Annotated in this window: 60 protein-coding genes and 2 riboswitches (1 of these 62 running past the window's edge); of the genes, 56 read left to right on the forward strand and 4 right to left on the reverse strand. The window is 48.8% G+C overall.

Going from position 1 to position 57350, the window contains the following annotated elements; translation table 11 throughout:
- Window positions 1-190 precede the first annotated feature (190 nt).
- Window positions 191-721, reverse strand: coding sequence for a transposase (locus AC0YN3_RS30090; protein WP_475778598.1), 531 nt, complete (start codon window positions 719-721; stop codon window positions 191-193).
- 234 nt (window positions 722-955) lie between these two features.
- Between AC0YN3_RS30090 and AC0YN3_RS30095 the strand changes: the two genes are divergently transcribed.
- The 10 genes from AC0YN3_RS30095 (at window position 956) to rsmI (ending at window position 8419) form a co-directional block, all read left to right on the forward strand.
- Entirely contained in the window at window positions 956-1147 is a 192-nt protein-coding gene (locus AC0YN3_RS30095) for a sigma factor G inhibitor Gin (protein ID WP_183571197.1), read from the forward strand.
- Window positions 1148-1249: 102 nt separating this feature from the next.
- On the forward strand, window positions 1250-2752 hold the full coding sequence (locus AC0YN3_RS30100) for an aminotransferase class I/II-fold pyridoxal phosphate-dependent enzyme (protein ID WP_475778599.1): 1503 nt from the start codon (window positions 1250-1252) through the stop codon (window positions 2750-2752).
- Between the two features lie 114 nt (window positions 2753-2866).
- Entirely contained in the window at window positions 2867-3523 is a 657-nt protein-coding gene (gene tmk, locus AC0YN3_RS30105; protein ID WP_475778600.1) for a dTMP kinase, read from the forward strand.
- 124 nt (window positions 3524-3647) lie between these two features.
- Window positions 3648-3977, forward strand: coding sequence for a cyclic-di-AMP receptor (locus AC0YN3_RS30110; RefSeq protein WP_137186827.1), 330 nt, complete (start codon window positions 3648-3650; stop codon window positions 3975-3977).
- A 16-nt stretch (window positions 3978-3993) separates the two neighbouring features.
- The gene (locus AC0YN3_RS30115) at window positions 3994-4437 is read left to right on the forward strand and encodes a YaaR family protein (RefSeq protein WP_475778601.1); all 444 of its coding nucleotides are present in this window, start codon (window positions 3994-3996) and stop codon (window positions 4435-4437) included.
- Window positions 4438-4470: 33 nt separating this feature from the next.
- Window positions 4471-5448 carry a DNA polymerase III subunit delta' gene (gene holB, locus AC0YN3_RS30120; RefSeq protein WP_475778602.1) on the forward strand — a complete coding sequence of 326 codons (978 nt, stop codon included), beginning with the start codon at window positions 4471-4473 and terminating at the stop codon, window positions 5446-5448.
- A 3-nt stretch (window positions 5449-5451) separates the two neighbouring features.
- Window positions 5452-6255 carry a PSP1 domain-containing protein gene (locus AC0YN3_RS30125; protein ID WP_053373398.1) on the forward strand — a complete coding sequence of 268 codons (804 nt, stop codon included), beginning with the start codon at window positions 5452-5454 and terminating at the stop codon, window positions 6253-6255.
- A gap of 62 nt (window positions 6256-6317) precedes the next feature.
- A complete protein-coding gene (locus AC0YN3_RS30130) occupies window positions 6318-6719 on the forward strand; it encodes an initiation-control protein YabA (protein ID WP_475778603.1) in 402 nt (133 codons plus the stop codon).
- A gap of 153 nt (window positions 6720-6872) precedes the next feature.
- Window positions 6873-7541: a tRNA1(Val) (adenine(37)-N6)-methyltransferase gene (locus tag AC0YN3_RS30135; protein WP_475778656.1), complete on the forward strand. Its 669-nt coding sequence runs from the start codon at window positions 6873-6875 to the stop codon at window positions 7539-7541.
- Entirely contained in the window at window positions 7538-8419 is an 882-nt protein-coding gene (gene rsmI / locus AC0YN3_RS30140; RefSeq protein ID WP_475778604.1) for a 16S rRNA (cytidine(1402)-2'-O)-methyltransferase, read from the forward strand. Before AC0YN3_RS30135 ends, rsmI begins: the two co-directional genes overlap by 4 nt.
- Before the next feature lie 130 nt (window positions 8420-8549).
- Here rsmI and AC0YN3_RS30145 read toward each other — a convergent pair whose 3' ends face one another.
- Window positions 8550-8804, reverse strand: a complete 255-nt coding sequence (locus AC0YN3_RS30145; RefSeq protein WP_028609554.1) for an AbrB/MazE/SpoVT family DNA-binding domain-containing protein — start codon at window positions 8802-8804, stop codon at window positions 8550-8552.
- 271 nt (window positions 8805-9075) lie between these two features.
- Between AC0YN3_RS30145 and AC0YN3_RS30150 the strand changes: the two genes are divergently transcribed.
- The 24 genes from AC0YN3_RS30150 to urtE all read left to right on the forward strand — a co-directional run bounded on the left by AC0YN3_RS30150 (window position 9076) and on the right by urtE (window position 33017).
- Complete coding sequence (locus tag AC0YN3_RS30150) at window positions 9076-10374, forward strand: HD domain-containing protein (protein ID WP_475778605.1); 1299 nt, start codon at window positions 9076-9078, stop codon at window positions 10372-10374.
- 22 nt (window positions 10375-10396) lie between these two features.
- Window positions 10397-11164, forward strand: coding sequence for a TatD family hydrolase (locus tag AC0YN3_RS30155; protein ID WP_475778657.1), 768 nt, complete (start codon window positions 10397-10399; stop codon window positions 11162-11164).
- A gap of 184 nt (window positions 11165-11348) precedes the next feature.
- A riboswitch (cyclic di-AMP (ydaO/yuaA leader) is annotated at window positions 11349-11530 on the forward strand.
- Window positions 11531-11780: 250 nt separating this feature from the next.
- Entirely contained in the window at window positions 11781-12929 is a 1149-nt protein-coding gene (locus AC0YN3_RS30160; protein ID WP_475778606.1) for a ubiquitin-like domain-containing protein, read from the forward strand.
- 125 nt (window positions 12930-13054) lie between these two features.
- Window positions 13055-13612 (forward strand): ribonuclease M5, encoded by a 558-nt coding sequence (gene rnmV, locus AC0YN3_RS30165; RefSeq protein ID WP_475778607.1) that lies wholly within the window; start codon window positions 13055-13057, stop codon window positions 13610-13612.
- Complete coding sequence (rsmA, locus tag AC0YN3_RS30170) at window positions 13609-14553, forward strand: 16S rRNA (adenine(1518)-N(6)/adenine(1519)-N(6))-dimethyltransferase RsmA (protein ID WP_475778608.1); 945 nt, start codon at window positions 13609-13611, stop codon at window positions 14551-14553. The genes rnmV and rsmA overlap by 4 nt, the downstream gene beginning before the upstream one ends.
- 56 nt (window positions 14554-14609) lie before the next feature.
- Complete coding sequence (gene yabG, locus AC0YN3_RS30175; protein WP_475778609.1) at window positions 14610-15494, forward strand: sporulation peptidase YabG; 885 nt, start codon at window positions 14610-14612, stop codon at window positions 15492-15494.
- A 264-nt stretch (window positions 15495-15758) separates the two neighbouring features.
- Window positions 15759-16034, forward strand: coding sequence for a biofilm formation stimulator Veg (veg, locus tag AC0YN3_RS30180; RefSeq protein WP_053373389.1), 276 nt, complete (start codon window positions 15759-15761; stop codon window positions 16032-16034).
- Between the two features lie 191 nt (window positions 16035-16225).
- Window positions 16226-16411 carry a small, acid-soluble spore protein, alpha/beta type gene (locus tag AC0YN3_RS30185; protein ID WP_475778610.1) on the forward strand — a complete coding sequence of 62 codons (186 nt, stop codon included), beginning with the start codon at window positions 16226-16228 and terminating at the stop codon, window positions 16409-16411.
- 137 nt (window positions 16412-16548) lie between these two features.
- Complete coding sequence (ispE, locus tag AC0YN3_RS30190; RefSeq protein WP_183571222.1) at window positions 16549-17403, forward strand: 4-(cytidine 5'-diphospho)-2-C-methyl-D-erythritol kinase; 855 nt, start codon at window positions 16549-16551, stop codon at window positions 17401-17403.
- 82 nt (window positions 17404-17485) lie between these two features.
- Entirely contained in the window at window positions 17486-18313 is an 828-nt protein-coding gene (purR, locus tag AC0YN3_RS30195; protein WP_441946352.1) for a pur operon repressor, read from the forward strand.
- A gap of 55 nt (window positions 18314-18368) precedes the next feature.
- The gene (locus AC0YN3_RS30200) at window positions 18369-18767 is read left to right on the forward strand and encodes a RidA family protein (protein WP_475778611.1); all 399 of its coding nucleotides are present in this window, start codon (window positions 18369-18371) and stop codon (window positions 18765-18767) included.
- Window positions 18768-18897: 130 nt separating this feature from the next.
- Window positions 18898-19185 carry a septation regulator SpoVG gene (gene spoVG / locus AC0YN3_RS30205; protein ID WP_183571227.1) on the forward strand — a complete coding sequence of 96 codons (288 nt, stop codon included), beginning with the start codon at window positions 18898-18900 and terminating at the stop codon, window positions 19183-19185.
- A 258-nt stretch (window positions 19186-19443) separates the two neighbouring features.
- Window positions 19444-20841, forward strand: a complete 1398-nt coding sequence (glmU, locus tag AC0YN3_RS30210) for a bifunctional UDP-N-acetylglucosamine diphosphorylase/glucosamine-1-phosphate N-acetyltransferase GlmU (RefSeq protein WP_475778612.1) — start codon at window positions 19444-19446, stop codon at window positions 20839-20841.
- A gap of 184 nt (window positions 20842-21025) precedes the next feature.
- Window positions 21026-21676 (forward strand): 50S ribosomal protein L25, encoded by a 651-nt coding sequence (locus AC0YN3_RS30215; RefSeq protein WP_475778613.1) that lies wholly within the window; start codon window positions 21026-21028, stop codon window positions 21674-21676.
- A gap of 282 nt (window positions 21677-21958) precedes the next feature.
- Window positions 21959-22519, forward strand: a complete 561-nt coding sequence (pth, locus tag AC0YN3_RS30220) for an aminoacyl-tRNA hydrolase (RefSeq protein ID WP_475778658.1) — start codon at window positions 21959-21961, stop codon at window positions 22517-22519.
- A gap of 63 nt (window positions 22520-22582) precedes the next feature.
- On the forward strand, window positions 22583-22813 hold the full coding sequence (locus AC0YN3_RS30225) for an anti-sigma-F factor Fin (protein ID WP_475778614.1): 231 nt from the start codon (window positions 22583-22585) through the stop codon (window positions 22811-22813).
- A 50-nt stretch (window positions 22814-22863) separates the two neighbouring features.
- The gene (gene mfd, locus AC0YN3_RS30230; RefSeq protein ID WP_475778615.1) at window positions 22864-26451 is read left to right on the forward strand and encodes a transcription-repair coupling factor; all 3588 of its coding nucleotides are present in this window, start codon (window positions 22864-22866) and stop codon (window positions 26449-26451) included.
- Window positions 26452-26522: 71 nt separating this feature from the next.
- Window positions 26523-27590, forward strand: a complete 1068-nt coding sequence (locus AC0YN3_RS30235) for a peptidylprolyl isomerase (RefSeq protein WP_475778616.1) — start codon at window positions 26523-26525, stop codon at window positions 27588-27590.
- Window positions 27591-27676: 86 nt separating this feature from the next.
- Window positions 27677-27805, forward strand: a complete 129-nt coding sequence (locus AC0YN3_RS30240; RefSeq protein WP_475778617.1) for a hypothetical protein — start codon at window positions 27677-27679, stop codon at window positions 27803-27805.
- Window positions 27806-28181: 376 nt separating this feature from the next.
- The gene (gene urtA, locus AC0YN3_RS30245) at window positions 28182-29456 is read left to right on the forward strand and encodes an urea ABC transporter substrate-binding protein (protein ID WP_475778618.1); all 1275 of its coding nucleotides are present in this window, start codon (window positions 28182-28184) and stop codon (window positions 29454-29456) included.
- Between the two features lie 128 nt (window positions 29457-29584).
- On the forward strand, window positions 29585-30490 hold the full coding sequence (gene urtB, locus AC0YN3_RS30250; RefSeq protein ID WP_441946344.1) for an urea ABC transporter permease subunit UrtB: 906 nt from the start codon (window positions 29585-29587) through the stop codon (window positions 30488-30490).
- Window positions 30491-30510: 20 nt separating this feature from the next.
- Window positions 30511-31599, forward strand: a complete 1089-nt coding sequence (gene urtC, locus AC0YN3_RS30255; protein WP_475778619.1) for an urea ABC transporter permease subunit UrtC — start codon at window positions 30511-30513, stop codon at window positions 31597-31599.
- Window positions 31571-32344 (forward strand): urea ABC transporter ATP-binding protein UrtD, encoded by a 774-nt coding sequence (urtD, locus tag AC0YN3_RS30260; protein ID WP_475778620.1) that lies wholly within the window; start codon window positions 31571-31573, stop codon window positions 32342-32344. Before urtC ends, urtD begins: the two co-directional genes overlap by 29 nt.
- Window positions 32322-33017, forward strand: a complete 696-nt coding sequence (gene urtE, locus AC0YN3_RS30265; protein ID WP_475778621.1) for an urea ABC transporter ATP-binding subunit UrtE — start codon at window positions 32322-32324, stop codon at window positions 33015-33017. Before urtD ends, urtE begins: the two co-directional genes overlap by 23 nt.
- A 271-nt stretch (window positions 33018-33288) precedes the next feature.
- Here urtE and AC0YN3_RS30270 read toward each other — a convergent pair whose 3' ends face one another.
- The gene (locus tag AC0YN3_RS30270) at window positions 33289-33606 is read right to left on the reverse strand and encodes a thioredoxin family protein (RefSeq protein WP_475778622.1); all 318 of its coding nucleotides are present in this window, start codon (window positions 33604-33606) and stop codon (window positions 33289-33291) included.
- Window positions 33596-33982 (reverse strand): MerR family transcriptional regulator, encoded by a 387-nt coding sequence (locus AC0YN3_RS30275; RefSeq protein WP_475778623.1) that lies wholly within the window; start codon window positions 33980-33982, stop codon window positions 33596-33598. The genes AC0YN3_RS30270 and AC0YN3_RS30275 overlap by 11 nt, the downstream gene beginning before the upstream one ends.
- A gap of 187 nt (window positions 33983-34169) precedes the next feature.
- On the opposite strand from AC0YN3_RS30275, the gene AC0YN3_RS30280 reads away from it, so the two are divergent.
- The 22 genes from AC0YN3_RS30280 to AC0YN3_RS30385 form a co-directional block, all read left to right on the forward strand.
- Window positions 34170-35042, forward strand: coding sequence for an SPFH domain-containing protein (locus tag AC0YN3_RS30280; RefSeq protein WP_475778624.1), 873 nt, complete (start codon window positions 34170-34172; stop codon window positions 35040-35042).
- Window positions 35043-35053: 11 nt separating this feature from the next.
- A complete protein-coding gene (locus AC0YN3_RS30285) occupies window positions 35054-35227 on the forward strand; it encodes a type II toxin-antitoxin system antitoxin (protein WP_475778625.1) in 174 nt (57 codons plus the stop codon).
- A 203-nt stretch (window positions 35228-35430) separates the two neighbouring features.
- A riboswitch (guanidine-I (ykkC/yxkD leader) is annotated at window positions 35431-35580 on the forward strand.
- A 50-nt stretch (window positions 35581-35630) separates the two neighbouring features.
- Window positions 35631-36404, forward strand: a complete 774-nt coding sequence (locus AC0YN3_RS30290; RefSeq protein WP_475778626.1) for an ABC transporter ATP-binding protein — start codon at window positions 35631-35633, stop codon at window positions 36402-36404.
- A gap of 59 nt (window positions 36405-36463) precedes the next feature.
- Window positions 36464-36658 carry a hypothetical protein gene (locus tag AC0YN3_RS30295; protein ID WP_475778627.1) on the forward strand — a complete coding sequence of 65 codons (195 nt, stop codon included), beginning with the start codon at window positions 36464-36466 and terminating at the stop codon, window positions 36656-36658.
- A 291-nt stretch (window positions 36659-36949) separates the two neighbouring features.
- On the forward strand, window positions 36950-37492 hold the full coding sequence (gene spoVT, locus AC0YN3_RS30300; protein WP_183571260.1) for a stage V sporulation protein T: 543 nt from the start codon (window positions 36950-36952) through the stop codon (window positions 37490-37492).
- Window positions 37493-37654: 162 nt separating this feature from the next.
- Window positions 37655-39520, forward strand: coding sequence for a polysaccharide biosynthesis protein (locus AC0YN3_RS30305; RefSeq protein ID WP_475778628.1), 1866 nt, complete (start codon window positions 37655-37657; stop codon window positions 39518-39520).
- A gap of 286 nt (window positions 39521-39806) precedes the next feature.
- Complete coding sequence (gene yabN, locus AC0YN3_RS30310; RefSeq protein ID WP_475778629.1) at window positions 39807-41297, forward strand: bifunctional methyltransferase/pyrophosphohydrolase YabN; 1491 nt, start codon at window positions 39807-39809, stop codon at window positions 41295-41297.
- Between the two features lie 173 nt (window positions 41298-41470).
- Window positions 41471-41743 carry an HU family DNA-binding protein gene (locus tag AC0YN3_RS30315; protein ID WP_053373361.1) on the forward strand — a complete coding sequence of 91 codons (273 nt, stop codon included), beginning with the start codon at window positions 41471-41473 and terminating at the stop codon, window positions 41741-41743.
- Window positions 41744-41746: 3 nt separating this feature from the next.
- Window positions 41747-42037, forward strand: a complete 291-nt coding sequence (locus AC0YN3_RS30320) for an RNA-binding S4 domain-containing protein (protein WP_183571266.1) — start codon at window positions 41747-41749, stop codon at window positions 42035-42037.
- A gap of 326 nt (window positions 42038-42363) precedes the next feature.
- Window positions 42364-43113 (forward strand): hypothetical protein, encoded by a 750-nt coding sequence (locus AC0YN3_RS30325; RefSeq protein ID WP_475778630.1) that lies wholly within the window; start codon window positions 42364-42366, stop codon window positions 43111-43113.
- Between the two features lie 166 nt (window positions 43114-43279).
- Window positions 43280-43567, forward strand: coding sequence for a sporulation protein YabP (gene yabP, locus AC0YN3_RS30330; protein ID WP_475778631.1), 288 nt, complete (start codon window positions 43280-43282; stop codon window positions 43565-43567).
- Entirely contained in the window at window positions 43564-44172 is a 609-nt protein-coding gene (gene yabQ / locus AC0YN3_RS30335) for a spore cortex biosynthesis protein YabQ (protein WP_475778632.1), read from the forward strand. The genes yabP and yabQ overlap by 4 nt, the downstream gene beginning before the upstream one ends.
- 8 nt (window positions 44173-44180) lie before the next feature.
- Window positions 44181-44495 carry an FtsB family cell division protein gene (locus AC0YN3_RS30340; protein ID WP_475778633.1) on the forward strand — a complete coding sequence of 105 codons (315 nt, stop codon included), beginning with the start codon at window positions 44181-44183 and terminating at the stop codon, window positions 44493-44495.
- Between the two features lie 148 nt (window positions 44496-44643).
- Window positions 44644-45162, forward strand: a complete 519-nt coding sequence (locus AC0YN3_RS30345; protein WP_076271298.1) for a S1 domain-containing RNA-binding protein — start codon at window positions 44644-44646, stop codon at window positions 45160-45162.
- 603 nt (window positions 45163-45765) lie between these two features.
- A complete protein-coding gene (gene spoIIE / locus AC0YN3_RS30350) occupies window positions 45766-48258 on the forward strand; it encodes a stage II sporulation protein E (protein WP_475778634.1) in 2493 nt (830 codons plus the stop codon).
- 521 nt (window positions 48259-48779) lie between these two features.
- A complete protein-coding gene (locus tag AC0YN3_RS30355; RefSeq protein ID WP_475778635.1) occupies window positions 48780-49505 on the forward strand; it encodes a vWA domain-containing protein in 726 nt (241 codons plus the stop codon).
- Window positions 49489-50412: a protein kinase domain-containing protein gene (locus tag AC0YN3_RS30360; RefSeq protein WP_475778636.1), complete on the forward strand. Its 924-nt coding sequence runs from the start codon at window positions 49489-49491 to the stop codon at window positions 50410-50412. The genes AC0YN3_RS30355 and AC0YN3_RS30360 overlap by 17 nt, the downstream gene beginning before the upstream one ends.
- A 33-nt stretch (window positions 50413-50445) precedes the next feature.
- A complete protein-coding gene (gene tilS, locus AC0YN3_RS30365; protein WP_475778637.1) occupies window positions 50446-51858 on the forward strand; it encodes a tRNA lysidine(34) synthetase TilS in 1413 nt (470 codons plus the stop codon).
- Window positions 51859-51909: 51 nt separating this feature from the next.
- The gene (gene hpt / locus AC0YN3_RS30370) at window positions 51910-52449 is read left to right on the forward strand and encodes a hypoxanthine phosphoribosyltransferase (protein WP_475778638.1); all 540 of its coding nucleotides are present in this window, start codon (window positions 51910-51912) and stop codon (window positions 52447-52449) included.
- A gap of 98 nt (window positions 52450-52547) precedes the next feature.
- Window positions 52548-54548, forward strand: coding sequence for an ATP-dependent zinc metalloprotease FtsH (ftsH, locus tag AC0YN3_RS30375; RefSeq protein WP_475778639.1), 2001 nt, complete (start codon window positions 52548-52550; stop codon window positions 54546-54548).
- 350 nt (window positions 54549-54898) lie between these two features.
- The gene (locus AC0YN3_RS30380; RefSeq protein WP_475778640.1) at window positions 54899-55954 is read left to right on the forward strand and encodes a BMP family lipoprotein; all 1056 of its coding nucleotides are present in this window, start codon (window positions 54899-54901) and stop codon (window positions 55952-55954) included.
- A gap of 163 nt (window positions 55955-56117) precedes the next feature.
- A protein-coding gene (locus tag AC0YN3_RS30385; RefSeq protein WP_475778641.1) for an ABC transporter ATP-binding protein crosses the window boundary here: on the forward strand, window positions 56118-57350 show its 5' portion. The gene runs 303 nt beyond the window's last position; 1233 of the gene's 1536 nt are visible here — the first part of the coding sequence; its start codon is at window positions 56118-56120; its stop codon lies off the right edge, out of view.

Consider the following 57350-nt stretch of genomic DNA (forward strand, 5'->3'; position numbering starts at 1 on the left):
ACACGACCGTTAAGCCCTCCAGCGCCAATGGTACTTAGACCGCAGGGTCTTGGGAGAGTAGGACGTCGCCAAGCACGAGAGACCTATCGCATGTGATGCGATAGGTTTTTTGTTTTTTCTACTATCACCAAAAACGCGATAAAACAAGTAGGCCTTAGAACGCTCTAAGCGAGCATCTAAGGCCTTTTCATTAGCGGCGGTAATAGGAGGCTTCTCTGGATTCAAGCCGAAGCACGCCGTCATTCTGTTCTTTACGAAATGAGAAGGATAGAAGCAACCGCGGAATGAGCAGCCATAAATGCCAGCTTACGATGCTTATCATCAATGATTCCTTAATCCAAGGGTATAGAAGGGCTACAGTACATAAGCCAATCCAGAACATATGGCGATGCACCCGGCGAAATAAAAGAAGCTTAATATCGTTGGCAGGCTTAAACCCAATCCACGGAGGCGTAATTCTCCAAATCCATTTGCGGTCGGCAGCTTCGTCTACTCCAATAAAGGTAACAAGGATAATTGCGATATGTATGATTTGTACGACCGCAAATCCGAATAACCAGGAGAATAATCCGTCCATTTGATACATGAGTACTTGAAAAGCGAGAAATATCGCTGCTATGAGAATATGGCTTTGGATGAGCTCAGGACGAATAAGCGTTCGTTTTACAAGCTGGTATTGATAAATGGTAGCATTTTTTTGCTCGGATAATTTTTGATGCATAGTTAGGCGTCCTTTCTTTATCAACCTGACAAGTGACTCTCGTTAACTATATCGGTATTTACTGGCTAACTATCCATAGCTTTGACGAAACAATTTTCTAGAAACAGTAACCATTAGCCCAGATGGGGCATACGATATATAAATATTTGAAATGCACTATGAAACAAGTATAAAAAGATAGACTATGTGTCATAATAGTAGCTATATAGGAACAAGCAGAAAGCGGGGATTGTTATGGACGATAATCGCGAATATCAATGCAATATTTGCAGCGAAACGAAAGAAGAAGGTCAAGGTATCCGAATTGTGACGGGTTTCATCTGCGAAAGCTGTGAGACGGAGATGGTCAAAACGGATGTTAAGGATGCCAAGTATCCATTTTTCATTCATCAGATGAAACAAATATTTTTAGGAAAAAATGCATGAGCGGTTTCTGATTACAGAAGCTGCTCTTTTTTTGTATAAGGTTAAGGTACAATAGAGTAAATCAGAGTTATGCATGCATATTGAAGGGATTGTCATTATATAATGAAGCCATTTATAGCACCTGTATTCGAAGCTTTACTCCAGTATGCCAAATCAGCAGGTACGGGGTTCCACGTGCCAGGCCATCATGGTGGAAAAGCGCTCAACCAGCCAGGATGGTCCGATTCAACAAATGCGAGGGTAATTGAATATTTTCAAAAAATGATGGAAATTGACGTGACAGAGCTCTCGTCAACAGATGACTTGCATCATCCGGAGGCTTCCATTAAAGAAGCTCAGCAGTTAGCGGCCCTTACTTTTGGCTCAGATGAATCTTATTTTTTGGTAGGAGGCAGTACTTCAGGGAATATTGCTTTGCTGCTAACGGTCTGCGAACCGAATGATTTAGTGATCGTACAGCGCAACGTACATAAGTCGGTTCTTAACGGCTTGCGCTTAGCAGGAGCCCGTGCTGTGTTTCTATCGCCTGATTTGGAATCGAATTCCGGATTAGCGACCATACCTTCTGTTCAGGATGTGAGAGCAGCGCTTGCTAAATACCCGGAGGCGAAAGCAGTCTTTTTATCTAACCCTAATTATTATGGGATGAAGGTTAGTCTTGCTCCCTATGCAGAAGCTATCCACCAATATCATATACCGTTATTAGTTGATGAGGCACATGGAGCGCATTTTGGCATGCACAGCGACTTTCCGCGGTCTGCGATATTAGAGGGGGCAGATGCAGTCGTACAGTCGGCTCATAAGACGCTGCCTACTTTGACTATGGGAGCACTTCTACATGTTAAAGGTGACCGAATCGCGAGAAGCGTGTTAGGCCAGTCGTTAGCGATGATTCAAAGCTCAAGTCCATCATTTCCGATTATTGCGTCTATCGATATTTCCCGAGCAATGATTGATGCGTTAGGCCCGGCTATGTTCGAACAAAGCTTGAACGCGGCAGAAGCCTTCCGTACGTGGTTAATCGGCCAAGATACAGATATTTGCGAAATGATAATAGAAAGAGGAACCGTGCCTGAACTTAGCGTGGATCCATTGAGAGTCGTGCTTTTCGATAAAACAGGCAGGCAGACGGGCTTTGAGCTGCAGATAATGCTGGAGTCGCATGGTTGTTATATAGAGATGGCAGATCCTCGATATATTGTTCTGGTTTTTGGAATTCAGACCTCATTGCTTGATATAAAGAAGCTTCAAAATGCAATTATACAGCTGGACGAGAGAAGCTCGAAGCAGGGAAAGGGTATTAAGGAACAAGGATATGAATGCAGCTTCATTAAGCCTGATGAGAACCGGATTTCGGAGCCTGTTTCGTTTGCGAGAGCCAGGTTTAAGAATGAAGCAACGGAACGCATACATTTAGACAATTCGGAGCACCATATTTCGGCCGAGCTGGTTGTACCTTATCCGCCAGGCATTGCCGTGCTCTATCCCGGCGAAAAGATTATGGCTGCAGCGATAACACGCATTAAGGAGCTGTCGTCGGCAGGTGCTAAGTTCCAAGGTGCAAGCGATAGTCAAATGAAAACAATCGCGATATACCGCGAGTAGACGGATTGGCAGATGCTTTTGAAAAATGAAGTATTTCTTCATTGTGCAAGGCATACTGCTTTGTTAATATAGAAGAAAGTATAGTTAACATAAACGTTAGGAGAAGCCTTAGCTTTGAGAAAAGGTATTTTCATCACCATAGAAGGCGGCGAAGGAGCCGGCAAATCGACACTGATTGAACAGCTTTCGAATATAATGCTTCAAAGAGGAGTAGCGGTTATTACAACGCGAGAGCCTGGCGGAATTCCAATATCGGAGCAGATCCGAGCCGTTATTCTGGACCGCAGTCATACGGCAATGGATGCTAGAACAGAGGCACTGTTATATGCAGCAGCCCGTAGACAGCATTTGGTGGAGAAGGTCGCACCAGCGCTGGAGCAAGGACAAATGGTCATATGCGATCGGTTCGTAGATAGCAGTCTGGCTTATCAGGGGCATGCTCGCGGTCTAGGAATGGATGAAGTATGGTCGATTAATCAATTTGCGATTCAGGAGCTTATGCCCGATTTGACTATCTACATGGATATTTCTCCAGATGTCGGTCTTAAGCGTATCGCCGATGCTTCCGAGCGCGAGATTAACCGATTGGATCTTGAGAAACATTCGTTTCATGAGAAGGTTAGAGAAGGCTATCTGTTGCTGTTGCAGCAAAATCCGGATCGAATGGTGTTAATTGATGCCGAACAACGTCCGGAAATGGTGTTTAATGACGTTTTAGGGGCAATCGACGGTCGATTTGCAGGATTTTATGCAACCGATGTCAAACTTTAAAGAGTAGACATTTTTATTGCAGGCAGCTTTCACTTTGAGATCGCTCTCAAAGGGGCTTGCGGTCGATGAGCATGAGCATGAACCATCAATAACCTATTCTAATAGTAGTCAAGGGGGAATGAAGATGAAATTAGTAATCGCGGTTATTCAAGATAAGGATAGCAATCGACTGTCAAACGCGCTTGTGCGCGAAGGATTCAGAGCGACAAAGCTTGCAAGCACCGGCGGATTCCTAAGAGCGGGCAATACTACTTTTATGATCGGTATAGAGGACGAAAGAGTGCATGAAGTATTGCAGGTTATAAATGCGAATTGCAAGGTGCGGGACCAACTGGTTACTCCTGTATCGCCAATGGGCGGTTCAACCGATTCATATATCCCTTTCCCCGTCGAAGTTCAGGTTGGGGGCGCGGCAGTATTCGTCATACCAGTTGAACGATTCGAGCATTTCTGAATGGGCGTGACAAAAAATGAAAATTGATCAGGGTTTCAGGCCGTTAGGGCAAAACCGTACAAATAACGATGCGTCAAGCAAGCAGGTTCAGCCTAAAAATTTTGCGGACGTCATGATACAACAGGATGCTGACCGCACTGCAGAACAGCTTCAGCTGAAGCTGCAGGATATTCACAGGCAAGGCGAGCGGCTGAGCCGAATTATGACAGTGCGGGAATTAAAGCTATACCGTCAAATGATTAAAAAGTTTTTGGAGGATACGGTCAGGCGCGGTGTCGTGTTGAAGGAGGTCAAAGGCTTTGATCGCAGAGGGCGTATCAAACGATATAAGCTCTTGGATGAGATTGATGCCACACTGATAGCCATGGCCGAAGACTTGCTCGACAGCGAACAAGGAAGAATCGACTTGCTTAACAAAATTGGCGAGATAAGGGGCCTGCTAATCAATTTGTTGTTTTGATTAGCTGGCCGTAGGGAAAGGTAAGGAACGGCTATGAGCCTTGAACAAATTCCAGGGCAATGGAAGGCACAGCGAATTCTCTCGCATGCACTGCAAAGCGGAAAGGTTTCTCATGCTTATTTATTTAACGGACCTTCAGGCACAGGACGTATGGCGATGGCTCGTGAATTCGCAAAGGCATTGTTCTGTACGGCAGGAGGCGCAGACTCATGCGGAGAATGCCTGGAGTGCAGAAAGTTCGAACATGGGAATCAAACGGATTTAACGATTATAGCACCGGATGGCCAATCGATAAAAATCGACCAAATACGGGAACTGCAACGTGATTTCTCCTATCGCAATAGTGGAACGAAGCGAAAGGTATATATGATCGAGCAGGCTGACAAGATGACGATGCAGGCGGCAAACAGTCTGCTTAAGTTTCTGGAGGAACCCCTATCACCGGTAGTTGCTATATTGATAACGGACAATGGACAAGCTGTTCTTCCAACGATCCGATCACGAACGCAGTGGGTACCTTTTCTTCCAATGTCGCCTGAGAGCATGCTGCAGGTTCTGATAGCTGAGGGTGCACCATCCATTCTGGCTCGAACGGCAGTCCATTTAACGTCGGGTCTGGATGGAGCGAGACAATTTCTCCAGCAGAATCAGTTTGCAGAAATTAGAACCCTAGTGATACAATTAGGCAAGGAGAGTTTGACCCGATTCACCGCGGCGATGATCACTGCTGGACAGCAGCTTTTCAAAACAGATTTAGTGGAGCATACACAGCTGCTGCTGTCGTTATTAGTTATATGGTTTAAAGATTTGATACAGTTCCAGGCCGGAAGGCAGGACAACATCGTTTTTATAGATCAGTTGGATTGGTTAAGCAAGCATGCATTCAATCGTTCGTTCGCAGGTTGGGTATCCTGCATCGAGCATACGTTAGAAGCGAGTAAGCGTATGCGCGCAAATGTTACGCCTCAGCTCGCATTTGAGCAACTATTGGTAAACTTACAGGAGGGCTAATTCTTGTATAATGTCATCGGTGTCCGTTTCAAGAAAGCGGGCAAGATCTATTACTTTGATCCGGTTGAGCATCCCGTGGATAAGGAGCAACATGTTATTGTTGAAACAGCACGCGGAATCGAATACGGTAAAGTGGTGGTGGGACAGAAGCAAGTCGGTGAATCGGATGTCGTTCTTCCTCTTAAGAAAGTGATACGTATTGCAAGCGATGTGGATGCGAAAGTTGTTGAAGAAAATCGCGCTGCAGCCAAAAATGCGTTTTCTACTTGTCTTGAAAAGATAAAAGGACATCAGCTGCGAATGAAGCTGGTTGATGTCGAATTTACGTTTGACCGCAACAAAATTATATTTTACTTTACGGCAGAAGGCAGAGTAGACTTCCGTGAGCTAGTTAAGGATCTTGCAAGCGTGTTTCGTACCCGGATTGAGCTCAGACAAATCGGAGTTCGTGATGAGGCGAAAATGCTAGGCGGGATTGGCCCATGTGGACGGGTATTATGCTGCTCCTCTTGGCTGGGCGATTTCGAGCCCGTATCCATTAAGATGGCCAAGGATCAGAATTTATCGCTTAATCCAACGAAAATATCAGGATTATGCGGACGCCTCATGTGCTGCCTGAAATATGAGCATGACAATTACGAGAGCATCCGCGAGGAGCTTCCGGCAATTGGTAAATTCGTAGTCACCTCATATGGTGAAGGTAAAGTAACGGGTATTAACACATCCACCAAAAGCGTGTATGTGCAATTATTTGATACACCAGGTAAACCGAAAGAACTGTCGATGGATGATGTTGTCATCAAATAAGCGGCAGAGTGCGATTCTCACGGGTGAGGTTACACTCACGCTTGAAGCTCTGGGGTGGGAACTTGGAGAAGAACAAGATTTTTGCGAAAATGGACGAGTTGGATAGCCAAGTAGGCGTGTTCCATAAGGAGCTTACCGATTTGAAGCAGAAGGTAAAAGAGCTGCTCGAGGATAATAAGCGTCTGAGTGAGGAGAACAACCAGCTGCGTCAGTTGTTTAAGAGAGAAGCAGAGCTGGAGCGCGAAGTAGTTAAAGCGCCAGCCAAAGGCAAGAAGCCTGGGGCAAACCAAGAAATTCTTGTTCCACCTGATCAAGCATTCGCAGAAGCGAGCGTCGCGATCGGAGAAGGACATGACAATTTGACCCGGCTGTACCACGAAGGATTCCACATATGCAACGTATATTACGGGCATTTGCGGACGGAGGGAGACTGTTTATTCTGTCTTTCCTTTCTAAATAAATAATGGAATCCATATCGACATGCCGTCCTTGCCGCAAAGGGCGGTATTTTTATTCACATATAGCTTTACAATAATGAAAACAAACCAGGACGAGGAGCGGCTTACAACGTGTCGGAACAAATAATTTTAGCAGCAAATGAACGGCTTGATGATCTCATGACAGAATCAGGCTTGAAAATTATACAAAGCAGGGAAGTGTTCAGCTTCTCGCTAGACGCTGTATTGCTTTCCCGATTTGCAAGTATTCCGAAGCATGGCCGTATCGTTGACTTATGTACGGGAAATGGCGTTATTCCTATGCTGCTGACGACAAGAACGAATGCAAAGATTGATGCGGTTGAGATTCAACCAAGACTTGCCGACATGGCTAGAAGAAGCGTTGAGCTCAATCAGTTAACGGAGCAAATTACAGTAATTGAGCAGGATCTTAGATTGTATCCTAAGCTGGCGGGAAATGGGGTATATGATGCAATTACCGTTAATCCGCCTTATATGCCGGTCACAGCAGGCGAGCAGAATGAAAATGAGCATTACGCAATAGCCAGACATGAGATTCATTGCACGCTTGAGGATGTGGCAGAGGCTTGCTCGAGGCTTGTACGTCCAGGCGGAAAGGTGTCGATGGTGCATCGTCCGTCCAGGTTGCTGGATATTGTTGAAACGATGCGCAAATGGAGACTTGAGCCTAAGCGCATCCAATTTGTCCATCCACATGCAAATGCTGAGGCTAATATGGTGCTCATAGAAGCGATGCGTGATGGCAAACCGGATATTAAGCTTCTCCCGCCTATTATGGTTTATGAGAATGGGGTGCAAATCGTTTGAATATACAAAAAAGCTTTGCTAACGCAGCAGCGTCCGGCACAGGCAGCCTTTATCTCGTCGCTACGCCAATAGGAAATCTGGAAGATATGACCTTCCGTGCGATTCGAACGCTTAAGGAGGTGCAACTCATTGCAGCAGAGGATACGAGACAAACGCGCAAGCTGCTTACCCATTTTGAAATTCCGACGCGAATTGTAAGTTATCATGAGCATAACAAGCGGGCTAGCGGTCCTGAGCTGATCAGATTGCTGCTGGAAGGACAATCGATTGCGCTCGTTAGCGATGCGGGCTTACCGGCGATATCAGATCCAGGTGCAGACCTAGTGAAAGAAGCTATCGCGAATAACATTCCGGTCATTCCCATTCCCGGCGCTAACGCTGCTTTGTCTGCGCTAATTATATCGGGTTTGCCGACTGAGCGCTTCTTGTTTGCAGGATTCCCTCCACGAGAGAAAAAATCATTAACCAAATGGCTGCAAGAGCTGCAAGGTCAAGTTGGGACGCTTCTATTCTACGAATCTCCGCATCGAATCAGTAAAACGCTTGTCATTCTACGCGAAGTTCTTGGAGACCGCCAGATCGCATGCGTAAGAGAGCTAACGAAACGCCATGAGGAAGCCATACGCGGAAGTATCTCGGAATGTATAGATTGGTTCGAGGAGCATCTGCCCCAGGGGGAATTTTGCGTAGTTGTAGAGGGAGCAGGAGGAATAGGCGCAAATGAGCAGCCCGTCGCAGAGAACTGGTGGTCTGAACTAGACCTAGAGGCGCATGTTGCTCATTACGAAGAGCAATACGATCGCAAGGAAGCAATCAAAAGAGCTGCGATTGACAGGGGATTACCTAAGCGTGACGTATATAATGAAGTAAATAGATGAAAATGAGTTAAAAAAAGGAAATTTGGACAAAAAAAGACCTTCCTGGCCGGGTTCAAGCACAGGAAGGTATCAAGGAGTATAAAAAAGGTTAGAATTAACAAGTTGATAAGTACAGTATAACCTATTTTTTTTATTTTGTCACAGGTGTTGGCATCTCTGACAAACAAATATGACAAACTATTTTTCCTTTAAAATAGGAAACGTTTTCTGCGTTGCCGCAGAAGATACATGCAGGTTCGTATTTCTTAAGCATGATACGCTCACCGTCTACGTAAATCTCAAGCGCATCTTTCTCACCTATACCGAGTGTACGGCGAAGTTCGATTGGTATAACGACGCGTCCCAGCTCATCAACTTTACGAACAATACCAGTAGATTTCATCATAATCTATCATTGCCCCTCTCAAAATACGATTCGCCATCGTTCGACATTGTTTTTACTTTTATGAATATTATAATACCAACGATTACCATAATAGTCAACTAAGAATATTGCTTATAAGTACCGTAGTAGTGAGTATTTGACTAGATACAAAGGTCATATTACTCTGTAATAGAATACAACAGCTTCGACAATTTGGAAACTAAATTACGACACTATTCGACATCATATTCGGTTAATGTGTCGAAAATATGAACAAAGGAGATGAGAGACGATGAAGCAACCGCTGACAGAAGAGAAGGTTTTTAAGGATCCGGTTCACAATTATATCTATGTGCAGGACCAAACGATTTGGGACCTAATCAATACAAAGGAGTTCCAAAGATTGCGCAGAATACGGCAATTAGGAACGTCTTATTTAACTTTTCATGGCGCTGAGCATAGTCGATTCTCGCATTCGCTCGGTGTCTATGAAATTACACGTAAAATCATATCGCAGTTTGAGCGCAATGGTTATCCGGATTGGCCAGCCGAGGAGAAACTGGTCTCATTATGTGCAGCTTTACTTCATGACGTTGGCCATGGCCCATTCTCCCACTCGCTAGAAGAAGTATTCGACACGGATCACGAGCAGTGGACCTGCAAAATTATTCTGGAGGATACGGAGATTAACCGGGTACTGCGTTCCGTATCTGAACAATTTCCAGAACATGTGGCGGCTGTCATCCAAAAAACGTATCCCAAGCCCATTGTCGTTAGTTTAATATCGAGTCAAATGGATGCGGACAGAATGGATTATCTGCTCAGAGATGCTTATTTTACAGGCGTTAACTATGGAACCTTCGATTTAGAGCGCATTTTGCGTGTATTACGTCCCTATAAAGGGAAAATTGTAGTTAAAGAAAGCGGCATGCATGCCGTTGAGCATTATTTGATGTCCCGTTACCAAATGTACTGGCAGATTTATTTCCATCCTGTTACAAGAAGCTCGGAAATTATATTACGTCAAATATTTCGTAGAGCACAGGAGCTTTATGTGGGTGGCTATGTTTTTGAATGGATGCCGACACCGATTATGCGGCTAATTCAGAATACAATGACGGTGCAGGATTATTTGAAGCTTGACGAGGCACTGGTTCAAACGGCATTCACGCAATGGTCGGAGGAGACTGATCCCCTATTAAGCGATCTTTGCTGTCGGTTTATGAACCGCCAATTATATAAGTACATAACCATTGATAACCCTGATGAAGCGCTATTAAATGAGATAAGCGATTGCTTCTCTTCTATAGGAATGAATCCCGAATACCATATGGAAATTGATTACCCATTCGACTTGCCGTATGACGTGTACAGGCCGGATAAGAAAGAAGGCGAAAAGAAAGAAAAAGCGCCGATTTTGTTGCTTGATGGCCAGGATGAAATAAGCGAAATATCTGCCAAATCCGACATCGTTCGCTCGATAACAGGTCTGCACCAAGGCCAGTATCATCTCTATTATCCGGAAGAGCCGCTCAAAAAAAATATACCATCCATCCCGGATTCATTAAAAAAAATATTTAAACTTGATTAAAGGAGCTCACACGAACATGACATTGCTATTTGACACGCACACCCATTTGGATTCAGATAAATTTGACGAGGATCGTGACGAAGTGATTCAGCGCGCGAAGGACGCTGGGGTGCACATGCTCGTCAATATCGGCTTTAACCGTGAAACGATCCCCACGACGATGGCTCTAGCCGAGAAATACGATTTTATTTATGCAGCGGTAGGCTGGCATCCCGTAGACAGCATTGACATGCGGCCAGATGATCTGGAATGGATTGAACGGCTTTGCTCCCATGAGAAGGTCGTTGCCATTGGCGAAATAGGGCTCGATTATCACTGGGATACCTCGCCCAAGGATGTTCAGCAGCGTGTATTTAGGGAGCAGATCCGACTAGCCCGCAAGGTTGGAAAACCGATTGTCATTCATAACAGAGATGCTCACGAGGATGTTATTCGCATACTTCAGGAGGAGAATGCATCCGAGATCGGTGGAGTCATGCACTGCTTCTCAGGGAGCTGGGAAACGGCTAAGCAATGCCTGGATATGAACTTCTATATTTCATTCGGAGGACCGGTTACATTCCAAAATGCAAGGGCGCCAAAAGAGGTGCTTAAACAGGTTCCGCTCGACCGGATTTTGATTGAAACCGATGCTCCTTACTTGTCTCCTCACCCCTTCAGAGGGAAGCGAAATGAGTCAGCTTACGTACTGCGCGTAGCGGAGACGGCAGCTGAATTATTAGGCAAATCTGTAGAAGAAATAGCCTTAATTACGACCGAAAACGGTAAAAAATGTTTTGGTATTGTATAAAAACGAGAGAAATGGAGAGAATGAGAGACCTTTATCGCGTAAAAACTAATTTTTATAGCGAATATCGCTTAATTTTTCCGTCTTTATCCACCTTTTTCGCTTAAATCGTCTTTTATCGTATCTTTACAATTCACCTCGTATGAGGGTATGATTCATCTCAGAGCTTTAAAATTTTGTATTGGATTTCCAGTTTGCGCTTAATCTCCAAGTTGGAGAGCGGGGGAACCAGATGCGGGAAAGCGTTCCGTGTTTTGAATTCTTCAGGGGTGAATTTTGCAGCCATTGCCATGAGCATTGTTTTGCGAATAGGGCGACTCTCTTGTCCGAATCCGTCAGCTAACCTCGTAAGCGTTATAGAGAGTGATCAACCTCGTGCATCCATTTTCTGTATCCCAGTGTAATCAATTACTCGGGAAGCCACGAAACAGATCCTCTGTCGACGGCTTCTTTTTATTTTCGAATAATCGAGAATTTGTCGACATAGGGATAAAAGATGGGGGTGCCTGGATCGATATAGCAGTACTGGATTGCGTGCTTGCACGCCAATATACTATAGTCGCGTCAGTTGTATCATGCGTAACACTTGGCGGCGGGGCTATGAAGGAGGACCGATGAAGTGGGAATACTCCAGGTTAAGGACACCCATGGGAAACGATCATCCAGCATGTCTTTCGCATTGCGATGGAAGCGTGAAAACTTGCGTTTGATTCTTTTGAGTGCTACTATCTCAATCGCTATGACTTTCATGTTTTTGGTGTTGTTGTACGGAACGGCTGTCAAAAGCGTCTCCGTAGTAGTGAACGGACAAGAAACCATTGTAGAAACGAAGCAATGGGTCCTGCAACGCCTACTGGATGAACAAGCTATCGCAATTGGACCACATGATGAGGTGTCCATACCGCTTAATGCGGCTATAAAGGACGGAGATCGTATTGAGGTGACTCATGCGATACCGGTAATTGTGAAGGCTGATGGCAAGACCTCTACTGTGTACACGACAGAGAGAACAGTGCAGGCAGCGATCGAGGAATTACATATTCCAGTTCGTGATCAAGATAAAGTTCAACCTCCGCTACATACCGTTCTGGATGAAGAGCTTACGGTAACCGTTGTTCGCGTCGACACGAAGGTGGCAGAGTCCGAGCGCTCCATGCCATTCTCGATCGTGAAGAAGTCAGACCCGACACTGACTGCAGGCAAGGAAAAGCTTGTGCAGACGGGTAAGGAAGGTCTCATCGTTGAGAGCATCGAGAAGCAATATGAGGACGGAGTTCTTATTTCGAAGAAGATGGTCAGCAAGGTTGTCCAGACAGCTGCAGTTGATCAGGTCGTAGCCATTGGCACGAAGAAGGAAGAGCCTAAGGTGACGGTTCTCTCCAGCAAAAGCCCGAGCATGGCATCGCTAACCAAAGGCGGCGTTAATTTCAAGGCCAAAAGCGTTCTTAAAAACGTTACGCTAACTGCCTATTCAGCAGGCGTAGCTTCGACAGGCAAAGAAAAGGGCCATCCTCAATACGGAATTACAGCTTCGGGAACGCAGGTCCAAGAGGGACGAACGATTGCCGTAGATCCCAAAGTCATTCCAATCGGCTGGTGGGTATATATAGAAGGAATAGGTTTCCGTCGTGCCGAGGATAAGGGCAGCGCGATTAAAGGAAACAAAATTGACGTATACTTTGATAGTACAAAGGTCGCGAATAAGTTCGGCAGAAAGAAAGGCATAACCGTTTATGTCCTTGGGCCGAATAAGCCTACTGCAAGCTAAAAAAGCAGCGTTACCATCAGCTTATCGCCATTATTAATTAAATATGCCATCATAAGGAGAGGCACTGCCTCTTCTTTTTGCATGTTTCGGAGTAAATGGAGCTTATGTAGAAAGGAATTGGCTTGATGATTAAACAGATCATTGTCGTTGAAGGCAAGTCTGATACCGTTGCTATCAAACGTGCGGTGGAGGCGGATACAATAGAAACCAATGGTTCGGCTATTGGCGAGGATGTCCTCAGAAGAATCGCGTTAGCGAACGAGCGCCGCGGCATCATTATTTTTACGGACCCAGACCATGCGGGCGAGCGTATCCGTAAAATCGTTGCGCGTCATGCGCCTGGCTGCAAGCATGCCTTCTTGCCGCAAGAGAAGGCCCTGTACAAGGGGGATATCGGAATAGAGAATGCGAGCCCGGAAGCGATCCGGACTGCACTCTCTGAGCTTCGTACAGAGTCGATGGATGAAGCGGGGGAAGTAAGCTTGGAGGACTTAATGGAAGCGGGCTTGATCGTGCATCCGGATGCGTCTAATCGGCGATTGATTATAGGCAAGCTGCTAGGGATCGGTTATGCGAACGGCAAGCAGTTTTATAAGCGCTGTATAAGCTTTCAAATAACGAAAGCAGAGTTTATTGCCGCATATCGGAAAATGGAAGAACAATTGGAGGGCGAGATTGGATGAGCAGTCAAGAACGGAATGAAGCGGGCAGTAAAGCGGCAGTGAAGCAAGCTGCGATTGAAGTGGCTACACCGAAACGGACCAAAGAGATCATCGCCAAATATGGTTTCTCATTCAAGAAAAGCCTAGGTCAAAACTTTTTGATCGATCAAAATATTCTAAACAACATTGTCGCGGCTGCCGAGCTTGATGAAACAAAAGGGGCGCTTGAGATTGGCCCGGGTATTGGCGCGCTTACACAAAGGCTGGCACAGGCAGCTGGCAAGGTGACGGCCGTAGAGATCGATAATAGGCTTATTCCGATCCTGAAGGATGTCCTTGCAGAAGAGACCCATACGACTGTTATCCATGGCGACGTGCTTAAGCTTGATTTGAAGCAGTTATTTGCGGAGCACTTTGCAGATGTATCCGGTGTGAGCGTCGTAGCGAACCTGCCTTATTACGTGACTACGCCGATTCTGATGAAGCTGCTTGAGGAGAAGCTGCCGCTTGAGCATATCGTTGTGATGATCCAGAAGGAAGTAGCGGAGCGTATGGCTGCAAAGCCAGGCGGCAAGGAATACGGAAGTCTGAGCGTTGCCGTACAGTACTACTGCGTGCCTAAGGTTGTTTGTACGGTGCCGCATACGGTATTTATACCGCAGCCCAATGTCGATTCCGCTGTTATTAAGCTTTCCCTGAGAGAGAAGCCGGCTGTCGATGTCCCTGATGAGGACCATTTCTTCCGCGTCGTGCAGGCGAGCTTCGCACAGCGCCGAAAGACGCTGGCTAATAATCTGACCGCGTTTGTCGGCAAAGAGCGCCGGGAAGCTTTGACAGAGATGCTCCTAAAAAACGATATTGACCCGATTAGACGGGGAGAAACGCTGTCTCTTGAGGAATTTGCCCGCATTAGCCGCAGCATGATTGAAGCTGGCTGGGGTACCCAGAGCGTTTCGTCATAAAAATACTCACCATTCGCCCTGTCTGCCCATAGGATAGACGAAGAGGTGATTTACCCATGAAGCAAGGGGACCTGGTCGTCCGCAAATCGTATGGCGGTGACGTGCTGTTCAAGGTAGAGGCTGTTCGTACACATACCGCGGTTCTGAAGGGCACGGATTATCGATTGCTTGCGGATGCTCCGATTCCTGACCTATCGGTCATACGAGATCCGGAAACGACAAGCGCGGTTCAAGAAGTGCGAATTAAAGTCAATGATTCCTTAAAACGGATGCATTCCGAGCGAGAGCGTCAAGCTATGGAGAATGAAGACCATATCCGGCATGCGATGCAGCAGAGCCAGCCATTTTTTGAAGTGCCGGGTAAGGTGCTTCATCTCGACGGCGACGGTAACTATTTGAAGAAGAGCATGCAATTGTACAATACGATGCATGTCCCTTCGCATGGACTTCACGTACATGAATCGCAAATGGCTGATGTGCTGTACCGACTGCTGCCGCAAATACAACCTGATATTGTCGTCATTACGGGTCATGACGGTGTTTTGAAAAATCGTGGCCAAATGGATCTGTACAGCTTAAGCAGCTACAAAAACTCGCAGCACTTCGTGAACGCCGTTCGTGTCGCGCGCGAATATGAGAAGAACCGTGATGGTTTGATCGTAATTGCCGGAGCTTGCCAGTCCCATTTTGAGGCATTGCTGCAGGTAGGCTCTAACTTTGCAAGCTCACCTGGCCGCATATTGATTCATGCGCTGGATCCGGTCTATATCGCGATTAAAGCCAGCTATACATCCATTAAAGACACTGTGAATTTGTCTGATGTTATTCATGGTACGATAAGCGGGATCGACGGCGTAGGCGGCATCGAGACGATGGGACGCTTCCGTGTAGGGCTGCCTAAGCCCAAAATAACGGCATCCAGCTCGGTATTAAAGCAATAAATAGTCAGTCGTAGCTTTGGTTAAGATGACCCTTATCCTACGAAGTAGGGTGCAAAATAGCCGCTGGATAAGCGTAAATATACATATTGAAGTGTAATCAACTTCTTAATATGTATATTTTTTGCATGCCTATGCATCATTTTTTAAAAAATGGGTGAAATCACCGTTGACAAGTAAATATTCCTACTGATATAATATTTTGCTTTGTTTGACAAGCCTCCTCTTTTTGGTTATAATGAACAAGGAAAGAGGTGGTAGTGGACAATGGCAAAAAATGCGCTATTGGATATTAAACGCAGCTTGGAAGCTCATGTTGGCTCCAAAATACGTCTTCGAGCGAACGGTGGCCGACGAAAGACCATCGAACGAACCGGTACGTTGGAAGAAACCTACCCTTCTGTTTTCATTGTTAAGCTGGATGAAGAACAACACGCCTTCAAGCGTGTCTCATACAGTTATGCGGATATACTGACTGAGTCGGTGGAAGTGACCGTATGCAATGATGAAGGTCAAGTCCGTATCGCCCATTTGCAACAGTAGAATATATATCGCCTTAAGGCATGTTAGCGCAGAAAGCATCTGCGCTTTTTTTTTGTAAATAAGCATAGCTCCCGCAATATAGCTGGTTGGCCCTCTGTGTATCGTTATCCTTGAACGGAAGCATACTAGCTAGGCAATTGTGACAAAGGCACAGAGAATCAGGTGACAATTCAGAAGCGGAGGTTTTGCGAATGGGTCGACGCAGACGCGGCGTCATGTCGGAGCAATTGAAATATGAGCTGGCCAAGGACTTGGGATTTTACGATACGGTTCAGCAAGAAGGCTGGGGAGGCATTCGTGCGAAGGATGCCGGAAACATGGTTAAACGCGCGATACAGCTTGCAGAGCAAGCTGCTGCCAAGAACAACCAGCCTTAGATCAATAGCGTATTTCGGCATAAAAAAGCTAAGCGGAAGACGTCCGGATATAAACGGATTGTCATCTCTTAGCTTTTATTGCGTTCGTTTGATATAATGTTGCTTAAAGCTTATGGACGAACGGGTGAACTCATCGGATGAAAATTTATGAAAAAGCGCCAGCCAAAATTAATTTACTGCTCGACGTGCTCCGCAAGCGTGATGACGGGTACCATGAAGTCGAAATGATTATGACAATGGTGGACCTCGCTGACCGACTTGAAATGGAAGAGCTGCCTAGAGATACGATCATTATCTCTAGCCAAGTCGGCTACATACCGCTAGACGAGAAGAACCTGGCCTTTCAAGCGGCTAGGCTTATTAAAGAACGTTATGACGTGAAGCAAGGCGTTTATATTCATTTGGACAAAAAAATACCGGTCGCTGCAGGTCTTGCTGGAGGCAGCAGCGATGCTGCCGCCGCGCTGCGCGGGCTCAATCGGCTATGGAAGCTGCAAATCCCAGAGGACGAGCTATGCCGTTTAGGAGCGGAGCTCGGCTCGGACGTTCCTTTCTGCGTCACAGGCGGAACCGCTATAGCCCGCGGCCGAGGCGAGAAGCTCGAGCATATCGAGAATCCGCCGCAATGCTGGGTCGTGCTTGCAAAGCCGCCAATCAACGTATCGACAGCAGACGTGTACGGACGATTCCGTGCCAATGAGCTGAAGGAGCATCCATCCATACCCAATATGGTCCGTGCGCTTGAGCAGGGCTCCTTCACCGATATTTGCGAAGGGCTCGGCAATGTGCTGGAGAATGTCACGCTAGGCCTCTATCCGGAGGTCATGCAGCTGAAGGAAAGCATGATTCGTCTCGGAGCTGACGGCGTCCTTATGTCGGGGAGCGGGCCGACTGTATTCGGGCTTGTTTCGAAGGAAGCCAAGCTTCCGCGCATTTATAATGGGCTTCGCGGTTTCTGCAAAGAAGTATATGTGGTAAGAATGCTGACATAGGACTGACGTTCTTCTTGATTAAATCCGTATAAAAATGTTATATTGACATTATATTATTCGGATTTAGTGGGGGGAGATGTGTTTGAAGAAGTTGAAACGGAGCTCGCGGTTGGTAGAAATGACTCAATACCTGTTAAGTCGTCCCCACACGTTAATTTCACTGACAGCATTTGCTGATCGATATCAATCGGCAAAGTCTTCTATAAGCGAGGACCTGGCGATTATTAAAGAAGTGTTTGAGGAAGAAGGCATTGGTGAGCTCCATACCCATGCAGGAGCTGCGGGCGGAGTGAAGTATACGCCAAAAATGCAAGAAGCGACGGCTCTTACGATTATGACGAGCATATGCCGCCAGCTAGAGCAGCCTGAGAGGGTTCTTCCCGGCGGCTATTTGTATATAACGGATATGTTAGGCCAACCGGAGCTGCTTGCCGATGTCGGAAGGATGTTTGCTACCGCATTCGCAGACCGGAAAATTGATGTCATTATGACCGTAGAAACGAAAGGCATTCCGCTTGCTTATGCAACGGCTGCCTGCTTGAATATTCCGGTCGTCATTGTGCGTCGCGATAATAAGGTAACGGAAGGCTCAGCGGTAAGCATCAACTACGTGTCGGGTTCAACCAAGCGTATTCAGACGATGTCTCTGGCCAGACGCGCGCTCAAGGAACAGTCACGCGTCCTTATTATTGATGACTTCATGAAAGCGGGCGGGACGATCCAAGGCATGATGGATCTGCTGTTCGAGTTCAAGGCTATCGTTGCGGGCGTCGGCGTATTTGTCGAGTCTGGCGAGGTAGAGCTGGAAGAAAGGCTGCTTGAGGACTATATTTCGCTCGCCAAGCTGACGGCTGTTGATATGAAGACCAAGCAGACGACGGTCATTCCAGGCAATTATTTTCAAACGTAACGATGTGCAGCAGCATACTCATTCATATTATCTCTTATGGAAGGCTGGGACCTAAGTGACAACAAAACAACCATTGCAAGTTATTTCAACGGACAAAGCGCCTGCGGCGATCGGACCGTATTCGCAAGCGATTAAGCTCGGCGGGCTATTGTTTACTTCTGGACAAATACCGCTTGACGCATCGGGCGAACTTGTTGAGGGCGGCATTGAAGAGCAGACCCATCAAGTATTCCGCAACTTGGAGGCCGTGCTTGCGGCTACCGGTGCGAGCTTTCAGGATGTCGTGAAGGCGACTGTATTTATGAAGGATATGAACCAGTTCTCGACGGTAAACGGCATTTACGCCACTTACTTTGGAGAGCATAAGCCAGCTCGGTCTACCGTTGAGGTAGCAAGACTGCCAAAGGATGTTTTTGTCGAAATAGAGGTCATTGCATCGACAATTGTCGAATGAAAACGAAAAAGATTCAATTTAAAAAAAATATTTTAAATAGAGCATGATTTTACCAAAAATGTAGAAGGAATTGGCACAAAAACGTGGAAGTATACACCAAGTCTCTGATAGACAAAGGTGGTGAACACAAGTGCAAATTACTGATGTCAGACTCCGCCGCGTAAATTCCGAAGGGCGTATGAAGGCGATCGCATCCATTACTATTGATAATGAATTCGTTGTTCACGATATTCGTGTCATCGATGGAAACAATGGTATGTTCGTTGCAATGCCAAGCAAACGTACTCCGGATGGAGAATTTCGGGATATCGCTCATCCGATCTCTTCAACAACTCGGGAGAAAATCCAGGCTGCTGTTCTCGCTGAATACGAGCGTGCCGCAGAATCAGAAGAAGTAGTCATTGAAGAAGGCGCTTAAACAAAGTTTTTTTCGAGGTTGGGGTTGATTGGAGAAGAGAGCCATGGCTCTCTTTTCTTTTTTTTGCAGTTTTCTGATAGAGTCGATACATAGGATCGGCGTAATTGAGCTACAGCCTAGATATAAGTAGGAATAGACGGCCCATTAGCGTTAACGCTTGGAAATCCAAGAACATCTTCGTATAATGGAATATAATATAGCTAGTAAATGGCGAAATGCTGCAATGAATATCGATAGACGATCTAGGGGGTCTTTTAATTGAAGGTTATGGCGATTGTGCTTGCTGCCGGACAGGGCAAGCGAATGAAATCGAAGTTATATAAAGTGATGCATCCGGTATGCGGCAAGCCGATGGTCGGCCATGTGCTGGACGTAGTCAAAGAAGCGGCAGCAGAACGTGCAGTCGTCATCGTTGGACACGGTGCGGAAATGGTTAAGTCGTATTTGGGTGACCGTGCAGAATACGTGCTGCAAGAGCAGCAGCTCGGTACGGGGCATGCCGTGCGCCAAGCAGAAGCGCTGCTTGGCGATGAAGAAGGGACGACGATCGTCATTTGCGGCGATACTCCGCTTGTGAAAGCTGCAACGATTACAGCGATGCTTGAGCTTCACCATTCGAGCGGGGCGGCTGCAACCGTATTGACGGCAGCTTTTGCCGATCCAACCGGTTATGGACGCGTTATTCGGGGAACTGACGACACCGTGCAGCGGATCGTAGAGCAGAAGGACTGCTCTGCCGAGGAAGCTGCCGTTAAAGAAATTAATACAGGCACATATTGCTTTGACAACAAAAAGCTATTCGCGGCCCTCGCAAAGGTAACGAACCATAATGCGCAGGGTGAATATTATTTACCCGATGTAATTGGCATCTTCCGCGAGACCGGACAATCGGTTCAAGGTTACTGTACGACTGATTTAGCCGAAGCGATTGGTGTAAACGACCGCGTTGCGCTTGCAGAGGCTGAAGGCTTTATGCGCGAGCGGATTAATCGCAATCATCTGCTAGGCGGCGTAACGCTAATCGATTCATCGTCAACCTATATAGAGGCTGATGTTCAAATCGGACCGGATACGGTTATTTACCCGGGTACCGTGCTGCGCGGTTCAACGGTTATTGGAGAAGATTGCGTGATCGGGCCGCAGGCGGACATTGCGGACAGTACGGTAGGAAATGGCGTAGCCATCAAATATTCGGTTGTAGCGGAATCAATTGTTGGCGATAAGAGCGCAGTGGGACCTTATGCCAATCTGCGTCCAGGCTCAAAGCTCGGCATAGGCTGCAAAATCGGCGATTTTGTCGAGCTTAAAAATGCATCGCTTGATGACGGTAGCAAGGTATCCCATTTAAGCTACGTCGGCGATGCAAAGGTCGGCAAAGACGTAAATATCGGCTGCGGCGCGATAACGGTCAATTATGACGGCTACAATAAATTCGTAACCGAGATCGGCGACAATGCGTTTGTCGGAAGCAACGTCAACTTGATTGCTCCTATAAAAATCGGTGATGGCGCATATGTCGTAGCGGGTTCAACGGTAACGCATGACGTTCCAGCCGGCGATCTTGCTATCGCGCGCGAGCGTCAAGTGAACAAAGCGGGCTACGCGGACAAAATCCGTGGACGTGCCAAAGCAAAGAAAGATAAAGGCAAGCAATAATTCGGTTCTTAACGAAAACATGCAGGGGAGAATTCTTAATTGAATTCTCCCCTGCATGTTTTTTTAAGTAATGAGAAGGAATTAAAAGTTTAATTTTTGACGGGAGTGGGTAAGTTATAGGGAAATGATTTACGATGCTTCGTTTAGTATTTCTAAACAAAGCAAACTTTAGGAGGTAATCGATATGGCGATAGCTATGAAGGCGGATCAACGAACGGTCGCGACGAAAGGCGAGTTGCGCCAATTGCGGCTCCAAGGAAAAATACCAGGCGTGATTTACGGAAAACAATTAGACCAAGCAGCGCAAGTGGCTGTGGATGGCAAAGAGCTGCAAGCGCTGCTGCGTAGCCATCCGAATGCCGTGCTGGAGATTAATATTCCTTCACACGGAAAAACGTCTGTGATGATATCGGAGATCCAGCGGGATTCATTAAGCCGTCAGGTGCTGCACGTGGATTTCCATCAAATAAATATGAATGAAAATGTCCGTGCCAATGTCCGCATACAAGCGGAAGGAGATTCGCAAGGGGTGCGTGAAGGCGGAATCCTCCAAATTATCCTACATGAGCTTGAGGTACAGTGCTTGCCGGGCAGTATTCCTGATGCGGTGGCTGTAGATATCTCCGCGCTAGAGGTTGGCGGAAGCTTGCTGGTTAGCGAATTGAGCCTGCCGAAAGGCGTAGAGGCGCTAGCTGATCCAGAGCAGGTTGTCGTAACTATACTGGCGCCGCAGAAGGAGCTTACCGAGGAAGAAGCAGAGAATGCAGCAGTGGAAGCTGCAGAGGCCGATGCCCGTTCCAAGGAAGAGCAGCTTGAAGGCGTCAAAAGCTTGTAGTGATATCTGCTTAGCAGGAGATAGATGCGTAGCGCAATCGGCGCCGTCCAGAATGAGGACGGCGTTGTTTGCTGTTTGTTTGAAAGGTAAAACTATTTATGTATCACGCGATATAGTATTCTTCTGCTTCTACGAGGAACGGATATCTTCCTCTTGCAGAACGTCGTAGACGCTTCTTATCGGAGGCTTAACCGAATAGATACTGCCTACGCCGGATACGTCTACGTGTTTACGCTTGCAATAGATTATGTTACATTTGTCCGTAAAGGAGTGGAGCAAGCGATGAGGTGGATTGCAGGACTAGGCAATCCTGGCGGCGCTTATCAAGGGACTAGGCATAATGTCGGGTTTATGGTCATTGACGAGCTGGCAAAGCGCTGGGGTATTAACGTAACGCAAAATAAATGCAAAGCATTAATCGGCGAGGGCAATGTGCAAGGGATGAAAGTCATCCTTATAAAGCCGATGACATATATGAATTTATCGGGTGAGTCCGTTCGATCGTTCCTCGACTACTTCAAGGCGGATCTAGCAGACGGGGTCGTGGTATATGATGATTTGGATACTGAAATCGGCAAGCTGCGTCTTCGCTATCAAGGAAGTGCTGGGGGCCATAATGGAATCAAGTCCCTCATCCAGCATTTGGGCACGCAGACATTCGATCGCGTTCGAATGGGCATATCTCGGCCGCAGCCGGGCATGAACATTGCCGATTATGTGCTTTCGTCATTTCCGAAGAGTGAGCAAGAGAAGCTGTCTGCAATGGTTTCGGACGCATGCGATGCAATAGAATTCAGGCTGAAGGCTCCATTCGAGGAAACAATGGCAAAGTTTAACCGTTAATCTGTTAAATTGCCATTAAGCGGGCATACTGAAGGGAATAACAACCCTTCAGGAGGCATACATATGGCTGTAAACTATATCTGTCGGCATTGCAGAACGTCAATCGGTTCCCTAAGTGGGTCGGATATTACTGAGCAGCAGCTCGGTTTCCATTTCTTGACCCCCGAAGAACGCAGCGATATAATAGCGTATGACCCAAATGGAGATGTAACGGTAAAGGTCGTTTGCGATTATTGCCGAGAGGCGATTGATGCGAACCCAGAGCTTCATTTGGTAACAAGTCCACTTCAATGACGGCAAGTAAATGTTGTGAGCCTTAGCGGTTTGGCTGAGGCTTCTTTTCAATGTACAGGGAGCGATCGTATCACTCTCCGATTGTGTATAGAAACGGGGTGTCGCAAAAGTTGAAAGCGTTAATTAATGCTTTTGCCGCGGATGCGGACGTTCAGTCCGTCATATCCGGTATTCGTAAAGGCATGCGTGAACAGATGATATCTGGTCTCGCAGGCTCTTCCAGACAGGTGCTTATTGCAGCGCTGCAGGAAGATGTAGAGCGTCCTATGCTCGTAGTTACCCATAATATGTTCTCGGCGCAGAAGATCGCAGAGGATTTGCAGGAATGTCTTTCTCCAGATAGCGTATTGTTATATCCCGCCAATGAGCTGGTGGCTGCAGAAGCAGCGATCTCGAGTCCCGAGACGCTGGCGCAGCGAATGGACGTGCTGATCAAGCTGTCCAAAGGCTATCGCGGGATTGTTGTCGTGCCCTTCTCAGGGGTTCGTCGTTATTTGCCGATCAGCGGCGTGATGGCCGAAGCACAAATCGATGTAAAGGTTGGGGATTCGCTGCCAATCGATACGTTCCTTCGCCAAATGACAGCGCTCGGCTACGCGAGGGCTGACCGGGTTGAGCTTCGCGGCGAGATGAGCGTGCGCGGAGGCATTGTTGACTTTTATCCCATAACGGCCTCTCATGCGTATCGCATTGAATGGTTCGGAGACGATATTGATTCCATTCGCACCTTTGACCCGGCGGATCAGCGTTCTTCCGACAGGTTGGAGTCTTTTGTCGTTCCGCCATGCCAGGAGCTTCTAGCAGACGGGCACCGTATGGAAGTTGCGGCTGGCCACGCGCAGCAGCTGCTTGAGAAGCAGCTCGACAAGATGACGGACCGAACGGCGAAGGACCGTCTCCGTACGGAGCTCGGCGGCGAGATAGAGAGATTGCGCGAGCATGTTTATTTCCCTGAGATCTATAAGTATGTTTCATTGCTGTATCCAGAGCGGCAAACGATTGTCGATTATATGCCGAGCGATACGCTGCTCATACTAGATGAGCCAACGCGCCTAATCGAGACGTCCAAGCAGTTGGAGCGGGATGAGGCGGAATGGTCGATGCATTTGCTTCAGAACGGCAAATCGCTGCCAGGCTTTGTATTGGCGCGCGATACGGAAGAGATCCTGCATCACCGTCCGTTCCCAACTTTGTTCTTATCCTTGTTCTTAAGACAAATTCCGCATTCGCAGCCTCAAAACATCTTAAATATGACCAGCCGTTCGATGCAAAATTTCCATGGACAGATGAATGTGCTCAAGACGGAAATGGAGCGTTGGCATAAAACAGGGGCAACGGTCATGATGCTTGCGGGCAACGCGGAACGCATGGAACGGATGCGGCGTGTTCTTGATGATTACAGCATTGAAATGCCGACGCTGCTGGAGGGCAACCTGCAGTCCGGATTCGAGCTGCCGTCTTCCCACCTTGTTATTATTACGGAAGGCGAGATGTTCTCGCAGAAGCAGCGCAAAGCTAGGAGATTGGATAAAAAGGTAGACAATGCCGAGCGCATTAAAAGCTACACGGAGCTTAAAGTCGGCGACTACGTCGTTCACCATAATCATGGTATCGGCAAATACGTAGGCATCGGTACGCTTGAGATAGCAGGCATTCATAAAGATTATTTGCATATCCTTTACGCGGGCGGGGATAAGCTGTCCGTCCCGATTGAGCAAGTGGACATGATTCAGAAGTATGTGGGCAACGAGGACAAAGAGCCAAAGGTCAACAAGCTCGGCGGCAGCGAATGGACGCGGGCCAAGAGCAAAGTAAAGGCATCTGTGCAGGATATTGCAGATGATCTCATAAAGCTGTATGCAGAGCGGCAAACGGCGCCAGGCTATTCCTTCGGACAAGATACCTCGTACCAGAATGAGTTCGAGGCGATGTTCCCCTATGACGAAACGCGTGACCAGCTTCGTGCGATCGAAGAGATTAAGAAGGACATGGAAAAAACGCAGCCGATGGATCGTCTCCTTTGCGGCGACGTGGGCTATGGCAAGACGGAGGTCGCTATCCGTGCAGCATTCAAAGCGGCGATGGACAGCAAGCAGGTTGCCGTTCTGGTACCGACCACGATTCTGGCACAGCAGCATTATGAAACATTCCGGGAGCGTTTTGCCGGTTATCCGATTAATGTTCAGGTGCTTAGTCGATTCCGCTCGCGCAAAGAGCAGAACGATACGATGAAGGGTCTGAAAGCAGGGACGGTTGATGTCGTTATCGGTACGCATCGCCTGCTTTCACAGGATATTATATTTAAATCACTGGGACTGCTGATCGTCGATGAGGAGCAGCGTTTCGGCGTTTCCCATAAAGAGAAGCTGAAAAAGCTGAAAACAAATGTCGACGTGCTCACGCTGACAGCGACGCCGATTCCGAGAACGCTGCATATGTCGATGCTCGGCGTGCGGGATTTGTCGGTCATTGAGACACCTCCGGAGAACCGCTTCCCGGTTCAAACGTATGTCGTGGAATACAGTCCGTCCCTCGTACGAGAGTCGATCGAGCGGGAGCTTGCGCGCGGCGGCCAAGTCTATTATCTCTACAACAGGGTGCAAGGCATCTATCAAATGGCCGAGCAGATTAATGCTCTCGTACCAGGAGCTAGAGTTGCGGTTGGGCATGGTCAAATGTCCGAGCAGGAGCTGGAGAAGACGATTCTTGATTTCCTTGATGGCGAGTCGGACGTTCTGGTCAGTACGAGCATTATCGAAACGGGCGTAGATATTCCGAACGTTAATACGCTTATCGTTCATGACGCAGATAAGATGGGACTCTCGCAGCTCTACCAGCTGCGCGGCCGTGTTGGACGCTCAAACCGAATAGCTTATGCTTACTTTACCTACCAGCGAGACAAGGTGCTTACCGAGGTAGCAGAGAAGCGTCTGCAGTCGATAAAGGAGTTCACGGAGCTCGGTTCCGGCTTCAAGATCGCAATGCGGGACTTGTCCATACGCGGGGCGGGCAATCTGCTTGGAGCCGAGCAGCATGGCTTCATAGCTTCGGTAGGTTTTGATATGTATTCACAGATGCTTGCCGATGAGATTGCGAAGCGCAAGGCAGAGATGAGCGGCGAGGAAATTAAAGAAGAGAAGCCGGTAAGCACCGTAATCGATGTCAGCATCGACGCTTACTTGCCGTCGGATTACATTTACGACAGCATTCAGAAAATCGAGATTTACAAAAAAGTCGCTGCCATTCGTACTTTCGAAGAGTCGGATGATGTAATCGACGAGCTGGTAGACCGGTTTGGCGATCTTCCGCAGGCAGTAAGCAATCTGCTTGCCGTTGCGCGAATGAAAGTATATGGGACGCAATACGGAATGGAGCAAATCAGCGGCAAGGGCGATGATATTCTCCTTCGTTTCGCAACGGGCGAGAAGCGCCGTATCGACCGAAAAAAGGTCGATCAGCTATGCCTGAAGCACGAGAACCGATTCAAGCAGGGAAGCGACCAAGAGCCGAATCCAAGCATCCTGCTCAGAGGCAAGGGATTGAACATGGAGCAGAAGATTCATATGATCGAGCAGTTTTTGCAAGGCTATAAAGATACGCTTCTGTATCAGGACCAATTGCAAAATGTGACCCCATAGACAATATTCGCTTTATATGTTCCTTTTCTGATACAATACTATCAAGTTCACAAAATGAAAGGGGATTCAACATGTTACACAATTCACGCAAATTGGCATGGCGCAAGAGCGCGCTGCTTATCGTGGCAGTGCTGCTAGTCATGACAATGGCGGCATGCGGCGCGAAAGAAACGGAAGTAGCAACCTACAAAGGCGGTAACGTAACCGATAAGGAATTCAATAAGTATTTGGATGTATTCACGGTTATTCAGCCTACTTACGCGCAGCTCATTGAAATTCCGCAATTTAAGGAGCAGTTGCTCCAGCAGTATATTTCTTACAAAATTCTTGGCAGCCAGGCTTCCGAGGCATCGGTTAAGACGGCTGAGACAGAAGTGGCTGAGCAAATGAAGCAATTCAAGGAGCAGCTAAAAACGAATACGGAATTGAAAGCGGCTTTGGATGAGAAGAAACTAAAAAACAAAGATATGGAAAACTACCTGCTACTCACCTCGAAGGTTGTGGCACATATGAATTCCCAAGTAACAGATGAGCAAATGAAAACGGAATATGAAACGAATCTAGTCAATTACGCTACCGTTTCGGTGCGTCATATTCTTGTTGCAACAAAAACAACGGATCAAACGACGCAAGAGGAGAAAGAACTCCGTACAGCCGAAGAGGCTTTGGCACGTGCCAAAGAAGTGAAGCAGAAGCTTGATGCAGGCGGAGATTGGACAGCCCTTGCCAAAGAATATTCTGACGATCCAGGCTCCAAGGAAAAAGGCGGGCTTTATGAAGACCAGAAGAACGGCAATTGGGTAGAAGAATTCAAACAAGCGTCATTCAAACAAGAAATTGGCGTTGTAGGCGAGCCGGTAGAAACCGAGTTTGGCTACCATGTTATTCTTGTGGAAAAACGCGATACGCCGGCATACGACAAAGTGACCGATGCGACTAAAGAAGAAGTGAAAAGCGCTGTCGCATACACGCTCATGAACAAATATATGACGGACGAGCTGCCTAAACAAGAGATTGTCAGCAAGCTGCCGAAAGCTGAAGAAGAAGCACCTGCAAGCGACGCGCCTGCCGGTGACGATGCAGCGGCAACAGATGTTCCAGCTACGGATGCGCCTACAGAGGCACCTGCGACGAAATAAGAAGTATAGAGGCTTGCCGGACCCTTTAACCGTTCTATGGTTAAGGGGTCTTTTTGTAAAGTATGGGGGCAAGGAAGGATGGCAGGATGAAAACGAGTCAGTATTTGCTCCGCAAGGCGACAAGTCTCGTGTGTAAAGCGGGCGATGCGTCCACCGTGCTTGATATTACAGCGCCAAGCATAGTGGCGATTAGCTTGCAATTACGGAGCAGATAGATCTATTCGTTACGATGCTGATTCAGCGGGCCGAAGAAAATAAAAATAAAAGATGCATGAAAAATCACTTGGAGCGTAATAGAAGCTCCAGGTGATTTTTTTTGTTTTAATGTAAGTAAATATATCATAAAAGAAGCTGGTTAAGAATAACTAAGAAGGATATCATTTTATTGTGTAAATATACCTAACTCAAAAACAATAAAAATCCCCCTAAAAGCCTATTTTTGAGTGAAAATCTATCCCTTGAAAATTTTGGTGTAAAGTATATTGACATACATATTCTGGTCATTCTATAATGAATCCACGAACGTTAGAAAGTGTTTTGTAGAGAATGTTCGGAAATAGAGACAAATATAAAGAATTGGGGAGTGGGAAGATGAAAAAGAGAATGTTTTATCAATTCAGTTTGTTGCTAGTGGCGGTAACGATCGTATTGGCAGGCTGCGGAGGCAATAACAACAAAACGGCATCTACGAATGGGGAGACAGATAAAGCAACGAACACAGCAAATTCGGGATCAAGCGCGGAGGGGGAAATTAAAGTAGGCATCTTGCACTCGCAGAGCGGCACGATGGCCATTAGTGAGGTTTCTGTCATTGACGCAGAAATGATGGCGATTGACGAGATCAATGCAACCGGCGGCGTATTGGGCAAAAAAATCGTTCCCGTACTGGAAGATGGCGCATCCGATTGGCCGACCTTTGCTGAGAAAGCACGCAAGCTGATTTCGGAGGATAAGGTCGCTACGGTATTCGGAGGATGGACTTCGGCAAGCCGGAAAGCAATGAAGCCGGTATTCGAAGAGCTGAACGGTCTGCTCTGGTATCCCGTGCAGTACGAAGGATTGGAATCATCCCCTAATATTTTCTACACGGGTGCTACGACGAACCAACAGATCGTTCCTTCGGTCTCTTGGCTGCTTGAGAACCGGGGCAAGAAGTTTTATCTGCTCGGTTCGGACTACGTATTCCCTCGTACCGCGAACCTCGTCATCAAAGAGCAGTTGAAAGCGGAAGGCGGCGAGCTTGTAGGTGAAGAATATACGCCGCTTGGCCACACGGATTACAGTACATTAATTAGCAAAATCAAAGAAGCGAAGCCGGATGTTGTGTACAACACGCTGAATGGTGACAGCAACGTTGCTTTCTTCAAGCAATTAAAGGATGCGGGAATTACGGCCAAAGACTTGACGACCCTGTCCGTATCGGTTGCGGAGGAAGAGATTCGCGGCATCGGCGTCGATGTGCTGGAAGGCCACTTGGCGGCTTGGAACTACTATCAAACGACAGACACGCCGGCTAACAAAACGTTCGTGGATAATTACAAGAAAAAATACGGAGACGAGCGCGTAACTGCCGATCCGATAGAAGCCGGCTATACAGCGGTGTACTTGTGGGCGGCGGCTGTTGAGAAAGCGGGCTCGGTCGAGGTGGATAAAGTAAAGGAAGCTGCGAAAGAGCTGGAGTGGGATGCGCCAGAAGGCAAAGTCAAAATCGATGGTGCGACGCAGCATATTTACAAAACGGTGCGGATTGGCGAAGTGCAGGCTGACGGACAATTCAAGGAATTGTGGAATTCGGGCGAAGCGGTTAAGCCGGATCCGTATTTGAAAGGTTACGATTGGGCGGCTAGCATTCAGCCGACAGAATAATTCATAAGCAAGATGTGGTCTAATACGCAGCGATACACGGGGGAGTATTCGGCTAACTTCGAATACTCCCTATCTTTTTAAAAAAAGGTGAACGGCTACAGCGGTTTACGTTAGAGGGGAGTGGTCATATGGAAGTATTTCTGCTGCAGCTATTCAATGGTTTAAGCATAAGCTCCATTTTGCTGCTGGTTGCTTTAGGTCTGGCGATCACGTTCGGCCTGATGAAGGTTATCAATATGGCGCACGGCGAGTTGATTATGATTGGTGCCTACTCCACGTACCTTACGCAAAATTTATTTCAAGATTATTTGCCCAAATCCATGTTTGATTGGTATTTCGTGCTAGCGGTACCGGTCAGCTTTGTGATCGCCTTTATCTTTGGCCTCATTCTTGAAATGTCGCTCATCCGCTTTCTGTATGGACGGCCGCTAGACAGCTTGCTTGCCACCTGGGGCGTCGGCCTTGTGCTTCAGCAGCTGGCGAGATCCATCTTCGGTGCGCCCAACGTAGCGGTGACGAGCCCGGCGTGGCTGAATGGCGGCATGAAGATTATGGACGGCACGCTCTTGCCTTACAAGCGCATTTTTATTATTGCACTCGTAATCGCTTGCTTGGTTGCCATGTACTTCTATATTTACCGCAGCCATGAGGGAAGAAGAATGCGTGCCGTTATGCAGAACCGTGACATGGCCTCTTGTCTGGGTGTATCGACGCGGCGAGTCGATGCCATGACCTTTGCTATCGGATCGGGTATTGCGGGTATTGCTGGCTGTGCGCTAACGCTGCTTGGCCCAATCGGGCCTTCGCTCGGGACGTACTATATTGTCGATGCCTTTATGGTCGTTGTGCTTGGCGGTGTCGGCAAGCTTGTCGGAACCGTGCTTGGAGCGACGGGAATCGGCATGTTCAATACGCTGTTTGAGTATTGGACAAATGCATCGCTAGGCAAAGTGCTCGTGTTTGTTTGCATCGTCGCTTTCCTGCAGTGGAAGCCGATGGGACTTGTTGCGATGCGCTCGCGGTCGCTGGATTAGGAAAAGATGGGGGGATGCTCATGCGTTTACAAATGCAAAAATTCACGCCACAGCGTATATGGATATTGATCGCATACGCGGCAGCCGCTGCGGCGCTATTCTCTGCACCGCTTTTCGTCAGTGATTTCAGGCTTAACCTGCTTGCGAAATTTCTAGCCTTTGCCATTGTGGCATTGGGGCTTGATTTAATATGGGGCTTCACCGGTATCCTAAGCCTGGGGCATGGCATTTTCTTCGGACTTGGCGCGTATGCCATGGCTATGTATCTGAAGCTTGCGGCAAGCGGAGGCAAACCGCCCGATTTCATGGGGTGGAGCGGGCTCAAGGAGCTCCCTTTATTCTGGCAGCCGTTCCAAAGCTTCTGGTTTGCTGTCGCTATGGGTATCGCCATACCGGCTCTCCTGGCGCTAGTGCTGGGGTATTTCACCTTCCGCAACCGAATTCGCGGCGTTTATTTCACGATACTGACGCAAGCGCTTGTGATTATAACGACAACCCTGCTTATTGGGCAGCAAGCGTTCACGGGCGGGACGAATGGGATTACGGGATACTCGACCGTGCTTGGCTATTCGATTGGATCTCCGGAAACGAAGCGCGTGCTGTATTATGTCACTGTTGTAGCTCTTATCGCTATATTTATCTTCTGCCGCTACGTCATTGGAAGCCGGTTCGGCAAGGTGCTCCGCGCCATTCGCGACGGAGAGAACAGGGTTCGATTCATCGGATACAACCCGGCGATTTATCAAATGGTCGTGTTCACCATATCCGCAGGCATCGCAGGAGTAGCGGGCATGCTGTTTGTGCTCCATGTCGGCATTATTTCACCGTCCATGCTGGGAATCGTGCCTTCCATTGAAATGGTGCTATGGGTTGCGATTGGCGGGCGAGGAACGCTTGTTGGAGCGGCTCTCGGCGCAATTCTAATGAACTGGGCAAAAAGCGAATTCAGTACGGCATATCCGCAAGGCTGGCTTTTTTTCATGGGCTTGCTGTTCGTGGTCGTCGTCGTGTTTCTCCCGAAAGGCGTTGCCGGCCTGATTGGTCAAATAAAGTTCCGCAGAAAAAGGAGAGAGCCGAATCATGAAGGAGTCCGCAATCCTGCTGTGTGATGATGTTACGGTTGAGTTTGATGGGTTTAAGGCTGTTCAAGGGATGAACCTGAAGCTGGAGAAGGGGGAGCTTCGGTTTCTTATCGGGCCCAACGGAGCGGGGAAAACGACGATATTGGACGTTATCTGCGGCAAAGTAAGGCCAACCGGAGGGCGGGTGACCTTTGGCAAGGTGGATATTACAAAAAAGAAGGAGCATCAAATTGCTGAGCTCGGCATTGGCCGTAAATTTCAAGCGCCTTCGATTTTTCCGTCCATGACCGTGTCAGAAAACCTAGAAATCGCTATGCGCCAGAAGAGGACGGTGTTTGCGACGCTCTTTGCCAAAATGGCGGAGGAGGAGCGTTCGCGCATCGATGGGCAGCTTACGATGATTGGCTTGCAGAATAAGGCTGATTGGCGGGCAGGCGGCTTATCGCATGGCGAGAAGCAGTGGCTGGAGATTGGCATGATGCTGCTTCAGGAACCGGAAATTTTGCTGCTCGATGAGCCTGTGGCGGGGATGACGGACAAGGAAACGGATAAGACGGGTGAGCTGTTGCATGAGATTGCGCGCAAGCGTTCCATTGTCGTAGTAGAGCATGATATGGAATTTGTGCGGAATTTCGCGAGCAAGGTCACGGTCATGCATGAAGGCAAATTGTTGAAAGAAGGTTCTATGGACGAAATTCAGCGGGATGACCGTGTAGCCGAAGTGTACTTGGGGAAAAGGCGGGATGCCGATGTTAGCCGTTCAACAGCTTGAGGCCGGGTATGGCGAAAGTGTTATTTTGCGCGATGTGTCTATGAAGGTGAAGCAGGGGCAGGTCGTCTGCCTGCTTGGACGCAACGGCGTTGGCAAGACGACGCTTATGAAAAGCATTATGGGTTTGTTGAAAGCAAGGGAAGGCTCGGTTTCCTATAAAGGCAAGGACTTAACGAAAAAAGCGCCGGGGCTGAGGGCCAAAAGTGGGATCGGCTACGTGCCGCAGGGCCGCGAGATATTTGCGCAGCTGTCCGTTTACGAAAATCTGTTGCTTGGCTTGGAGGCGTCCCGGGTTAAGGTATCGACTGTGCCGGAAGAGGCGATAGCTAAATTCCCGGTGCTGCCGACCATGTACGAGCGCCGGGGCGGCGATCTGAGCGGTGGGCAGCAGCAGCAGCTGGCGTTCGCAAGGGCGCTTGCCGCTAGGCCTGAGGTGCTGCTGCTGGATGAACCTTGCGAGGGTATTCAGCCCTCCATCGTGGATGATATTCGCGATGTCATCCGCTCGATTAAAGCCGATGGCCAAACGGCAGTGCTGCTTGTTGAGCAGAGCCTTGATTTCGTGAAGAGCGTCGGCGACTATTTCTACGTGCTGGAGAAGGGTGCCATTGCGTGGGAGGGTGGCCTAGAATCGTTGGACGATGAGGTCATTCGAAAATATTTGACTGTATAGAGTAACGAACCGGCCCTCATAAATAGCGAAAAGAAGCGCATCCGCCAAAAGGGCAGATGCGCTTCTTTTAAGAAATAAGGCTTTATATGTTTCACGCGATCAAGTATTCTTCTATTTCTACGGGAAACGGCATTGCCCTCCTCTTGCAGGGGAGACAATGCCGTTTCTTCTTGACGTATATGGAGGTATATGGTTTTGTTCATGCTTTCTCAATACGTTTCGCTGAAACGATGGCGTCTATTGAAAGGACGCCGTCAGGCGTTTCTTCTTATTACGAATATTTCTCGATGGCTGCTTGATAAACCGCCTTAGGACGCAGTCCGACTAATTTATCCATAGGTACCCCGTCCTTATAGACGATAACCGTAGGCATGCCTAGCACGCCTGCCGCTGAGGCGGAAGCAGGCAAATTGTCGCAGTCGACCTTTACCATATCAATTATTCCATTCAGATCTCGATCCAGCTCTTCCAAAATTCCGAGCAGCGTCTTGCAGGGAGGGCACCATGGTGCTCCGTAGTCCACTAGGACGACACCGCTGCTTACAATGGATTCGAGCATATGGTCCGATTCTGCATTTCTAATGGTCATTTTGATCCTCCTCGTACTTTTTAGCCTGATCTCCCTGCTGAATCGAGTTTATTCGATCGACTAAATTGGCTTTGATTTGAGTCAGCTGAGCGAGCTGCCGCTCGATTTCAGCAAGCTTTTGCTCATAAACGGGCATGACCTCGGCGCAGAATGCTTCTTTGTTTTTTAATACGCAGGTAAGGAAGCTGGAAATTTGCTCTGTTGTTAGGCCGAGATTCAAATAAAGCTTAATGGTTGCGACCGTGTCCTCCGCAAGCGGGGAATAGTCGCGGTATCCGTTAGGCAAACGGATGGATGCGATCAGCCCTTGCTTCTCGTAATGGCGCAAGGACCGTATGCTTACGCCTGTTAAGCGTGATAACTCACCGATTCTCATGGCGGGGCCCCCGGGTTTGTGAAATGGTTTAGATACAGTATAAACGGTGACATTAGTGTCAGGGTCAACTGTTTTTCGAGCGTTCGCCAAATGAAAATAGACTTTTTTAACAATTGCTTATTTATGTAAAAAGTGATATCATTTTTATATCAAAACAATATGATATTTCAAAAAGGGGCGGGATTAAATGAATGAAAAGAAGGCCTGGTATGTTAGTGGTTATTTAGCTCTTTTATTATCGGTCGTCGCTATGGCAGCCGGTGCATATTTAATCATTTATGAGGCTTCCAAGGAAAGCGTATCGCCGTTGCTCATTGTTGTCGGCATTTTGCTATTGCTGCTTGCTGCCCTCAGCTTGTCGTCGCTTACAATCGTACAGCCGAATGAGGCGAAGGTTGTGACGTTTTTCGGTACGTATATGGGCTCGGTGCTGGAAAGCGGCTTGTGGATGGTGCTTCCGCTTACGAGCAAAACGAATATTTCTTTGAAGGTACGCAATTTCAACAGCCAAACGCTTAAAGTGAATGACGCTGAAGGAAATCCGGTAGAGATTGGTGCAGTCGTCGTATTTAAAGTAATGGACACGGCTAGGGCGAGCTTTGATGTCGACAATTATGAGCGGTTTGTCGAAATTCAAAGCGAGACGGCCGTTCGGCATATTGCGGCGCAATATCCGTACGATGTGTTCTCCGACGATGCGGCCGTGTCGCTCAGAGGGAACGCGGATGAGGTGGCGGGGGAGCTTAACCGTGAATTGCAAATCCGCCTATCGGTAGCGGGGGTGAAGGTGCTGGAAACTCGTCTCACTCACTTGGCGTATGCACAGGAAATTGCAAGTGCAATGCTTCAGAGGCAGCAGGCTATCGCGATCGTATCGGCGCGTTCGAAGATCGTTGAGGGTGCGGTAGGGATGGTGGATATGGCCCTTCGCCAGCTTGAAGAGAACGGCATTAAGCTTGATGATGAGCGCAGAGCCGCGATGGTGAACAATCTGATGGTGGCGATCGTGTCCGATCGTGCCGCGACTCCGGTTATTAATACTGGAACGTTGTACGGCTAGAGGCCAATCCTATGGCAAAAGAGAAGAAAGCATTTCCGCTTCGATTGGATCCGGATCTTCACCGTGCGCTCGAACAGTGGGCTGCAGATGAATTCCGGAGCGTCAATGGGCACATTGAATTTTTGCTAAGAGAAGCGCTGGGCAAAGCGGGCAGGCTGAAGCGACCGACCAAAGAGGATGAATGAATCGGATTTGCGAAGAGTGGAAAAGCGGTTATCGGGAATGGTCCGATAGCCGCTTTTTGAACGAAAAAAAGGTATATTTTAACGTTGTGTAATAAAACCTAACATATGAATTGACATTTCCGTATGTTTCGCTCTATACTACGAATTAACGTCAGGTTTTATCACAACTAAATAAAGGCTTTCACAAGCTAAATTAGTGAGAGCGACAAGTTGTCTAGGGTTCCGTTTAAGCCATTTGCAGTTCTCCGCTAGGAGCGAAGCGGTTTAAGTTCTGGTCCGAGAGACGGCGTACAGCAATGAAAGCTTGATAGGCTTCAGGCTGTATAACACGGAAGGATAAAAGCCTGGGAGACTACTCCCAGGCTTTTCATTATTTTCAAACCACGATAGAGGGAGTGATCCTATGCTGGCTGCGCCATCGATGAGCGGAACGATTGAAATTAAAGGATTGCAGAAGGTATACGAGTCGAAAAAAAGTCGGTTTGAAGCGCTGCGGGATATTGATCTTACGATTGGCGAGAATGAGTTCCTAACCATAGTAGGGCCGTCCGGCTGCGGGAAATCAACGCTGCTCCGCATGGTTGCCGGCCTTGATGAGCCAAGCGGCGGGTCACTTCAGGTAGACGGCGAGGAAATTATCGGGCCAGGCGCCGACCGCGGCATGGTATTTCAAGGCTACACGCTATTTCCTTGGCTGACCGTACGCGAGAACATCGAATACGGGCTGAAGCTTAAAGGGATATCCATTCTGGAGCGGCGTAAAATTTCGAATTATTTCCTCAAGGTGATTCGGCTGGAATCCTTCGACAAGGCTTATCCGAAGCAATTGTCAGGCGGCATGAAGCAGCGGGTAGCGATCGCGCGAGCGTTAGCCAATCGGCCTAAGGTGCTGTTGATGGATGAACCGTTCGGCGCGCTCGATGCGCAGACCAAGCTGGAAATGCAGGAGATGCTGCTCGAGGTGTGGGAGAAAGAGAAGACGACGGTATTATTCATTACGCATGATATTGACGAGGCTATTTTCTTATCGCAGCGAATCGTGGTGATGGGCGCGGGCCCTGGACGTATTTTGAAGGAATTCCGCGTAGAGCTGCCGGAAGGCCGCACGCCGGAAGTGCGCGAGCATCCCGATTTTCTTGCTTTGAAGCGAGAGCTGGGACAATTGCTGAAGCATTAAGCTCATCCTCAACATTCCAATATTCAGCTATTCAGCGATTCATCATAGGAGGCGTGACAATGGCAAAAACGAGTGGAACAGGGAAAGACCGACGAGTTCGAAAGGATCAAGCGGAGATATCAACTTCTTCGCCCCAAGCACGGCCGCGCCTTCTTAAGGTGCTGGGCATTATCGTTATCGCCATGTTCTTCAGGCATCCTGCAGCTCTCTCCGGAGCGGCAGGATGTTTTTTGTTTAGCGGGGCGAAGCGCTGATTCGGATTCTGCCGCAAAATAACTTTCGGATGCAAGCAAAAGGGAGAAATGGGGAATGCTGAAAAAGGATAATAAGGAAGCGGAAGCACGCAGGCCGTTAAGTGGGTTGGCCGCCTTTTCGAAAAGAGATGGAACGTTTGGCTAGAACTGTAATCCGTGCATAAGAATTTGGGAGCGGATGAATACTATGGTCAGATTCAAAATCTTTTGAAGGAAGTTTCTTCTTCGTTATAAACAAGCAGCAAGTGTCCAGTCGATTCAAAATCCTCTAGGAAAGCGGGGCAACAAGAAATGAAAGCAACTGGAATTGTACGTCGCATCGATGATCTCGGGCGTGTGGTGATTCCGAAGGAGATCCGCCGTACACTGCGTATTCGCGAGGGTGACCCTCTGGAAATATTTGTAGACCGTGATGGCGAAGTTATTCTGAAAAAATATTCTCCTATCGGCGAGCTAGGCGATTTCGCAAAGGAATACGCAGAATCGTTATTCGAGGGCACCAACCACATTACATTGATCACGGACCGGGATACCATAATCGCTGTGGCAGGAGCTTCAAAGAAAGAGCTGCTGGATAAGCAAGTAGGCGCTGTGCTGGAGAGCTGCATGGAGAACCGCAAGACGCTGGCTGAACCGAATGGCGGAGCCTTTGAAATTGTGAAGGATACGCAGGAAACGTACACCTCTTTCGTGATTGCGCCAATCATCGCGGGTGGCGACCCGATAGGGACGGTCGTCCTGCTCAGCAAGGATGAGTCGGTCAAAATGGCGAATATGGAAACGAAAATGGCAGAAACGGCTGCTGGCTTTTTGGCTAAGCAGATGGAGCAGTAGGTTAGCTTGTTAGCTGCCGAAAAGGGAAGAAAACCGAAAAAATCGGAAAATGACAGCTTCTTTGATCGAAAGAAATTTCGATTGGGGAAGCTTTTTCAACGTTTGCTTTTGTGAGGTATAATAGTTACCAATATCAATGGCAGAACAGCGGGAGTGTGGGGAATGAAACGCAGGTTGGGGAAATCAGGACGAATGACGGGATCGTCCGGGCCTGCAAGCAGGCAAAATGCCGATGGAGATATGCAGATGTCTTTGTCAGAAAAACGCATAACCGCTGCTACGCTCGAGGAATCTGCGGTAGCGAAGGAGGCAGGCGGGCTGTCTGGTTCGCTTGCCGAAGGGCGCGTTGAAACGACTCGAGGAGCAAAGGGACTTCTGACCAGCGGCGTTGTGCTGATGGCAGGGGCAGCGCTGCTATCTAAGCTGATAGGCGTTTTTCAGAAAATTCCGCTGCAAAATTTGGCCGGAGACCGGGTATTCGGCATTTATAACGCGGTTTACCCGTTCTACCAGTTGGCGGCTGTCCTTGCGACGGCTGGCTTGCCTACGGCTGTTTCGCTGCTGATCGCGGAACGGCTTCGTAAGGGCAACGATCCAGATGGCGTTAGGCGGACGCTTTACGCAGCGCTTCTGCTGCTTGGCGTCACGGGACTTGTGGCATTTGGCCTGATGTGGTCCGGTGCGGAAACGACTGCCGGCTGGATTGGCGATTCGGAGACAGCGGGAGCTATTCGCTCCGTATCCTTCGCCCTGCTGCTGTCCCCGTTTGTCGCTGCGCTTAGGGGCTACGCGCAGGGGCTTGGCAGAATGGGCTTGTCGGCTGCTTCGCAGGTCGTGGAGCAAATGGTCCGCGTAGGCATCATGCTGCTTGTGCTGGCACTCAGTTGGTCAGCCGGCTGGGAGGAGTCGACGGTAGCGGCCGGCGTAATGAGCGGCTCGGCGTTTGGGGCATGCGCGGCGCTTGTCGTGCTGGCATTCCAATCATGGCGCGCCCGCAGGCGGGAGCGGCTGTCGCCGCAAGCTGGCTTGCTGCGCGCGGAAATGAAAAAGCTCGCCGTAATTGCGCTGCCAGTCGCTCTCGGAGCGGCTGTCGTTCCCGTTCTAGGTGTGGTCGACGCCTTTATGGTTCCCCGCTTGCTGCAGGAAGTGGGGATGACGGAGGCGGAATCTATGGCATTGTTTGGCATATACAGCCGAGCACAGCCGCTTGTGCAGCTCGTTGTGATGGTTGCTGGAGCGGCTGCGGCTGCGCTCGTTCCGGGGCTGGCGCTTGCCAGAATGCGCGGAGCGTACGGCCAGCTGCGTGTCCAGCTGTCGTTCACGGAGCGGGCGGCATGGGCCATCGGAGCTGCAGCGGCCTTAGGGCTCGTCATGCTGGCGGAACCGATGAATAGGATGCTGTACCAGGATTCCGCAGGCACGCTTTCGTTCGCGCTTGTCGGCTGCACGGCATTAGCCGGCAGCGTCAATGCGATTACGGCGCCGGTCCTGCAGGGGCTGGGCGCGGTGCGCGTTCCCGCAGTACTGCTGCTCGTTGCAGCGCTGCTCAAAGGCGTGTTCAATGCCGCGCTTGTTCCCCTCTACGGCATTGAGGGGGCGGCTTCCGCCGGCATAGCGGCATTAACGGCAGCCGCGCTGCTTGGCACGCTGGCGGTCCGCTTTAAGGCAGCCGAAGCGGGCGCTTCGCTCGCCGGCAGCTGGGGCGCGCGAAGCGGCGCCGGAGAAGGGCGGAGGCCGCTGCTCGGCAGCGCGGCCGCAGGCACGGCCCTTGCGCTCGCGGTCATGGCCGCGGCGCTTGCTGTCGCCGAGCGAGCGCTTGGCGCCGCGCTTGGCGGGCTGCCGCCTAGGGCGGCAGCAGCTGCGCTTGCGCTGACGTGCGTGGCCGTCGGCGCTTGCGCCTTTGGCGCCGCGGCTCTGCGCGGCGGCGCCGTAAGCGCGCGTGAATTGCGCGCGTTGCCGGGCGGCGGCGTGCTTGCCGCGCGGCTGCAGCGCTGGCGGCTTATGCCGCGGGCGCGGGAAGAGGAATGACGGCGCGACAAGGGGCCGCGAGTGCAATTCTTTTGTAATAATGCCCGCAAGTATTATTAATTTTTCATAATGATATTGAAGTTTTCGTTAATATGGTCCATTATTACTTTTTGGAGAAAAATATGGCCTATCTCTCGGAAAGTTGCCGCCAGCTTGGCATGCAAGGGGCATGGATTTACATAAGCATGCAGCATCTTAAAGGATTGCCGCCGGCTTGCTTGCAACAAGCAGCCTTAACGTGATCGTAACCATAAAACGAATGAATCCATGAGGAGGCTGTCGAAGGATGGCAAATGCACAGCTTACGGTTGTCGGACTCGGTTCGGGCGACCCGGATCAATTGACGCTTGGCGTATGGCGCAGATTGCTTGCAGCGGAGCGTGTTTTCGTACGCACGGAGCAGCATCCGGCCATGTCTTTGCTCCAAGAAAATGATATTGCGTATAAGTCGTTTGACTCGCTTTACGAGCAGTATGATTCTTTTCCGGACGTATACAAGGCTATCGCTGAGACGCTGATCTCGGAAGCCAAAAGCAGCGCAGAAGGCATTATTTACGGCGTGCCGGGCCATCCGATGGTTGCCGAGCGCACGGTTCAGCTGCTTCGCGAGCAATGCCCTGCAGCCGGCATTGAGCTGCAGATTATCGGCGGCGAGAGCTTCCTTGACCAAGCATTCGTCAGCTTGGGCATGGATCCTATCGAAGGCTTCGCGCTGCTTGATGCGGCAGAGCTTCAGCCCTCGCTTCTTCAGCCGCAGCTTCACACGCTGATCGGTCAGGTGTATGATACGTACACGGCATCGGATGTGAAGCTGGCACTGATGGAGCGATATCCGGATGATTACGAAGTCGTCGTCGGACATGCTTTGGGCGTGCCCGTCGAGCAGCGAATTCTTCGCGTTCCGCTTTATGAGCTTGACCGCACGCCGGGCTACGGGAATCTGTCGCTGATCTGGGTGCCGCGCTCGGAGGACGCATCGCTTCGCAACCGTTCTTTTGAGAGGCTGCATGAGATCGTGTCCATTCTGCGCAGTGAGGAAGGCTGTCCGTGGGATAGGGAGCAAACGCATCAATCCATTCGCAAAAATTTCATCGAAGAGCTGTATGAAGCGCTTGAAGCCATCGACAATGACGATCCGGACGGCATGCAGGAGGAATTCGGCGATGTTATACTCCAAGTGATGCTTCACAGCCAGATGGAAGAAGAGACGGGCGCATTTTCTGTCTATGATGTGATACAATCACTAAACGAGAAGCTTATTTTCCGCCATCCGCATGTTTTTGGAGAGCAAGGGGCCAGCAATTCGCAAGAAGCGCTGGCGAACTGGGAACAAATGAAGGCCGAGGAGAAACGCCTGAAAGGAACCGATGCGAGCCGCAAGTCGGTACTCGATGGCATCCCGCCTGACTTGCCTTCCTTGATGAAAGCCTATAAGCTTCAGAAGAAAGCAGCCAAGGTAGGCTTCGATTGGGATGAGATTGGTCCTGTTCTCGCGAAGATTGAAGAGGAGCTTGCCGAACTTCGCGAAGCGATAGCGTCACAGACAGAAGAGGAGCAAGCCTCGGAGCTTGGCGACTTGCTGTTTGCGGTTGTCAACGCCTCGCGCTTCATTCATGCCGATCCCGAAGAGGCGCTTGCGCGCACGAACAAAAAATTTCGCAGCAGATTCGCGTATATTGAGGATCAGCTTCGTATAAGCGGCAAGCAATTTGACCAGACTGATTTAACAGAAATGGATCGCTTATGGGAAGAGGCAAAGCGCCAATCATCGTTTTGATTTCTCATGAATCGCCTTTTTTCGGCACCATTCGCAAAAAAATTTCAAGCAGCGGCAGGATTTATTTGCAGGTAGGCAGAATAAGTATTCTTCGAGAGAGTAAAAATTGGAAGCAACGGCGGCGCCACAAGCGTCGACCACAAATAATGGTAAACAATTAGGAGGATTTTATAATGAACAAAACAGACTTGATCAACAACATTGCAGAAAAAAGCGGTTTGACTAAACGTGACGTTGAAGCAGTACTTAACGGCTTCTTGGGCGAAGTAACCGATGCACTTGCAGGCGGAGACAAAGTACAATTGATCGGCTTCGGTACTTTCGAAACTCGCAAACGTGCTGGACGCACTGGCCGCAACCCGCAAACAGGCGCTCCAATCGAAATTTCGGAAGCAAAAGTTCCTGCATTCAAAGCAGGCAACAAGTTGAAAGAAGCTATCCAATAATCTATGCGATTAGATAAATTTCTTAAGGTATCCCGGCTGATCAAACGCCGTACCGTTGCAAAGGATGTTTCCGAGCAAGGACGCGTATGGATCAACGGCCGCGAAGCGAAAGCAAGCAGCGCCGTGAAAGCAGGGGATGAGCTCCAAATCCAATACGGCCAGAAAATCGTCACCGTACGTATCGAACGCACAGCGGAGACGACCCGTAAGGATGAAGCCGGAGAGCTTTATACCTTGGTGAAAGAAGAACAACGCCAGCGCGAGAACACGCTCGACTGGGAGAAACCGCAATAACAACGAGGCTGCCTACAAGCATAATACTTGTAGGCAGCCTTTTTTTTTGAAATATAGGAAAGGATATGATTTCGCAAACTTTCTCTATATTTCTACGCCAAACGTAAGCTTGGCCGCCAGAGGACGGCTTTAGCTGTTTACGCTTGACGTATAGGAAAGGATATGAATTTGTTCATCCTTTCTCTATACGTTTCGCCGAAACGATGGCATCTATAGAAAGGACGCCGTCAGGCGTTTCTTCTTAGACGCAGAACTATTTTTCTAGTTATCCTCTTTTAGGTGTTTCAATCATTTCGATTCGGTTTACATAGTCGGAGGACTCTTTCATGAATGTTTTGCAGCTCCCTATTCCTGAGTATCGACGGAAGGGCTTTTATTTGATTGGTCATGCCCTTTCGTTATTTTTCAAAAATGCGCTGCCTATTTTGTTTATCGTAGCCTTTATTGCTTTGCCGATAGAAGCGATCAAAAATTATTACTTTTTCGAACCGGATGACAGTGCGCTGTTTTTCCCGGATAATCGAATGGATAATTTCGTTAACCTGCTGTTTCTAAGCGCGATTACGCCAATGGTCGTTCACTACATCCTCGGTAGAATGACGGAAACGGGTACAGGTGCGGGGATTAAACCGTCATTGTTATGGGGCTTGAAAAAATGGCCGCGCATGATCGTGTACAATTTTCTGCATAGCGCGATTATCGTTGCAGGTATTATTGTATTTGTCATACCGTGCCTGTTATTTATAGTGTGGCTCATGCTGCTCCCGATTATCGTTTCTGTTATGGATACTTCACGCGTTAACCCGATGACGATTAGCCGTGACATGGCGCGCAAGCGTTACTTCAAGCTTGTCTTGTACGGGCTGGCTGCGTTTTTAGCATTAGCCGCTCTCATAATCGCCCAAGGCTTGCTTTTTTCCTTTTTCGTGAGCCAGACTTGGATTACTGCTACGCTGTTTGATGTCTGCTTTAGTTGGATATACCAATTGGTAACTGTAGTCTTGCTGCTAGTCTTCCTGCAAGTGAAGACAGAGAGAGACGATCAGCCGCAGGATGCGATCGAACAAGCGAGTTAAGTTCTAATTCTCGTCACCGCCCCATAAGCTAGTCTTAACATATAAGGCAGGTTAAGCTTTGTGCTTGCCCCTCTCTTATATTCAACGCAAACCGCATGCCGCGCCGCTTCAGGCCTGCAGGCAGCCGTTTGCGCCTAGACATGTTAAGGAAGCGGAGGACGAGTCTATGGTTGACCAAGGCAAGGGGCAGAAGCGTCAGGAAGTCAAAATGCTTAATCGAAAGCTGCTGGAGCTTACGGGCGTCGTGAACGTAGAGAGCTTCGACAGCGAGGAGTTTTTACTTGAGACAGAGCTTGGCTTCCTGGCGGTAAAGGGCCAAAATTTGCATATGAAGCATCTCAGCCTCGAACAGGGAATGGTGGCAATTGAGGGGCTTGTCCATTCGCTCGCCTATATGGATGGCAGCAATGCCTCGGCCAAATCCAAGGGATTGTTCGGGAAGCTATTTAAGTGACGCTTAGTATGCAGTGGTTGACGATGGCTGTCATGCTGCTGTCGGGCCTTGGCATGGGAACGGTATTCGACGGCTATCGGGTCGTAACGAATGAGCTGCGGTTCCCGCGCTGGTGGCTCCCGGTGCTTGACGTCATCTATTGGATTGCGGCGGGGCTAATTGTCTTTCGGGTACTGTACGCCAGCAACAATGGCGAGGTGCGGGCGTACGTTTTTATCGGACTGGCTATCGGCATCGTCATCTATTATTTTCTGCTTAGCAGAATCGTCATTGCAATCGTGAAATGGATGATTGGAGCGGTGAGGAAGCTAATCGGATTTATTCTCAAATGCTTGCATATTCTTGTCGTAAAGCCTATTCTGCTGCTCTACAAAGTGCTGATGGTTATTTTTGCGTTTGGGTCTGCGCTCACTATTTTCATCTTAAAAATTGTGATACAATTAGTCCGTCCATTTTGGAAATTGTTTGTTTGGATGGCAAGACCAGCCACCCGGCCGCTTGGCCGCTGGCTATCGCGTTATGCATCCAAATGGCAGCTGAGCGAGAAAGCCAGCAGAATGGGACAACAAATCGCTCGATTGTGGGGCAAATGGTTTAGGAGGTAACACCGCTCATGGCAGCAGCAACAGCAGCAGATAATAAAATGCCAGGGAATGCTGGCACGAAACGCCGGTTTAAGCTTTGGATGATGTTCATCGTGCTATTTATGGGCTGGGCGGCGTATACGATCTTTGGCCAGATGCAGCAGAAGAATGCTACAGGCGTCAAGCTAAACGCAATTCAGAGCCAGATTGATGCATCGGTGCAAGAAACCGAAGCGCTCAAACGTCAAGTTGAACGATTAAACGACCCAGAATATATTGAACAGCTAGCAACCAAAGAGCAAGGCATGGTTAAGAAGGGCGTACAGCAAATTTTTAGTGACTAAATAGGGCTCCGAATCGGGTGAACGTCTGTTGACCTTACTCGAACGGTTCGGTTATAATCACGTTAATAGCGTTTTCGCAAAACTTTTAGCATATGCTTATGAACTCAGTTTTGCTTCGCATAACTTTTAGGGAGGAACATTTTATTTTATGGCAATTGAAGTGGGCGCTAAGTTAGAAGGAAAAGTGACAGGCATTACGCATTTTGGGGCATTTGTCGACTTGTCGGGAGGTGTCACGGGTCTTGTTCACATTTCGGAAATTGCTGATAATTACGTCAAAGACGTGAAGGATCACCTGAAAATCGACGATGTCGTGAAAGTTAAAGTGATCAACGTGGACAAAGACGGAAAGATCGGACTTTCCATTAAGCAAGCCATTGACCGGCCAGAAGGCCAACCAGCGCCACAACAACGCGAGCGTCATAGCGGAGGCGGCGGTGGAAGCACTGGCGGTAGTGGTGGTGGTGGTGAACGTTTCAATCGCGGCGGTGGTGGCGGTGGCGGCGGACGTCCCTTCAACAAGCAATCGGCTGGCAGACCGGCATACGGTAAACCGTCATTCGAGGATAAAGTGTCACGGTTCCTGAAAGATAGCGAAGAACGCATCTCCTCTTTGAAGAAGAATACGGAGGGCAAACGCGGCGGACGCGGTGCCAAGCGAGTATAAGCTGAATCGTCATAACACTATACATGGAGCAGAACCTAACCGGTTCTGCTCTTTTTGCGAATATAAGACTTTATAGGTTTCACGCGATCAAGTATTCTACTATTTCTACGCGAAACGTAAGCTTATCCGCCAGAGGACGGCTTCAACGGATTACGCTTGGTTCATTGGGCATATCTGCTTGATCCATTAAGAAAGCGCTTACTGAATGCTGTCGAAGCGAGGGAAAAAGCGTGCATATAGAACGTGATTCCTTGTATTTGCTACGCTTTTGCACGGTCAATGTCGTTTAAACTTTGATGCTACGCTTGAAAAAAATACTTTTCTCTCATCCTCCTTCATTCCCGACACGATCTAACGTCCTTTCGCCACTATATGGAAAGCAGTCGACACAGAATTTGTTGGCACATACAAGCTAGGCGGATATGGACGAGCCACGGTAATCGTATACGGGGCGCATGTTTAGAAGCTTATTCCTATGCGCCGCAGAGCCGATTATTTTTGTCGGAAAAAATTTTTGGACGTGTTACGTTAACTGACAAACTTCATGCGGACAACCTCCTATAATGAAAAACACATTACATTCGGAAATGGTGGTGTCTGCTCATGGAAAAGGAAAACGCGGTTGTGCTTCCCGGTGTGAAACGGACTGGTTTAGCTAGAGCGATGATGCAGAAAGGGCGGGAGTGGGCGGCTGCACGCCGGTTCATTCAAGTCATTTTGGCCAAAAAGTGGACATTTTTACTCGTAGGCGTAGCTTTCTTACTTGGAAGAGCGGTTATTCTCGAATCGCTGATGCCGTTCGCAATTGCATACTTTGCGGTCATTTATTTTATGCGGAGGGATATTTATCCTTGGGTGGCCATCTCTCTTGTGGCAGGCAGCTGGCTGGCGGCTGATCCGGCGCCTATGTGGATTGCGATGGAAATCGCGGTGCTGTTTCTATTCTTGAAGGGGCTTGAGGCGTATGAGAGAGCGGAGCTTTCTTCGGCACCGATACTGGTATTTGCATCTACGATATTGGTGCAGATGTTTAGCGTCTTTATTGGGGACGAGCTGAGCTGGTACAATTTCATGCTCGTTGTGGTAGAAGCTGCTCTCGGTTTCGTGCTTACGTTGGTGTTCATCCAAGCGATCCCCGTTCTGACGATGACAAAGAAATCCGCCTCGCTCAAAAACGAAGAAATCATATGCTTGATGATTTTGCTCGCCTCAGTCATGACGGGGGCTGTCGGTTGGGTGTTTTACGGACTGTCGGCAGAACACGTAATGTCGCGTTATATGCTGCTTCTGTTTGCTTTGGCGGGAGGAGCACCGCTTGGCGCTTCGGTTGGTGTGGTTGCAGGACTCATTCTAAGCTTGGCTGACTTTGGCGCAGTCGTTCAAATGAGCTTACTCGCTTTTGCGGGATTGCTGGCTGGCCTGCTGCGTGACGGCGGCAAAATGGCGGCGGCTTTCGGAATGTTGCTTGGCACATCAATTTTATCCATATATGTAGGGAGCCAGGCCGATGTTATGAGCTCGACCTGGGAATCGGTAGCAGCCGCTACGCTGCTTATGATGACGCCGCGAAGCATGATTCGAACGATATCCCGTTATGTTCCGGGCACGAATGAGCATGCAAAATCGCAGCATGATTACGCGAAGCGGGTGCGCGAGGTTACGGCGGATCGCGTGTCGCAATATTCGGAGGTGTTCAAGCAGCTTGCTCGGAGCTTTGGCCAGCTTAACAGCAGCGCAACAACTTTAAACAAGGAAGAAGAGATCGGCCACTTTATGAATGCGGTTGCCGAGCGAAGCTGCGCAAGCTGCCATCGGCAAAATGCTTGTTGGGAGGACAAGTTCTTTCATACGTACAAAATGATGACGGATATGATGACGGTTGTGGAGGAGGACAGGATTCCGTCTGCCAAGGAAATGCCTAGGGCGTGGTCCGCGCATTGCGTGAAGGCCTCGCAGGTGCTTACCGATATGACCCAGCAGTACGAGCTATATCAGAATAATATGCACTGGAAGAAGCAAATATTCGACTCACGCGAACTTGTAGCCGATCAGCTGCAAGGGGTGTCGCAGGTTATGGAGGATTTGGCGAAGGAAATTAAACGGGAGGGGCAGACGCTGCATTTGCAGGAGGAACAAATTCGTGAGGCGGTGGAAGGGCTGGGGTTATCGGTTCAAGGCATCGATATCGTAAGTTTAGAGGAGGGAAATGTAGATATTGAGGTGTACCATTCGTTCGGACAGGGCTATGACGAATGCCGTAAAATCATCGCACCGCTGCTTAGCGACATATTGGGCGAGCATATAGCTGTAAAGTCGGAGATTCCGCCAACGAGGAACGGTGAGCCTACGCTGGTGGCTTTCGGATCGGCGAAGCAGTATGAGGTAGAGACGGGTATCGCCGGGGCTGCCAAGGGAGGAGATCTGCTGTCAGGAGACAGCTTCAGCATGGTTGAGCTGGGCAATGGAAAATTCGCCGTGGCGATTAGCGACGGGATGGGAAATGGTGAGCGGGCAAGGCAGGAAAGCAGTGCGGCGCTGTCGATTCTGCAGCAGCTGCTGCAGTCGGGCATGGATGAGAAGCTGGCGGTGAAATCCGTGAATTCGGTATTGCTGCTGCGCTCATCCGATGAAGTATTCGCTACCGTCGATTTGGCGATCGTAGATTTGTACACGGCACAAACGACGTTTATGAAGATAGGTTCTACGCCAAGCTTTATCAAACGAGGAAATGAGGTTATTCCCATTACGGCCAACAACCTGCCTATCGGCATTCTTCAAGATATCGACGTTGATTTTGTTTCCATGCAGATGCAGTCTGGAGATACGCTAGTCATGATGAGCGACGGAATATATGACGCGCCTGGATTGGCGGTCAATAAGGAGCTGTGGATGAAACGGATAATAAGCGAGCTGGCAACGGATGATCCGCAAGAGATGGCAGACGCGCTGCTCGAGAAAGTAGTTCGTCACCATAATGGCGAGATCGTTGACGATATGACTGTGCTTGTGGCCCGGATTGAGAAGCACTTGCCAGAGTGGGCATCGTTCCGTTTTCCCGGCGTGACACGCATGGAGCGGCCGAGGACGGTTAGTTGATGGTTATGTAGAAAATAGAGTAAAATGGGCGGCACTTGAACGGTGAGCTGGTGCGCGCTTTCGGATGATCAAGATCAAGCCTTTTGTTCGTCGGCTTATTTACGGCTGGCGGCCAAGAGGCTTTTATTCGTTTGCTCGGCTTATGGAGAAAATGAGGGTTATGGCGGGTTGCTCCTATTACTCTATACCACGGCAGCGAACCGATGAAACAGGGTCTATGCTACTATTTAGCATACATAATGAATAAGCCGATGAAAGATATAAGGAACATATACATACATATTGAGCGGCAAGTGCCGAATTAAAGACGGAATATCGATCTTTTGCTAGTCTAGTTGTTTATCCCTCTCAAAAAAGGCAAAGCTAATAGAAAGGCTGAGGCGAAGCCTAAGCTTACGAAGCTGTGCTTGATTCTCAAACACGAAGCCTAAGCTTACGAAGCTGTGTTTGATTCTCAAACACAAAGCCTAGGCTTACGAAGCTGTGTTTGATTCTCAAACACTTGAGGAGGGTAAACGATAATGAAACAAATATTGTTGATTACGGATGGCTGTTCGAATGTGGGGCTTAGCCCGGTGGTGGCGGCCGCGCATGCACAATCGGAGGGAATATCGGTTAATGTGGTCGGCGTGCTCGATCACGGGGATGTGGGAGAGCTCGGCGCTGCGGAGATTGATGAGATTGCGCGGGCGGGCGGCGGACTCAGCAGAATGGTCAATATGCGCCAGCTGTCTCAGACCGTGCAAATGATGACGCGCAAGACCGTGGTGCAGACGATTCAACTCGCGGTGCAGAAGGAATTGAAGCAGGTGCTGGGGAACTCGTCGATAGAGGCGCTGCCGCCGGAGAAGCGCGGCGACGTGGTGCGCGTTATCGATGAGCTCGGAGAGACATCAAGGCTCCAAGTGGCTCTGCTGATCGATGCCAGCGCCAGTATGAAGCCGAAGCTTGCGGCCGTAGAGGATGCTATCCATGATTTGATGCTGAGTCTTCAAGCAAGGCAAGGGAAAAGCGAAATATCGGTTTTTCATTTCCCAGGCTCCAGGCATGGCGACGACTGCATATTGGACCTCGATTGGACGAGTCACCTAAACGGCATGCATGCCATCTTCCCGAAATTGCAGATGGGCGGAACGACACCTACAGGTCCTGCGATTATGCATATTGTTGATTTTTATCGCAAGGGCGATTATGGTAGACAGAGCAGAGATGAAACGGATGGGATGATGAGTGACTACGTCGTTTAAGGTTGACCTTCGCCGCGGGATGATGGTGACCGGTAAGTGGAAGCAGGGGAGATACCGGGTTGAGAGGTTGCTTGGCGAGGGTGCGAACGGTAAAGTATATCTCGTACAGCGCGACCGCAGCTGGTATGCGATGAAGCTTGGTATCGATGCGCTTGAACTTCAGTCTGAGGTTAACGTTCTGCAGTCCATAGCCAAGCAGAAACAGCAAGGACAGGAGTCCTATTTATTTGACGTGGACGATTTATATGGACCGGACGGCAAAGAATATCCTTTTTATGTAATGCGGTATGTGTTGGGCTCCAAAGCTGACGACTTCTTGAAGCGGCAAGGCGCAGAATGGTTTCCGCTGGTAGGCCTTAATTTGCTAGGGAAGCTGGCGAAGCTGCATCAAGCAGGTTGGGTGTTTGGCGATTTGAAAGTGGAGAATGTGCTGGTTGCCGATTATGGGCATGTCGAGCTCGTAGATTATGGCGGCGTGACGGCACTAGGCAAGAGCATCCGACAATTTACGGAGATCTATGATCGTGGTTATTGGAATGGTGGCTCCCGCTCTGCGGACCCGCAGTATGATATTTTTTCATTCGCGGTCTTGTGCATACAGCTGCATGAGCCAAAGCGGCTGCAGCACTTAACAGTAGAGTTGTTGCCGCAGAATCGCTCTGCCGGGGAGCTTATGCAGATCGTGGAAAACAGTTCGGCCTTGAAGCCTGTTGCAGGGTGGCTGCGGAGGGCATTCGCCGGTCAATTCACGGATGCGGGCGATGCTTCAGCAGCATGGCGTTCATTGATGCATAGGCGTGATACCCATAGATCCTCCTCGACGCCTTTCTGGCTAAAGGGGCTTGCGGCCGCTTCCGCGGTGCTGTTAGGAATATCGGTATATTGGCTGCTGCGTAACATGATGTAGCGGCAGCCTGGAAATGAAGGTGAGGTATTACCTATGAATTTGCAGATGGAACTGGAGAAGGAAGCAGAGACCCGGGGGTTTTGGTCACCTGGCGATTGCGTCATTGTTGCAGTTTCCGGCGGTCCAGACTCCATGGCGCTTCTGCATATGCTTTCTTCTATAGCAAAAAGAAGTCAAATCACCGTTATTGCAGCCCACGTTAATCATGGTTTTCGCGTGGAGGAGTCCGCGCGTGAGATGAAGGTCGTTCAATCCTTTGCGGAGCAGCTTGGCGTCGTTTTTGAGTCGGTTACGCTCGATATGCCGGCTTATATAGAAGAAACGCGCATGAACGGGCAAGCTGCGTCGCGTGAGCGGCGATACGCATTCTTGCATCAAATTGCCAGTCGCTATCATGCCTCGCGCATTGCGCTTGCACACCATGCGGATGATCAAGCCGAGACGGTGCTGATGCGGATAGTCAGGGGAGCCGGTTTAACGGGACTTGCCGGTATGGCTTTAAAAAGAAGAGAAAAAAACGTGGAACTTATTCGTCCGCTGCTTCGTATGAACAAGTCAGACCTTCTGCGTTACTGCGAAGAGCATCATATTCCTTACTGCACGGATAGCAGCAACAAGGAACGCTATTATTTCCGAAATATCATTCGGCTAGATATTTTGCCTTATCTGTCCAGACATAATCCGCAGCTTTCCCAATCGCTTCAGCGGCTTGCCGAAGTGGCGGGTGCGGAAGATGATTGGATGGAGAAACAAACCGATGCATTATTTGCGCAGCTCGTAACGTTATCCCCCAATGAATGCGCGATTAGCTGCCTCGATTTGCGCGGTCTCCACGTCGCTTTACAAAGGAGATTGATTAAACTAATATTAAGTTATCTTTCTAAGGAAACGGAAAAGATATCCTTCGAGCAGATTGAGACGATGCGGCTAGCCGCTTCCGCGCATGCGCAGGCAACTTGGCGTACGGATGCTGGCGCCGGTATTCGCTGTGTTCGCGAGTACGATGGGATGCGTTGGGTTCGTGAATCCCAGCTTTCGTCAGGAGAGGCAAGCGACTATTGGTATGAGGCGGTTTTGGATGAGAATAGCCTTGCTGTTGTACCGAGCGGCTGGACGTTTGAGTTTGTCCGATCGTCCGCGAGTGACGACTGCAAACCCGTTTCACGCTACGAGGCCTGCTTTGATGCTTCGGAGTTAACGTATCCGCTCGTCGTTCGAAATCGGCGGCCGGGCGACAGAATTCAAGTTTTAGGATTAAATGGCTCGAAAAAAGTGCAAGATATGTTCGTTGACGAGAAGATCGCACCGTTGAAGCGAGAGCTTTATCCGCTCTTGTTCGACGCGGCAGGGAAATTGCTCTGGGTTCCCGGCATCCGCAGATCGAGTCACGCGCTTACGAACGAGCACACCAAGGACGTGTTATTCATAAAGGCGCGGAGCGAATAAGAAGCACTGGTACACTCATAAACATAGTTAAGGCGTAGGGGGATTTCTACTTTGCAGAACGATATTCAAGAAGTATTGTACGACGCGCAGCAAATCGGCGATAAGGTAAAAGAGCTTGGCGAGACGCTAAGCAAGGATTTCGACGGGCGCAACCCGCTCGTTATTTGTGTTTTGAAAGGCGCGTTTATTTTCATGGCCGACTTGGTTAAGGAAATTACAGTGCCGCTCGAAATCGATTTCATGGCTGTGTCCAGCTATGGACAATCAACCAAATCTTCCGGAGTCGTGAAAATCATCAAGGATTTGGACGTCTCGGTTGAAGGCCGCGATGTGCTTATTGTTGAGGATATTATCGATAGCGGGCTAACGCTCAGCTACCTGATTGATGTTCTGGAGCGTCGTAACGCGAAGTCGGTTACGGTTGTAACCTTGTTCGATAAGCCGGCTCGCCGCACCGTTGAGCTTGAGGCTGACTACAAGGGATTCACGCTGCCTGACGAGTTTGTTGTCGGCTACGGTTTGGATTTCGCGGAAAAATACCGCAATCTCCCTTATATCGGCATTTTGAAGCCGCAGGTTTATGAGAAATAGTTGCGATTCACCCGTACATGCCCTTCTCCGTACACCTCTATTGTTATGGAAAGTCATGATATGGTAAAATATTTTAAGCGTCTGAGAGGAGGTTGGGGATGAATCGGATCATCCGTAATACTGGTTTTTATTTAATTATATTTTTGGTGACCGTTGGGATTTTTCAATTTATCAGCAGCCAAAATAACACGACCGTTGGATTGCGATACGACGAACTCGTAAATGCGATTGAATCAGGAAATGTTAAAGAGTTAAGTCTTAAGTACGAGAACCAATCTTATTTTGTTTCCGGTAAATATAAAGTGAAGCCTGCAGATGCAGAAAACGATCAATTCGTATCGAGGACGGGCATTAGCGCCGAGTCTAAGATTGCCGAATGGTCGAAGCAGTACGGCTTTGCTTATGAAACGAAGGAAATGGATCAACCTAGCATCTGGCTAACGTTCCTCACCTCCATTATTCCGTTTGTTATCATCTTTGTCCTGTTCTTCTTCTTAATGAATCAAGCGCAGGGCGGCGGCGGCAAAGTGATGAACTTTGGCAAGAGCAAAGCGCGGCTTTACGACAACGAGAAGAAACGGATTACGTTTGATGATGTAGCCGGGGCTGACGAGGAGAAGCAAGAACTCGTCGAAGTGGTGGACTTCTTGAAGGATCCGCGGAAATTCAACTTGGTTGGTGCTCGCATACCTAAAGGCGTATTGCTTGTGGGTCCTCCAGGTACAGGTAAAACCTTGCTTGCCCGTGCAGTAGCCGGTGAAGCAGGCGTGCCGTTCTTCAGCATTTCGGGTTCTGATTTCGTTGAGATGTTCGTCGGTGTCGGCGCATCCCGTGTTCGCGACTTGTTCGAGAACGCGAAGAAAAACGCTCCTTGTATTATCTTTATCGATGAGATCGATGCTGTAGGCCGTCAGCGCGGCGCCGGACTTGGCGGCGGCCATGACGAGCGCGAGCAAACGCTCAATCAATTGCTGGTTGAAATGGATGGATTCGGCGCTAACGAGGGAATTATTATCGTTGCGGCAACTAACCGTCCGGATATTCTCGATCCAGCCCTTCTTCGTCCGGGCCGTTTCGACCGTCAAATTACGGTTGACCGTCCAGATGTGAAAGGCCGCGAAGCGGTATTGAAAGTACATGCGCGCAACAAGCCGCTAGCTAAGGATGTTAAGCTAGAGGTTATTGCGAAGCGCACAACTGGCTTTAGCGGAGCAGATCTTGAAAACTTACTTAATGAAGCGGCGCTGCTTGCTGCACGTCGGAACAAAAAAGATATCGCGATGGTTGAGGTTGACGATGCGATTGACCGGATCATTGTCGGTACGGAGAAGAAAAGCCGTGTTGTCAGTGATCGCGAGAAACGAATTGTCGCTTACCATGAGGCGGGACACACAATTGCAGGCTTCTTCTTGGAGCATGCGGATATGGTTCACAAAGTTACGATTATTCCTCGCGGACGCGCTGGCGGTTACGTCATAATGCTGCCGAAGGAAGACCGTATGCTTGTAACGAAGCAAGAGCTTCTCGATAAAATTACGGGCTTGCTTGCTGGACGCGTTGCGGAAGAGCTCTTTATTGGAGAGATTGGAACGGGCGCTTACAGCGACTTTAAACAAGCAACAAGCATCGTACGCGCAATGATTATGGAATACGGTATGAGTGACAAGCTCGGACCGATGCAGTTCGGCAGTTCGCAAGGTCAAGTGTTCCTTGGCCGCGATATCGGGCATGAACAGAACTACTCGGATGCCATTGCCTATGAGATCGATCAAGAAATGCAGTCCATTATTACGGGCTGTTACGATCGTGCGAAGAAGCTATTGTCCGAGAAGAGCAAGGAAATGCATTTGATTGCCCAAACGCTGCTTAGCGAAGAGACGCTTGAGCTTGAGCAAATCAAACGTTTAGTCGAAACAGGTTCTTTGGATGGCTCGTCTTCCTCCGACGGAGCAACGGATACGGTTGAACCGACAACGGAGCCGATTGTAGAAACGATTGGCGACGTAAAGGTCCGGATCCAAACTCGTGATCAGGATGAAGTGAAGGGTCCAAGCTTGGAGAAACGCGACAACACAGACGAACCAGATAAGAACGAGTAGATTATTGGAGTTAATGGCTAGCTATAGTCGTTCTGCTACTTGTAAGAGTAGCGGGACGACTATTTTTTACTTTATTAATGTTCGGATTTAGCCTATAATACGAGTATAAACCACAAGCGGAAAAACAAGAAAGCTAACGTGAAGGTTTATATTTTTTTGGCCGTATATTACATAAATGTTACATCGAAATGAAAATGATGATTTTGTGTCACGAAACCTGACGTTAAATCATTGACGTTTATTTTTTTGTAACTATAATGAAATAATAGCGGCCGGTATCAGCAAGAATAAGAAGGTATAACAGGGGTTGCACTGCTTTAACAAAACAAGAAGCAAGGGAGAGAACACGCATGAAAAAAACATTTAGTCTTATGCTCGTGATGATGATCGCGTTGACACTTGTGTTGTCGGCTTGTGGAGCAAAGAATAACAATGAGGGCGGAACAAATGCCGGTACCAATGAAGGCACTAAGGTAGAGTCCGACGGAACGGGCAAAGACTTCAAAATCGGTATGGTAACGGATGTCGGCGGCGTACATGACAAATCCTTTAACCAAAGCGCATGGGAAGCTCTTGAGACTGTAACAGCCGAAACGGGTGCTACAACAAAGTTCCTAGAGAGCAAAGGCGAAGCGGACATGGAGCCAAACCTGAACAGCTTCGTTAAAGAAGGGTACAACCTGACTTGGGGTATCGGTTTCCTGTTCAACGATGCGCTAAGCAAAGTGGCAAAAGAGAACCCGGATGCTAAGCTTGCTGTTATTGACAGCGTAATTGAAGCGCCAAACGTGGCTTCGATTACTTTTGCTGAGCACGAAGGCTCCTTCTTGGTAGGTGTAGTTGCAGGGCTGATGACGAAAACAAACAAAATCGGTTTTGTAGGCGGAATGGAAATTCCGGTTATCAAAAAGTTTGAAGCTGGTTTCAAAGCAGGCGTTGCTGCTGTTAAGCCGGACGCTAAAGTTGAAGTTAACTACACAGGCGACTTCGGTAAGCCTGACCTTGGCAAATTGGCTGCTGCGACGATGTACGATGGCGGAGCAGATATTATTTTCCACGCAGCCGGCGGAACGGGTAACGGCGTATTCAATGAAGCGAAAGCACGCAAAGACAATGGCGATGCCGTTTGGGTTATCGGCGTAGATAAAGACCAATCACTTGAGTTCGGCGATGAAATCACGCTTACTTCGATGATGAAGGGCGTAGAAGCTGCCGTTCATAAAGTATCCAAGGACTTGATCGCAGGCAACTTCGCAGGCGGTACAACGCAAGAGCTTGGCTTGAAAGATGATGCTGTAGGCTTGCCGGATACGTCTTCCAAGAACGTCCCTGCTGATGTACTTGAAAAAGTGGCAGAATACAAAGCGAAAATCGTTAGCGGCGAAATCAAAGTACCTACTGAATAGTTTTCGCTACTCCATGGTATCCTTTGTTTGAGGTTCGTTCGCAGATTGCATCAGACAAGACCGGCTTCGGCCGGTCTTTATTCTTTTTTATTTTAAGAAATATGTGTATAATGTGCTTGCGCTACATGTTTTTATAGCGGCAGAACCGGGGAGATGATAAGGAATGGACCGGAGCTTAACGGCAGTACAGTTAAAAGGAATAACGAAACGGTTTCCTGGGTTGGTAGCTAATGATTCCATTAATTTCGAGTTGAAAAAAGGCGAAATCCACGCATTGCTTGGCGAGAACGGTGCAGGCAAATCAACACTGATGAATATTTTGTTCGGTTTATATCAGCCTGATGAAGGCGAGATTTGGATTAACGGGCATCAGACGGTTATCGAGGGTGCTTCGCGGGCAATAGAATTAGGTATCGGAATGGTGCATCAGCATTTCAAGCTCGTACAACCTTTCACGGTTGCAGAGAATATTGTGCTCGGCAATGAGCCCGTCAAAGGGTTGAAAATTGACTATAAGCTTGCAAATGAGAAGGTTCGGACAATTTCTGAACGTTATGGTCTGAAGGTAGACCCTCAGGCGCGAATTAAAGATATTACGGTCGGCATGCAGCAGCGCGTAGAAATTTTAAAAACGTTGTATCGCGGAGCGGAAATCGTTATTTTTGACGAACCGACAGCCGTATTGACCGTGCAGGAAATTGAAGAGCTCATTGAAATTATTCGGAATCTTGCCGCAGAAGGCAAGTCGATTATTATCATTACCCATAAGCTGAAAGAGGTCATGGCCCTTGCGGATTCCGTAACCGTAATTAGACGCGGCAAGGTGATCAAGACCGTCACAACCGATGAAACGAATGAACAGCAGCTTGCTGAGCTTATGGTGGGCCGGGACGTTTCTTTTGAAGTGAAGAAAACAAAACGCGAGCCTGGCGAGGTTATTCTTGCGGTGGACAACCTGCAGATGAAGGGCGAGCAAGGGAAAAACGTATTGAACGGCCTTAATTTGAATATTCGGGCAGGAGAAATTCTTGGTATCGCAGGCGTTGACGGCAATGGGCAAAGCGAGCTTATTTATGCGATTACGGGGATGCGGAAGGTCGATGGAGGCACTGTTAAGCTGAATGGGCGCGATATGACGAATCATTCGCCACGAGATGTATCAGTTGCGGGCGTAGGTCACATCCCGGAGGACAGGCATAAGCATGGCCTCGTGCTAGACTTCAGCGTCAGCGAAAACATGATCCTCAATACGTATTTCGAACCTGAGTTCGGAAAGACAATGTTCATTGATTATAAAGCGATGGATACGCTCTCGGATAAGCTGGTCAAAGAGTTCGACGTCCGCTCATCCGGTATCCATACGTATGCGCGCGCGCTGTCTGGGGGCAATCAGCAA

This window comes from Paenibacillus sp. J22R232, assembly GCF_056269165.1.

Excerpts from the sequence above, each read along its gene's own strand:
- AC0YN3_RS30275 (WP_475778623.1), bottom strand. The coding sequence starts at position 33,982 with ATGAGAATCGGTGAGTTATCACGCTTAACAGGCGTAAGCATACGGTCC.
- AC0YN3_RS30150 (WP_475778605.1), top strand. The coding sequence starts at position 9,076 with ATGAAGCAACCGCTGACAGAAGAGAAGGTTTTTAAGGATCCGGTTCAC.
- AC0YN3_RS30240 (WP_475778617.1), top strand. The coding sequence starts at position 27,677 with ATGAAAACGAGTCAGTATTTGCTCCGCAAGGCGACAAGTCTCGTGTGT.
- AC0YN3_RS30305 (WP_475778628.1), top strand. The coding sequence starts at position 37,655 with ATGAAACGCAGGTTGGGGAAATCAGGACGAATGACGGGATCGTCCGGG.
- AC0YN3_RS30100 (WP_475778599.1), top strand. The coding sequence starts at position 1,250 with ATGAAGCCATTTATAGCACCTGTATTCGAAGCTTTACTCCAGTATGCC.
- AC0YN3_RS30110 (WP_137186827.1), top strand. The coding sequence starts at position 3,648 with ATGAAATTAGTAATCGCGGTTATTCAAGATAAGGATAGCAATCGACTG.
- AC0YN3_RS30340 (WP_475778633.1), top strand. The coding sequence starts at position 44,181 with ATGGCAGCAGCAACAGCAGCAGATAATAAAATGCCAGGGAATGCTGGC.
- tilS (WP_475778637.1), top strand. The coding sequence starts at position 50,446 with ATGAATTTGCAGATGGAACTGGAGAAGGAAGCAGAGACCCGGGGGTTT.
- AC0YN3_RS30380 (WP_475778640.1), top strand. The coding sequence starts at position 54,899 with ATGAAAAAAACATTTAGTCTTATGCTCGTGATGATGATCGCGTTGACA.
- spoVT (WP_183571260.1), top strand. The coding sequence starts at position 36,950 with ATGAAAGCAACTGGAATTGTACGTCGCATCGATGATCTCGGGCGTGTG.
- AC0YN3_RS30225 (WP_475778614.1), top strand. The coding sequence starts at position 22,583 with ATGGCTGTAAACTATATCTGTCGGCATTGCAGAACGTCAATCGGTTCC.
- mfd (WP_475778615.1), top strand. The coding sequence starts at position 22,864 with ATGTACAGGGAGCGATCGTATCACTCTCCGATTGTGTATAGAAACGGG.
- AC0YN3_RS30215 (WP_475778613.1), top strand. The coding sequence starts at position 21,026 with ATGGCGATAGCTATGAAGGCGGATCAACGAACGGTCGCGACGAAAGGC.
- AC0YN3_RS30345 (WP_076271298.1), top strand. The coding sequence starts at position 44,644 with ATGGCAATTGAAGTGGGCGCTAAGTTAGAAGGAAAAGTGACAGGCATT.
- urtC (WP_475778619.1), top strand. The coding sequence starts at position 30,511 with ATGCGTTTACAAATGCAAAAATTCACGCCACAGCGTATATGGATATTG.
- yabP (WP_475778631.1), top strand. The coding sequence starts at position 43,280 with ATGGTTGACCAAGGCAAGGGGCAGAAGCGTCAGGAAGTCAAAATGCTT.
- AC0YN3_RS30295 (WP_475778627.1), top strand. The coding sequence starts at position 36,464 with ATGGCAAAAACGAGTGGAACAGGGAAAGACCGACGAGTTCGAAAGGAT.
- yabN (WP_475778629.1), top strand. The coding sequence starts at position 39,807 with ATGGCAAATGCACAGCTTACGGTTGTCGGACTCGGTTCGGGCGACCCG.
- AC0YN3_RS30145 (WP_028609554.1), bottom strand. The coding sequence starts at position 8,804 with ATGATGAAATCTACTGGTATTGTTCGTAAAGTTGATGAGCTGGGACGC.
- AC0YN3_RS30355 (WP_475778635.1), top strand. The coding sequence starts at position 48,780 with ATGAAACAAATATTGTTGATTACGGATGGCTGTTCGAATGTGGGGCTT.
- AC0YN3_RS30115 (WP_475778601.1), top strand. The coding sequence starts at position 3,994 with ATGAAAATTGATCAGGGTTTCAGGCCGTTAGGGCAAAACCGTACAAAT.
- AC0YN3_RS30090 (WP_475778598.1), bottom strand. The coding sequence starts at position 721 with ATGCATCAAAAATTATCCGAGCAAAAAAATGCTACCATTTATCAATAC.
- yabG (WP_475778609.1), top strand. The coding sequence starts at position 14,610 with ATGAAGCAAGGGGACCTGGTCGTCCGCAAATCGTATGGCGGTGACGTG.
- AC0YN3_RS30135 (WP_475778656.1), top strand. The coding sequence starts at position 6,873 with ATGACAGAATCAGGCTTGAAAATTATACAAAGCAGGGAAGTGTTCAGC.
- rnmV (WP_475778607.1), top strand. The coding sequence starts at position 13,055 with ATGATTAAACAGATCATTGTCGTTGAAGGCAAGTCTGATACCGTTGCT.
- AC0YN3_RS30290 (WP_475778626.1), top strand. The coding sequence starts at position 35,631 with ATGCTGGCTGCGCCATCGATGAGCGGAACGATTGAAATTAAAGGATTG.
- pth (WP_475778658.1), top strand. The coding sequence starts at position 21,959 with ATGAGGTGGATTGCAGGACTAGGCAATCCTGGCGGCGCTTATCAAGGG.
- urtD (WP_475778620.1), top strand. The coding sequence starts at position 31,571 with ATGAAGGAGTCCGCAATCCTGCTGTGTGATGATGTTACGGTTGAGTTT.
- AC0YN3_RS30095 (WP_183571197.1), top strand. The coding sequence starts at position 956 with ATGGACGATAATCGCGAATATCAATGCAATATTTGCAGCGAAACGAAA.
- spoIIE (WP_475778634.1), top strand. The coding sequence starts at position 45,766 with ATGGAAAAGGAAAACGCGGTTGTGCTTCCCGGTGTGAAACGGACTGGT.
- veg (WP_053373389.1), top strand. The coding sequence starts at position 15,759 with ATGGCAAAAAATGCGCTATTGGATATTAAACGCAGCTTGGAAGCTCAT.
- rsmA (WP_475778608.1), top strand. The coding sequence starts at position 13,609 with ATGAGCAGTCAAGAACGGAATGAAGCGGGCAGTAAAGCGGCAGTGAAG.
- holB (WP_475778602.1), top strand. The coding sequence starts at position 4,471 with ATGAGCCTTGAACAAATTCCAGGGCAATGGAAGGCACAGCGAATTCTC.
- AC0YN3_RS30285 (WP_475778625.1), top strand. The coding sequence starts at position 35,054 with ATGGCAAAAGAGAAGAAAGCATTTCCGCTTCGATTGGATCCGGATCTT.
- AC0YN3_RS30280 (WP_475778624.1), top strand. The coding sequence starts at position 34,170 with ATGAATGAAAAGAAGGCCTGGTATGTTAGTGGTTATTTAGCTCTTTTA.
- AC0YN3_RS30325 (WP_475778630.1), top strand. The coding sequence starts at position 42,364 with ATGAATGTTTTGCAGCTCCCTATTCCTGAGTATCGACGGAAGGGCTTT.
- urtE (WP_475778621.1), top strand. The coding sequence starts at position 32,322 with ATGTTAGCCGTTCAACAGCTTGAGGCCGGGTATGGCGAAAGTGTTATT.
- ispE (WP_183571222.1), top strand. The coding sequence starts at position 16,549 with ATGAAAATTTATGAAAAAGCGCCAGCCAAAATTAATTTACTGCTCGAC.
- urtB (WP_441946344.1), top strand. The coding sequence starts at position 29,585 with ATGGAAGTATTTCTGCTGCAGCTATTCAATGGTTTAAGCATAAGCTCC.
- ftsH (WP_475778639.1), top strand. The coding sequence starts at position 52,548 with ATGAATCGGATCATCCGTAATACTGGTTTTTATTTAATTATATTTTTG.
- AC0YN3_RS30315 (WP_053373361.1), top strand. The coding sequence starts at position 41,471 with ATGAACAAAACAGACTTGATCAACAACATTGCAGAAAAAAGCGGTTTG.
- AC0YN3_RS30185 (WP_475778610.1), top strand. The coding sequence starts at position 16,226 with ATGGGTCGACGCAGACGCGGCGTCATGTCGGAGCAATTGAAATATGAG.
- urtA (WP_475778618.1), top strand. The coding sequence starts at position 28,182 with ATGAAAAAGAGAATGTTTTATCAATTCAGTTTGTTGCTAGTGGCGGTA.
- AC0YN3_RS30270 (WP_475778622.1), bottom strand. The coding sequence starts at position 33,606 with ATGACCATTAGAAATGCAGAATCGGACCATATGCTCGAATCCATTGTA.
- AC0YN3_RS30320 (WP_183571266.1), top strand. The coding sequence starts at position 41,747 with ATGCGATTAGATAAATTTCTTAAGGTATCCCGGCTGATCAAACGCCGT.
- AC0YN3_RS30235 (WP_475778616.1), top strand. The coding sequence starts at position 26,523 with ATGTTACACAATTCACGCAAATTGGCATGGCGCAAGAGCGCGCTGCTT.